Source organism: Candidatus Limnocylindria bacterium (assembly GCA_036523395.1).
Lineage (GTDB): Bacteria > Chloroflexota > Limnocylindria > P2-11E > P2-11E > CF-39.
The window spans coordinates 1-52531 of sequence record DATDEH010000002.1 but is presented as its reverse complement, the minus strand read 5'-3'; the positions used below and the strand labels follow the sequence as shown (position 1 = coordinate 52531).

The following is a 52531-nucleotide window of genomic DNA, read 5'->3' as shown; positions in this document are numbered from 1 at the left end:
GCCGGATTCCTCGCGACGCTGCGCGAAGCGAAGCTCTAGGTCGGGAGGTTCGCGCGCTCGCGACGCGCGAGCGCGCCGCCGATCGACTCGGGTGACCGTTCGACCGCGGCGCCGAATTCGCGGCGCGCCTCGTCGATGTCCCCAACGTCGCGCAGCGCAACGCCGGCGAGATAACCCAGGAACGCGGCGTCGCTCTGTGTCGGCGTGGCGCGCCGCATCGCCTCGAGCTTCACCTGCATCCCGGCGCGATCGCCACGCTGTGCGTCCGCGATCGCCGCGACGGCCCCGGTCATGGCCGCGATCGTCGCGTTCGGAGACTGCTCCACGTCGCGCATGAGCTCGCCGGCGAGGACGGCGCCGTGCTCGCGATCGCCACCGTTCGCCGCGAGCTCGCTCCACGCGAGCGCGAGGTCCGCGAGCGGCTCGTTCGGCACCAGCGCCGCGACGCGGCGCGCGTCGCCTCCCCGGTTGAGCGCGGCGTAGGCCGCGACGAGGCGCGGCGCCACGCGTGTCGCACCGAGCTGCTTCATCGCCGATTCCCAGAGCGAGGCGGCGGAGAGTGGATCGCCGGCCGCGTAGAGCACGTCGGCTGCGACCTCTTGGACCATCGGGAAGGTGTGGAATCGCGCCAGCAGCGGCGCCATGAGCTCGCGCGCGCGTCGCACGTCGTCGGCGTCGAGCGCCTCCTCGACCGCGACGAGCGTCGCGCTGAAGCGCCGTAGTCGCTGCTGGAAAGCGATGGAACCGGCGACGAATGCCACGAGGGCGGCCAGCGAGAGCACGGCCGCGGTCGCACCCGCGCCAACGATCGCCGCGACGAAGGCGAGCACCGCGGCGACGACACCGAGCAGCCAGAGCGCGGTGATGAGCGGGTGGCCGCCCGGCGTGACCGGTCTCAGCTGTCCGCCAGGAGCGCGCCAGCGATGACGACGCGCTGGATCTCGCTCGTCCCCTCGTAGATCCGGGTGATGCGCGCGTCGCGGTAGGCGCGTTCGATCCATAGCTCGCGCATGTAGCCCATGCCGCCGTGGATCTGGACCGCGGCGTCCGCGACACGACCGAGCATCTCGGTCGCGAAGAGCTTGGCCATCGACGCGCGGTCGCTGACGCGTTCTCCGCGGTCGGCCCGCGACGCCGCGTCGTGCACCATCAGCCGCGCGGCGTGGATCTCGGTGGCGGCGTCCGCCAGCATCCACTGGATCGCCTGGTTCGCGCCGATCGGCTTTCCGAACTGCGTGCGCGTCTTCGCGTAGTCCACGGAGGCCTCGAGCAGTCGCTGCGCGGCGCCGACCGAATGCGCGGCGAGGCCCAGCCGGCCGAAGTCGAGCGTGCGCAGCGCGATCTTGAATCCGTCGCCCTCCTCGCCGACGCGTTGCGACGCGGGAACGCGCAGGCCGTTGAGGTACAGCTGCGCGGTCGTCGATCCATGCAGGCCCATCTTCTCGTCGTTCGGTCCAATGTCGAGACCCTCCGCGCCGCGCTCGACGGCGAATGCGGTGATGCCCTTCGAGCCGGTGGCGGGCGCCGCATTCGCGAAGATCACGAACACGTCGGCGATCGGCGCGTTGGTGATGAAGGTCTTCGCGCCATCGAGGACGTAGGCGTCGCCATCGCGGCGCGCGACCGCCTTGAGGCTCCCCGCGTCGCTGCCCGCGCCGGGCTCGGACAGCGCGTAGGCGCCGACCTTTCGGCCGCTGAAGAGGTCGGGAAGATAACGGAGGCGCACGTCATCCGGTCCGCCGACCGAGATCGCGGTCCCACACAGACCGGCGGATCCACCGACGATGTTCCACAGCGAGGCGTTAACGCGCGCGAGCTGTTCGACCGCCACGCAGTAGCCGAGCTTCCCGAATCCCTGACCGCCCAGCTCCTCGGCGTGACCGATGCCGAACAGCCCGGCCTCGCCCATCTTCGCGATGAGCGCGCGCGGGATCTCGTCCTTCTCTTCGATCTCCTTCGCACACGGCGCTAGGACCTCATCGACGAAGGCGCGAACGGTGCGCTGCAGGAGACGGATATCTTCGGGGAGCGCGGTGTCCATCTACCTAGCCTGCCGCGCGGCCGCCGCGTCCTGCGCCGTCTCCAGCATCCGGCGAAGCTCCGCCGGGATGCGCGTCGCGCGTAGGGTCGCGCGGTCGATCATGACCTGCACGGTCGCCATCCTCGCGCAGTGCAGCCCATCTGCACGATCGACCGCGTACTCGAACGCCCACGAGGAGTGACGGACCTCGCCAACGCGCACCTTGATGTCGAACTCGTCATCGAATCGCAGCGGCGCGCGATAGCGCACGCTTGCTTCACCGATCGTGAAGTCGAGTCCCTTCGCGGCCATATCGCTGTGCAGAAGGCCCAGCTCGCGCATGTACGCGACACGTCCGACCTCGGCATAGAGGAGATAGTTCGCGTAGTAGACGACGTTCTGCATGTCCGTTTCACCGAACCGTACGCGCTGCCGGTGCTGGAAAGGGAATGGCTCCACGGTCGGCAGGTTAGCCGCTTGGCATGGTCCCTGCTGCCTCCCGCGGCATGACGACCACACAACGTGACGACCATCCCACCGAACGCGTCGAGCGTGTCGAGCGGTACGAACAGGTGCGCGAGCGACCGGTGACTACGACGCCCGCTGCGTCGAACGTCAACGTCGGGTCGACCGGCGCCACTTCTGTCTGGACCGCCACGAACGTCGTGACGCTGATCTTCACGGTCCTCGAGGTCTTGCTCCTGCTCCGCATCGTCTTCAAGCTCACCGGAGCGAATTCGAACCAGCCCCTCATCCGCGCGCTGTACGGCGCGACCGAGCCGCTGGTGCGACCGTTCCAGGGGATCTTCCCCGAGCCGCAGGGCCCGCCGGTACTCGACATCGCGGCGCTGCTTTCGATCGTGTTCCTGTTCCTCGTCGCGCTCCTCATCGTCGCGCTCGTGCGCGCGATCACGAACCCGAGGCGCGTCTAAGCGCCAGTCGCGCGCGACGTCAGCCCGAGTTGCGGACGTCGCGCGCGACATCGCGCGCGTGGCGTGAGATCGCGAAGAGGAAACGGCCACGAACGAAGTGGAGGCCTGGGACCGGCGTGCGTCCATGACCACCGATAGGGATCACACCGTCCTCCTTCGGAGCTTCGATCCAAGAGTGATCCACGTCGTACCCCGTTGCCCAGATGAGCGTGCGCGCTGGCGCATCGCTGCCATCGACGAAGCGGACCCTGTTGGCAGCGGCATCGACGACGCGAGGCGCGAGCCGTAGTCCATGCGCGATCGCGGCCGCATCGAGATCGGCCCCAAGGTAACCACCGGCGCGAAGCGGCCACGGGAGCCACGCGATGTAGGCGGTGCGCTCGTGGAAGACACGGTCGCGCAGGAGCGCGAGCTTCCACCAGGTCGGCGAGCGAAAACGCTTTGGCGCCAGCGGCTTGCGCGTTCCGATGGCGATCGCCGTCGGCCGCTCGCGTGCCACCTCGACCGCGATCTCACTCCCCGAGTTCGCCGCGCCAACGACGACCACCGGGCCATCGGGAAGATCGCGGGCTCTACGGTAGTCGCTGCTGTGGAGCTGAAGCACCGCCGGATCGAGGCGCGACGCGAAGTCGGGGATGCGCGGGGCAGTGAAGTGGCCGCCCGCGATGACGACCGAGCGCGCGCGGATCGCGTCGGCACCGGCTGTCGCTTCGAAGAGATCGCCCATCCGGCGCAGCGCTCGCACCTCGGCACCGCGGCGAAGCGGGAGTCGCATCTCCTGCGCGTAGCGCTCCTGGTAGTCGGCGACTTCGTCCTTGCTCGGGAACGGGTCGTCGCCCCGAGGGAACGGGTTCCCCGGCAGGCCGTCGAGGTCGCGCGGCGTGAAGAGGCGCAGCGAGTCCCAGCGCGTGCGCCAGGCGTCGCCGACCCGCCCATGCGCGTCGACCAGGAGCACCTCGCGCCCGGCGCGGACGAGGTCGTGCGCGACGGCCAGGCCGCCGTGACCCGCGCCCACGATGAGGACATCCGTGTCCGGGGACCGCGTTACTGCGGCGTGCGCGTTAGCGCTCACGCCAAGCAGATGAGCGCAGCGAAGGCTGCGCGATTATCGCTGCTCCCCGGGATCGATCAGCCAGTCGAGATGCAGCCACAGCACGCGGGAGTACCGGAAGATGAAGGGTACGAGCACGAGGTACGCGGTGTTGCCGATGATGAGCGCGACGACGGTATCGAGTCCGACGATCTTGATGAGCGCGAGGACCATCGCCGCGAGGATCGGCACCGCCAGCGCGTAGCTGACGACCATCGCGCCCGCGAAATACCCGGACTCGCGATCGAACACCAAGCCGCAGACCGGACATGCGACGTTCATCGTGATGAGTCCCCGCCAGATGGAGCCGGAGAGGCAACGCGGACACCGCAGGAGAAGGACCGCGGCGAGGCGGCGCACTAGAAGTAGCCGAGCATGACGGCGGCGATGATGATCGCGACCGCCGCGCCGACGATCACGATGAGCGGCACGAGATAGAAGAGCACGAGGGCCACGACGAGGATGCGCGTCGCGTGAGACTGATCGACGGCGTAGTAGGCGCGCACGCCGCGGTAGGCGATGACGCCAAGCCACACCAGGCACGCGAGGCCGATGAGCTGAGCGACCTGCGCGCCGACTGTCGCGCCGGTCCCGAGCGCGAGTGACGCGGCGTTCGCCGGGATGAGCGTGAGCGCCGCGGCATACCCGAAGAGCACCAGGATCGGCAGGTATGGGCGGCGGATGCCGGCGAGCCGCGCGGACGCTTGCACCGCGCTCGATCCGAGCAGCCAGACGAAGATCGGCGTGACCGCCGTCGCGACGATGATCGCGTCGAACGAGCGCTGCACGAGGTAGATCACCACCGCGGTGCGTTCGGTGCCGAGCGTCTGCAGCATCGCCGTGACGAGAGGATGGCGCGTCGCGGCGAGGAACAGGTCGTCGACGAACGTCTCGCTGTAGACGCGTACGGCGCCAAGTCCGGAGATCAGCGTAGCCGCGAGGACGAGCAGCACCGCCGACAGCAGACGGCCACGTGCCAGCACGACCGGCGCGCCCGCGCTCGGCGAGAGCGCGAGCGCGACGATCGGCTCCTGGCTCAGGTCCATGCGGCACCGAGAGCGCCTTGGATCGCAGCGTCCACCGCCGCATCGACCTGAGCGCGCTGGTCGCCGCTCCACTCCGGCGGATCGGTGTCGTGCAGATCGGCGGGTATCGGCGCGCCGAGCATGATGAGGAACTCCATCGACCAGACGCGGCGGACCGCGTCCATCGAGTACCCGCCGCCGCCCATCGCGATCCACGGCCACTTCGACGCAGCGAACTGCGTCACGACGTGCTCGCGCGCCTGTGACGAGACCATCAGGTGCGTCAGCGGATCGTCGTAGTGCGAGTCGATGCCCTGCTGGGTCACGAGCACGTCCGGACGGTAGCGGTCGAGCAGCGGCGGGACGACCGCGTCGAACGCCCGCTCGTACGCGGCGCCGTCGGTGTACGGCGGTAGCGCGACGTTGATGCTGTAGCCCGCACCGCGACCGCGACCGCGTTCTTCGGGGAAGCCCGTCCCTGGGAAGAGCGCGCGCCCGGTCTCGTGCAGCGAGATCGTGAGCACCTGATCGGTCTCGTAGAAGGCGGCTTGGACCCCGTCGCCGTGATGCGCATCGATGTCGACGTAGGCGACCTTCATCTCGCGATCCGCGAGCAGCCCGCACACGATGGCCGGATCGTTGTAGATGCAGAATCCCGACGCCCGCCTGCGCATCGCATGGTGTAGACCGCCCGAGCCGTTGAAGGCGACTCGCAACCGCCCGGCGAGGACCTCCTCCATCGCGGTGAGCGTGCCGCCGGTGGTGAGGAGCGAGACCTCATGCATTCCCGCGAACGGCGGCGTATCGCCCGACGCGGACAGGCCCCACATCTCGTAGTCGTCGTCCGGGTCGTGCGATGCCTGCATGACAGCCTCGACGTAATCGCTGTCGTGGATGCGCTCGATCTCGGCACGGGTCGCCGCGCGCGGCGTGAGCACCTTCGCGTCGGGACGCGCGAAAGCGCCGAGGCGCTGGAGCGTGTCGTGAACGCCGATAAGACGCTTCGGTTTCAGCGGGTGGTCGTCGCGATAGACGTGCGTCGCGACACGCGGGTCCCACAGGAAGCCGGCCGCCGTCACTTCCGCTTGCGATCGAGCGTGAGAAAGCTGAAGTCGTACGGGTGGCGCTCATCGGCGGGGTGCCCCACCGCCTCGATCACTTCCCAGTCGCCGGGATCGAGCGGCGGGAAGAAGGTGTCGCCGCCGACATCGGCGTCCACCTCGGTGAGGTAGATGCGATCGGCGCGCGCCAGGAAGTCCTCGAATACGCGCGCGCCGCCGAAGACGATGATCTCTGGCGCCGCGCCAGCCAGTTCCATCGCCTCGTCGGGCGTGCGCGCGATGAGGCAGCCGTCGCATTTGAATCCCGGGTCGCGCGTCAGCACGATGCTGGTGCGCTGCGGAAGAGGCCGACCGATCGACTCCCACGTGCGTCGCCCCATGATGAGCGGTTTGCCGATCGTGAGGTCGCGCACGTGCTTCATGTCGTCGGGCAGTCGCCAGGGGATCTTGTTGTCCTTCCCGATCGCGCGATTGCGGTCGTACGCGACGACGAAGGAGATGATCGCTACACCGCCATCTTCGCTTCGATCGGCGGATGGAACTGGTACTGCTCGAGGCGCGCGATGCGGTCGAGCAGCGGACCGGGCTTCTCGCCCGCGCGGGCCCGGCCCACGATCTCGCGATAGCGCGCGACGACGTCATCGAGGCTCCGCAGGCTCGGGTCGAGTGAGAGACGCGGCGACGGATAGGGGTCGCGCTCGAGCTGCTGTCGCACCGCGTCCAGGTGGTCGCGGTAGACGTGCGCATCCGCAAGCACGTGGATGAACTCGTCCGGCACGAGCCCGGTGAGCTGCGCGACGAGATGGAGCAGCACCGCGTACTCCGCGATGTTGAACGGCACGCCGAGGAACAGGTCGCAGGAGCGCTGATACATCATCACGCTCAGCTTTCCCTCGGCCACGAAGAACTGGAAGAACGCGTGGCAGGCGGGCAGGCTCGTTTGATCGAGCTCGCCCGGGTTCCACGCCGTGACGAGGTGGCGCCGGCTCGACGGATTCGTGCTCAGCGCGTCGATGACACCCTGCAGCTGGTCGACGTGCCGACCGTCGGCCACGATCCAATCGCGCCACTGCTGCCCGTAGTTCCGCCCGGCATCCCCGTCGAACCGGGCGCGCTCCACCCAGTACGGCGCGTACGCGTTCCCGTCCCAGATGTGCGTGCCGAGCGCGTGCAGCTCGTTCACGTCGGAGCTTCCGGCGATGAACCACAGGAGCTCGGCGAGGACAGACCGGAACGCGAGCCGCTTCGTCGTCACCGCCGGGAAGCCGTCGCTCATCCGGAAGCGCATCACCTCGCCGAAGATCGCGCGCGTTCCGGTCCCGGTGCGATCGTCGCGATCGACGCCGCTCTCGATCGCCTTGCGCAGGATGTCGAGGTACTGACGCATCGTCTAGGTCCGTGTTCGGCGATAAACGCGTCCGCCGACGCGCATGTATCGCACGCGACCGTCGGGTCCGCGCAGGAATTCGCCACGGGTGTCCTTGAGCGGACCGTCGAGCAGTGTGAAGCGCGCGTCGCTCGTGAACGCGACACGCGACGGCGGCGGGTCCGGTGGCTTCGGCTGCACGCCGAGCTTGTTGTGCGAGAACGTGCGGTACACAAGCCCGGTGTCCGAGAGCTCGAGCTCGGCGTCGGAGAGCTCGGCGAGATATCGGTCGGCGTACTCCGTGTAGCGCGTCCGGTCGAGCTCGATGTAGACGGGCTCCGGCACCTTGAGATTGAGCCGCTGGCGCTGCCACCACGTGGTCACGTCCTGGTGAAGGAGCCCGCCACGAGCGGAGTTCGTCTGCACCGTCACGGCCTCGCCGCGGTCCGGGGCGAGCATCAGCACACCCTGCTGCCCGATCGCGACGCCACCGTGGTACTGAAGACGAACGCCACCGATCGTGCGCACGAACCATGAGACGCCGACCTTGCGATCGAGATCGGCGTCGGCGAGCGGCGTGCGCATGAGCTCGACCGACGCTTTTGATAGGAGGCGCGCGCCGTCGGGCGCGGTCCCGTCGCCGAGGTGGAAGCGCGCGTAGCGCATCAGGTCATTCGCGGTCGAGACGATGCCGCCGACCGGTGTGGTCGCGCGCGGGAACGCCCACGGCCGCGCGACCGTCGGCTTCTCATCGACGATCACGTGGCCGACCGCGACGCGGTGGGTGATGGCCTCATTCGCCGAGAAGCACGACTTTGTCATGCCCAGCGGTACGAAGAGCAGCTCGCGCGTGGCGTCCTCATAGGTCTTGCCCGTCACGACCTCGATCAGCCGTCCGAGCAGCGTGAAGCTCGAGTTCGAGTAGTGCCATATCTCGCCCAGCGGCGTGATCTGCTCGAGCTCGGCCATCGCCGCCACGTATCGCTCGAGGGCGTCGTCGCCGCTACCGAAGTCGGCGAAGCAATCGCCCAGCCAACCGCCGGTGTGGGTCACGAGGTGCCGGACCGTCGCGCCCTCCTGCGCGGTCGCGTCGCGGAGTCGGAACGCCGGGATGTAGCGGCGCACCGGCGCGTCGAGGTCGAGCGCACCGCGCTCGACGAGCCGCATGATCACCGTCGCGGTCATCGTCTTGGTCACCGACGCGATCTGGAAGAGCGTGTCGCCGTCGACCGGCAGCGGATGCTCGACGCTCGTCACGCCGAAACCCGCCACCTCCACCGCGCCGGCGCGAAGCATGCCGATCGCGACGCCGGGCACGTGGTACCGCTCCATCGCATCGCGGACGAGGGTGTCGAGAGTGGGGTCCACCGGTCGCGATGCTAGGACGTGCGCGCGCGGTCTGTTAGGGCGTCGTGCCCGTCACGCTGAGGCAGCCCTGGCGCATCGAGACCTGACGCACGGTGAACGGGAATCCATTCGAGAAATCGTCGAAGCTCCTCTCGAGAAGGGCGCGGATGGGGTCGAGGAGGCCGGCCGGTAACGGACTCGCGGTCAGGCTGTGGATGCGGATCACGAGCTTCCCGTCGACGGGCCCCGCGCTGATGTCTGTCGCGGCGCTCAACGTAAGGATCGATGCGCTCGCCTGCGCGGAGAAATGCACACCCGCGGAATCGATCGTCGCGCGGACATCGTTCACCGTCGTCGCCGGCACGTTGGTCGGCGCGCCCGCGTTCGCCGCGGCCGTCAGGTCCGATTCGACCACGACGAAGGCGACCGGCTGATTCTTGTTCGTCTGCGCATAGGTGCGCAGCTGCGCGTATCGGTCCTCCACCGCGCCGGTCGCGAAGACACGTCCCGTGGACAGCGCGCTGCAGACGCTGGTGACCACTTCGGCCGGCTCGAACTCGGAGATCGTCAGCGGTGTTCCGACCGCGTACGTGAATCCGGAGCGCACGATGTCCCCGATGTTCTGGTTGACCGGTAGGGCACGAGAAGATTCACGCGTCCCGCCCCGGAACGCCTCGACCAGGAGGGTCGGGGTCGGCGAGGCCGCGGTCTTGGTGACCATGACCGCGTAGTGACCCGCGGGTGGCTCGCGCACCGCCGCGGTGGCGCCGCTCACGAAGCAGCCGAAGACCTCCTGCTTGGTACGCCCGTTCCCGCAGGTCGCGCCGGTCGGCGCGCCGATCGCGAACTCGATGCCGGCGGAGGGGGTGATGACGAAACGAATCGTCGGCGCCTGCGCCGTGGCTGCCGCGGGTGCCGGCTGGTTGACGTTGATCGTGACCTGTTGTCCCTGCCCGACGGTGACGCTCCCGCCGGCGTTCGCGGTCACGAGGATCTGTCCGTCGTCGACCTTGTACGTCGCGGACGTCGTGCCGTCCGCGTTCTGCGTGACGTTCGTCTCGAACGCGGTGCCGCGGACGGACGCGATCGACGATGGCGTCTTGATCTCGAACTTGGAGTCGGGCTTCAGTTTCGCGACCGCGGCCCACGATCGTCCCAGCGTCTGCTCCACCAGCAGCTCTATACCGCCGCTCGGGAGGCGGTTGAGGGTCAGGACCTTGACGAGAGCGCCTGGGTCGACACTGAGCGTCGAGCCGTCGAAGAACGTGAGCACCGCGCGGCCGTCCTTGCTCGAGCGAACGAAGTCGCCGCTCGTGACGATGTCGCCGTCGAGGGCCGGAGCGAAGTCGGCCGAGCCCTTCTGGGCGTCGACGGCGATGTTGAGCACACCGACGGTCGCGGCGTTGTCGGCGGTCGCGTTCGAGGTGGGGCGCAGGGAGAGGTAGACGCCCGCTCCCACGAGAAGCAGCACGATGAGAAGACATCCCAGGCGCTTCAAGAGCCGGTCACCCGCTCGGTCGGAAGGCTAGCAGACGATCCCTGTGATGACCGGTCGCAGTGACGTGTCAGGCCGTCTGCGCACGCTCCCAGTCCTCGCGCAGGACTTCGCCGAGCCAGATGTCGTGCCACGCTCCGCGCGTGAAGAAGTGATCGCGGCTCGTGCCGATGGTGCGGTAGCCGTTCTTCTCGAGCGCGCGCCGGCTCGCCTCGTTCGCGACGAAGACCTCGGTCATGATCTTGTGGAGGTTCAGCTCGCGGAATGCGTAACGAGTGCGAAGGCGCATCGCCTCGGTGGCGTACCCCTTGCCCCACTGCTCTTTCGCGCCGATCACGATCCCGGTCGTCCCGTGCGCGTTCAGCCAGTCGATGGCGTGGATCCCGGTCGCGCCGATCGTCTCGCCGTCCGCCTCGATCATCCAGAACACCGTGTCCTCGGCCTCGCCGAACTTCCTCAGGATGTCCACTTCGTAGTAGAGCGCGACGGCCATGCGGCGGCCGAGGTAACGCGTCACCTCCATGTCGGCGAACCACGGGACCATACGCGGCGGGTCGCTGTCGTCGGCGGGACGCAGCGTGACGTGCTCACCGCGCAACACGGGTCCGAACATGGCCACGCAGAATAGCCAAAGATAGATTTGCAGTTCCTTGGAGCGGCGACGACCGTAACGGGCTCGCAGTTGTCGCTCGGCGAGCGTCAGCTCGACATCCGCTTCCGAATCTCCGGGAGTGCGTGATCCCGGATCGCGGTCACGACGTCCCGCGCGACTGAGGCCGAATCTTTTCTGCCCGAAGTTCCCACCAGTGGCGCGATGCTCCGGCAGCAGCATGCCGAGGCGCTGATGCCAGTACCTCGCTCGCAGAGCGGGATCCATCTCGCGCGGACCAGGCCCGTAGCTGACGTTCGCCGACGGCCGCTCGTCGTGGTACGGCTCGAGTTCGCGCCAGCGCAGCCAGGCATCGCGACCAATGACCGTCACGTTCACGGTGAACTCGATCGACTTCGCGGTCGACCACTTCGATGTCTGGAAGCCGAGCAGCGCCCAATGGGTCTCACTTGGAATCGAGTAGTGCCGACCCGATCCGCGGAAGCCGAGATCTCGCAGCGACGGTCCCAGCGCGTCACGCATGAACGCTGTGAAGAGCGAACTCGCCGAAGAAGTCACCACGCCCTCCACCTATCGCGGCCGCTGCGAAAGCGCCGCCGTGAGCAGCACCTCATCGCCGCGCTTGTCCGCGACGTCGAGCTTCGCGCGGATGCGCGTGAGATGCACCCGCAGCGTGTTCGGCGAGACCTTGAGCCGAGCGGCGAGTGCGGCGCGATCCATGCGCCTGCCCTCGCGTGAGAGCTGCTCCATCTCGCGGAGGATGCCGATCTCGCGCCACGTGAGCCCCATGCTCCGCAGCCCGAACGTCGCCTCGTCGAGCGCCGAAGCCCCGACCGCAACACCAGCGTCCGTCTTCGCGCGTTTCTGCGCGGCTTCGGCGCGGGCGCGGATCGTGCGCGCGAGCGACGATGCCTGCCCGTCACGTTCGGCCGCGCGGCCGAACCAGGCCGCCACGTCGGGCAGGTAGTAGGCGAAGCCTTCGCCTCCACGCGTGCCGATCTCGCGCACGAGATGTCCGACGCGCGATGTCCCACCGCCGCGCACGACCGTCTCGCGGAAGTACGCGGCGTGCACGGCCGCGCCGATCGCCCAGTGATCCATGCCGCGCGACTCGAACTCGCGCGCCGTGTCGTCGAGCATGCGCACCGCGGTCTTCGGATCGCCGCGCTGTCCGCGCACGATCGCGCGGACGAAATCCCGGAACTGCTCGTCCTCGGGAAAGCCCTTCGGCGCGCGCCCGAGGATGAGCTCGGCGACCTCGGCCTCACCGCGCAGGAGCGCGATGTGCCCATGGTCTTCGGTGGCGCCGGTCGCACTCTGACGAGCGAGTCGCTCGCCCTCGCTTAGCTCGCCGCGCTCCAGCTTCGCGCGCGCGAGACAGAGCAGCGTGTGGCGCCATACCGACGAGCCGTACTGACGGAGGCCGAGCTCGGCACGCGTGAACTCGTCAACGGCGGCATCGAGCCGACCCGCGAACCAGTCGACGAAGCCCGCGGTGTATGTCGCCCACGCGACCTCGGCGGGATCGCCGACGCGCGCGGCGTTCCGAGCGGTCGCCTCGGCCGCGGCGGCCGCGCCGACGTAGTCGGCGCTGTGCGAGAGCAGATGTGCGAGCTGGCGCTGCACGCGCGTCGTGACGAGATCGCGCGAGCGGCCGCGCGGTGCGACCGCGAGCGCGTCCGATGCGCGGCGCGCGTCGACGAGCGCGTCGCGCACCTCGTTCGAGGCCGTGTGCACGATGGACGAGCCGAGCCGAAGCTCGGCGAGAAGAAGCGGATCGCCGGCCGCCGACCTCTCCGCCATCGCGGCGAAGCGGACGGAGTCATCACGGCGCACCAGGTAATAGGAGAGATGGAGCAGGTCGACGGCGACACGAGCCTCGAGGAGCGGGTCCTTGACGAGCGGTAGCACCGCGCTCAGCTCGGCCCAGGCGAGATCGAACGACTCGAGGTACTTGAGGCACCTGGCGCGGAGCACGCGGCGCTCGAGCGTCTGGCGACCCGTCGACAGCTCTGGAAGGAGACGCTCCGCGTCGACGCGCGACAGCGGAGCGAGCGCGGCCTCGCGCGGAGAGGTCACGCCACGTATTACGCCATGCCTAGCAGTTAATGGCTATTTCGTCGGCGGGAACGCGGCGGCGAGCTCGGTCGCGTGCTCGTGGGCGTGGTTCGCCTCGTATGCGCCGAAATGGCCGGCGTCGAGCTCGCCGTATTCGGAGTGGATCCCCGGCCGCGAGCGGGCGCGCTCATCCATGAGCAGACGCACGATCTGGGCGTGCGCGGCGCTGACGCGACGCGAAAGCTCCATCGGATCGCGCTCGGCGTTGCGGCGCTCGGCCGCGATCGCGTCCTGGTCGAACGAAGGCAGTGCGGGACGCTCCTCGTCGACACAGCGCCGGACGCGCTCGGCGAAGATCTCGGACGCGTCGGCGAGGTGCCCGATGACCTCGACCGCGGTCCAGTCGCCGAACTTCACCGCTCGCAGGCGGTCGGCGCTCACGGTCCGGACGATGCGCGCGATCGTCGCGGCGTCATCGGCGAGTGTGAACGCCCTGTCCTCATCGAAGCGGAGCTTCTCCATCGTCTTACCCTCTCTCTCGACCTGGTCAGTCCCGGCCGGCGACCCAAGCCTTGAACGCGCGTAGGTCGTAGGGCCGGCCGAGAAAGTCGCGGACGAGCTCCGCGGCCGGCTTGGTGCCGCCCGGCGCGAGGATCTTGTCGCGGTAGCGGCGCGAGACGCTGGTGTTCATGAGATCGCCGTCGAACGCCGTGTGCATGTCTTCAGCGATCGTCTGCGACCAGAGGTATGTGTAGTACGCCGCGGAATAGGCGTCGCTGTCCATGTGCTCCCAGCTCGCCGGCGATGCCGTATCGGGGATCCGCTCGAAGAGGCCGTAGCGCTCGTTGATCTCGCGCTCGACGACGCGCGGGTCGGCGCCCGGCCGCTTGCCGTCGTGGAGCGCGAGCGAGAGCCGCGAGCGGGCGAGCAGCTGGCGCGTACGGCTCGCGCGACCGAAGCTGCGAGCCGCGCGCAGGCGCTGCACCAGCTCCTCCGGGATCGGAGCGCCGGTGTCGACGTGCTTCGCGAACCGCGTGAGCACCTTGAAGTCGAAGATCCAGTCCTCGAGGAACGTGGAGGGCGCCTCCATGAAGTCGCCCTCGGTCCGAGAGATGCGGACGAACGGGACGCTCTTGCGCGCGAGGCCGTGCACGAGGTGGCCGAACTCATGGAAGTAGGTCACGACCTGCCCGTGCTCCATGAGCGCGGGACCCGACAGGGTCGTTGGGTCCGGGAAATTGCAGCAGAGCACCCCGTGGCCGGACTGCTTGCCACCCACGCCGAGCCGCAGCGGCGCGTTGAAGAACCACTTGTTCTTTCCCTCGCGCGGATGCATGTCGAGCGAGATGCGGCCGGCGGACTCGCCGTCGATCGTGACGTCGAAGCTCTCGACGGTCGGATGCCAGCGCTCCTCGTCCACGACCGGAGAGAAGGTCATGCCGAAGAGCTCGCTGTTCAGGTCGAGGATCGCCTGCCGGACGCGGCCGTACTCGAGGTACGGACGGACCTCCTGCGCGTCAAAGTGGAAGCGCTTCGACTTCACGCGGTTGAAGTAATAGGCCCCCTCCCAGTCGCCGATCGTCGTCGCGCCGGGATGGTCGATGCGCTTTTCCTCGAGCAGGACCTGGAGCTCCGCCTTCGCCGCGTCCGCCGAGGCGTCGTCGAGCTCAGCGAAGAAGCGCTCGAGCGCTTCCGGCGTCCCCACCATCCGGTCCTCGAGGTTGTAGTGGGCCCACGTCGGATAGCCGAGCAGCCGCGCGAGCTCGTGCCGCGTCCGCGTCAGTGCGGCGAGCACCTCGACGTTCTGAGGCGCGCGCTCGAGATAAGCGGTCTGGAGCGCCTTCCTTGCGCGGTCGCTGTGCGCGTAGGTCATGAACGGCTGGTGGTCTGGCGGATTGGTGCTGATGCGGATGACGCCGTCCGCTCCGTGCCTATGCGTTGCGATGAAATCGTCGGGCAGGCCGTGGAGTTCATGCGGGCCTTCGAGCGCGATGTAGCGCGTGTCGTCGCGGATGTTGCGCGCGTGGTCTTGCCCCAGCTTGGTGAGTTCGGCGCGGAGCGCGCGGGCGCGGTCGCGCTCGGCGGGTCCGAGCAGGGCGCCGGCCCGCCGCATGTCCATGCGCGAGATCTCGACAAAACGGCGTTCCACGGGGCCCAAGGACGAAGGCTCGATCACGCCGAGCGCGTCATACGTTGCACGGCTTTGCAGCTGCCGCTGACCGAGCTCGTTGCCCTCCCGCTGCAGCTTCTCCGCCAGCTGTTGCACTTGGCGGTCGGGATGCATCGCGATGTAGATGCCACATTCCGCCATGAGGTTGTGCAGCTCGACATGGAGATCGTTGAGCGGAGTGATCACGGACGCTTTGGTGAACGGCGCGCGTGTGCTCTCGAGCTGTCGTAGCAGCGACTCGGCACGCGCGAGCCGCTCGCGGCTGCGGGCCTCGAGACGTTCGACGCTGACGGGAGCGGGCGCGGTGATCGTCATCGATCGCGAGTCTAGGAGGGCGGTCTGTGGGACGGGGCACGGGCGACCAGGCGTCCCTGACCGGGCCGCGCGAGGATCTTGCCCTCCGCGTACGCGACCTCGCCGCGGAGCAGCGTGACCGCCGGCCATCCCGTGACCTCCCAACCCTCGAACGGGTCGTAGTCGCAGCTGGAATGCATCTCGCTCGACTTGATCGTGCGCGTGCGCTCCGGATCGAAGATCACGATGTCGGCATCGCGACCGATTGCGATCTCGCCCTTGCCACGCAGTCCGGCGATGCGCGCCGGCGACGTTGCGAGCACATCGACCATCCGCTCGACCGTGAGCCGCCCGCGGCGCACTCCTTCTGAATAGAGCATCGGCAGAAGCGTCTCGAGATTCGCGACGCCCGGCGGGACGCGATCGAACGCGAGACCCGGCGCGAGCTTTGCCGCGCGCCGGTGTGGGTAGTGATCGGTGCCGACCGTATCGAGCAGCCCACCGCGGAGCGCGTCCCATATGGCGTCGACGTCCTCGCGCTCGCGCAGCGGTGGCTGCCCCACCCAGAGCGCGGCGTCGGGACGCTCGAATCGCTCGCGCGTGAGGTGGAGGTACAGCGGTCGCGTTTCACCATAGACGTGGAGTCCGCGCGCCTTCGCCTCCGCGAGCGCCGCGAGGGCGACCCGCGACGAGAGGTGCACGTAGTACATGTCGGCGCCGGTCTTCGCGGCGAGCTCTGCGGCTGCACGGATCGCGACCTCCTCGGCCGTGGCGGGACGGCTCTCGGGGAAGTAGCGGACGCCGTCGTGGCCGGCCGCGTGCAGCAGCGTTGTGGCCCGCACGACCGTCTCGTGATCCTCGGCGTGGACCGCCGTCAGCATCCCAGCTTCGGCAGCGGCGCGCAGGAGCCGGACGTAGTCCGTGATCCGGTCGCCGAAGCGTGGTGTGACCATGAACAGCTTGAGCCCGGTGTACCCGTCGCGCGCAAGTGAGGGCAGCTCACTGATGGCCGCGTCGCTCGGATCGGTCACGACGACGTGGAACGCGAAGTCCGCGAGCGACCGCTCGGCATCCCGCAGGCCGCGCTCGATCCCCGCTCGCAGCGTTCCCTCCTGATAGACCATCGAGCACACCGTCGTCACGCCGCCCGCGATCGCGGCGCGCGTGCCGTGCTCGAAGTCATCGAGCGGCGTGAAGGTCGGCGTGCTCGCGAGATGCGTGTGGAGGTCGACGCAGCCGGGAAGCACGAGCATGCCCGTGGCATCGAGCTCACGCGCGGCGTGCGTCACGTCGCCGATCGCGGCGATGCGTCCGTCCCGGACACCGATGTCCGCGCGGCCGGTGCCACCCGCGGTCACGAGGGTGCCACCGCGGATCGCGAGATCCACCTGCTAGTCCGTATCCTCCTCGAGGCTCGAGAGTCGCTCGGCCTCGTCCTGCTGAGCCAGCGCATCGATCATGTCGTCGATGTCACCGTCCATACGCCGCTCGAGGTTCGACAGGTTGTAGCCGAGCCGCTTGTCGGTGAGCCGGTCCTGCGGGAAGTTGTAGGTGCGCATCTTCTCGGAGCGTTCGCCGCGGCCGATCTGCGCGCGGCGCGCTGTGCCGGTCTCGAGCTCGCGTCGCTCCTGCTCGCGCGCGAGGAGCCGTGCGCGCAGGACCGCCATCGCCTTCGCTTTGTTCTTCAGCTGGGATCGCTCGTCCTGGCAGGTCACGACCTCGCCGGTCGGAATGTGCGTGATGCGGACGGCGGAGTCCGTCGTGTTCACGCCCTGCCCGCCCTTCCCACCGGCCCGGTACACGTCGATCTTGAGATCGCTCTCCGGGATCTGGATGTCGATCTCCTCGGCCTCGGGCAGCACGGCGACCGTCGCGGTCGACGTGTGGATGCGACCCTGCGCCTCGGTCGCGGGCACGCGCTGTACGCGGTGGACGCCGGACTCGAACTTGAGCTTGCTGTACGCGCCATTGCCCGCGATCCGGAAGATGATCTCCTTGAAGCCGCCCTTCTCGGAATCGCTCTGCGACAGGACCTCGACCTTCCAGCGATGACGCTCGGCGTAGCGCGCGAACATCCGGTACAGGTCGGCCGCGAACAGCGCGGCCTCTTCCCCGCCCTCACCGGCGCGGATCTCGACGATGACGTTCTTCTCGTCGAGCGGATCGCGTGGCACGAGCTGGCTGCGGAGCTTCGCGAGCGACTCCTCGAGCTGGCGCGACGCGGTCGCGAGATCCTCGCGCGCGATGTCGCGCAGGTCGCCGTCGTCGGAGTCGACGAGCAGCCGTGCCTCTTCCAGTCGCTTCTCGGCATCGCGGAGGGCGCGGACCGTTTCGACCACGGGCGTCAGCTGCGAGAGCTCTTGTCCGACCTCGCGGATGCGCTCGTGGCTACCGGTCGTCTCGGGATCGGCCATCAGCCTCGTGAGCTCGTCGTACCGGGCCTCTACCTTCGCGAGGCGCCGGCGCAGGCCGGGGGTGAGTGGATCGCTCACGACGGACTCGTCGCGGCGGCAGGTGTCCTCGCCGCCGCATCAGCGTCGCCGGCGAGCGCCTCCTGTAGCGAGGCGACCGCGACGTCGATCATCCCCGGGTCAGGCCGCCGCGTCGTGATGCCCTGCAGGAGGAGTCCGGGCGCGACGAACAGCCGCATCAGCGGACTACTCTCGTGCGCCGCGCCGAAGCGCAGGACCTCGTACGAGATCGAGGCGACCGGCACGATGAGCGCGAGGCGCGCGACAAGATCTACGAAGATGTTCGTCCGCGGCAGGAACGCGAACAGTGCGATCGACACGACGACGACGAAGAGCAGGAACGCCGTGCCACAGCGAGGGTGCGCCGTCGGGTAGGGCTCGATCTTGGAACGCACGAGCTCGTCCCCATGCTCGAACGCGTGGATCGTCATGTGCTCGGCACCGTGGTACATGAACACGCGGCGGATGTCGGGCATGAACGAGATGGCGAAGAGATAGCCGAGGAACAGGATCATCCGGAGAAGTCCCTCGGCGATGTTCAGCGCAAGCGACGACTCGATGAGCTGACGCGCCGCCTGGGTCGCGAAATACGGGATGCCGACGAAGAACGCCAGGGCGGCCACGAGCGCGATCGCGAACACGACCGCGTTGCTGCCGCCGCTCATCGACCCTCCACCGGCCACTCCCAGCTGGAGGTCGGCGGACTTCATGAGCATGCGCGTGCCGTAGGAGAGCGATTCCCAGAGGACGATGAGCCCGCGCACGAACGGCGCGCGCGCGAGACGCGATCGCAGCAGCAGCGAGCGCAGCGGCTCGCGATACCGGTAGATCTCGCCGCTCGGGAGACGGCACGCGAGGCCGATCGTCCGCCAACCGCGGATCATGACGCCCTCGATGACGGCCTGTCCGCCGTAGGCAGTAGGCGGGTTCACGTCCTGTTTGCCGCCTCGGTCGCCGCGGCGGCGCGGCGCGGCACTTCGTGGCAGCCGCGGCAGCGCGCCTCGTAGGTCTCTTTCGCGCCGATGACGATGATCGGCTCGTCGTAGAACGCGGGCACGCCGTTGACGATCCGCTGTGTCCGCGTGGCAGCTTCGCCGCAGACGACGCAGATCGCTTCGAGCTTGTCGACCTTCTCCGCGAGCGCGAGCAGCGTCGGCACCGGGCCGAAGGGCTCGCCGCGGAAATCCAGGTCGAGTCCCGCGCAGATGACCCGGTGGCCGCTCGCCACCAGCCTGCGCACCACGCCGACGATCGCGTGATCGAAGAACTGCACCTCGTCGATACCGACGACCGTCGTGTCCGGCGATATCAGCTGCAGGATCTCCTCGCCCACCAAGACCGGACGCGCCTCGAACGAGTCGCCGTCGTGCGAACGCACCTGCTCGGTGTTGAAGCGACTGTCGATGGCGGGCTTGAAGACCTGCACGGCACGGCGCGCGATCACCGCGCGCTTCATACGCCGGATGAGCTCCTCGCTCTTTCCGCTGAACATCGAGCCGACGATGACCTCGAGACCCGCGTGGGTGGTCGAGGATCCTATCGGCGGCAGCTAACGGCCCGGAGCGGCCTCCGCCTTCGCGGCCGGCTGCTCCGCCTGCTTGGTCCCGTATCGCTTGTTGAAGCGATCGACGCGACCCTGGATGTCGAGGATGTGCTGCTTGCCGGTGAAGAACGGGTGGCACTTCGCGCAGACCTCGACGTGAAGCTCGGGCTTCGTCGATCCGGTCATGAACGTGTTGCCACAGGCGCACTGCACCTTGGCCTGCATGTACTTGGGGTGGATCTTTTCCTTCATGGAAACCTTCTCTCTATGCCGCGGGGATGACGTTGACCTTGCGCCGGTCGTCGCGCGCTGGTGTGTACTTCACCTCACCGGCGACGAGCGCAAAGAGGGTGTGGTCCTTGCCGACGCCGACGTTCTCGCCGGCTAGAAGGCGCGTGCCGCGCTGGCGCACGAGGACGGTCCCCGCCTCGACCTGCGAGCCGGCGAACTCCTTCACGCCGAGCCGCTGCCCGGCGGAGTCGCGACCGTTGCGTGTTGAGCCTGCGCCTTTCTTGTGTGCCATTTCCTTTATGCCTCGATCTTCGTGATGCGGATGGTCGTCTCCGACTGGCGGTGCCCGCGCGCGCGACGCTGGCGCGTCTTGTTCTTGTAACGGAGGACCTGGATCTTCGGGCCCTTGCCGTGGGCCACGATCTCCGCCGTCACCTTCGCGCCGCCGAGCGCCGGCTGGCCGGCCTTGACGTTGTCGCCGTCCGCGATGACGAGGATGTCGCCGAGCGTGACGGTGTCACCGACCTTACCGGCGACGGTGTCGACGCTGACGAGGGCTCCCTCTTCGACGCGGTACTGCTTACCGCCGCTGCGGACGATGGCGTACATCGGAAACTCGGACCACCCGGACAGAAAAAGTCGCCGCGCGCGTGCGCGACGTATGAGAAGTATACCGGACGGCCGGGTCACCCCGACCGTCCGGACCGTGTCGACTAGGCGCGGGCGCGCGCGGGAACGGCCTTTGGCGCGCCCATCAGGCGCATGAGATAGGTAGCGATCGCGAGCAATGCGGAAAGGCCCATGATCGGCGCGACGAAGGCGACCGGGTGTGTGAAAGCACCCTTTCCCTCGCCCGATCCGACGACGAGCAGCACGGCGATAAATGCCGCGACGCCGATGTTGAGACCCCAGAAGATGACGTGATCCGCCCATGGCCATACCCGCGGACGGTCGGAGAGGGTCATGAGGATCGCGCCGAAGATCGCGTTGGTCATCAGGCCGACGAACATCGTGTGGTCATACGCATGCACCAGACCCGCAGACACCTGGGAGAAGTCTCCCCGGGCGGCGATGAGCTGCTGCACGAGGATCGCCTGGAGGACGACCCCGATGAGGAGGAAGGCGACCGCGATGGCGATGTGTCTCTTTCCGGTCGCGGCCATCCACGGAGCCGCGAGCGCCGCGCGCCCGACGCGCACGATGACGATCACGGTCCCCACGAGGGTGAACAGAGTTGCGACGCCGGGAAGCGCCTGAGCGAGCTGAGGCCCAAGCGCGGGGGTCAGCAGAACGCTGACCGATAGGAGCAGGCCGCCCGCGAGGAGGAGATATACCTGCGCGAGCCCGAGCGTCGTGCGCTTCGCGCTACCGGTCAGCTGCCATTCGGCGAACCCGGCAGCGACGAGCACGAGGTACCCACCGATCTGTGCCGAGGCGTGACCGCCAACGAGGTCCGCACTCGTCGGGATCGCGTTGCCGGTGGCCAGAAGGACCTGGACGATCACGCCAAGCGTCGATCCGATGACGAGGATCGTCAAGCCGAACACGACGGCGAGCTTCGAGATCTCGAGACGACCGATCCCGCCCTGAGCCTGGGCGCGCGTGTAGACGAACCACCACCAGTACAAGATGACTGCGAGCTCGGCGAGGCCGAACACGCCGCGGAGGATGAAGACGCCGGACCAGAACGCCATGACGTACGCCGCCGTGGCGAGCGCGCTCAGGATCACAGGCGCTTCGAGATCCTCGCGGTCGCGCGCGAACATCCAGATCGAGATCCCGATGACTCCCATCGTGATCCAGCCCAGCGTCCCCGAATGAAGGTGAGTCAGCAGCGTGTCGCGATCGAGCGGTCCGGAGATCTGGAACGCGTTGAGGAGCCCAAGAAGAGCCGTGAGCGTGAAGATGATGAGACCGAACTGGAATGCCTGCGAGACCGCGGGGCGTGCGCGCATGATCGTCCCTCCCTCTGCTGGCGCGAGAGCCTAGGCCTACCGCGCGCGCGAGTCGAGCGCGACGACCTGGACGTTCTCAGGAAGAGAGCCGCGCGTGACCGAAAGCTTCGGGACGGGTGTGAGCTCCTTCACGCCGAGCTCGTGTAAGAGGCGCTCGAAGGGGCTGTCTTTTTTCTGAACATCCGGGTCGTAGGACATCGGGACGACGACCTTTGGCTCGAGGTGGTGCACGATCTCGGCGGCTCTCGCCGCGGAGAGGTTGGTGTCGGCGCCCGAGATCGGCACGAGCACGATGTCGACATCGCCGAGGCGCTCGAGATCGGCTGAGGCAAGCGGATGTCCGAGGTCTCCGAGGTGGCAGATGAGGAGCTCCTCGAGGCGGATCGCAAAGACGGTGTTCGGGCCGCGCGTCGCACCCTTGTCCTCGTCGTGGAAGGTGCCGAGGCCCGTGACGAGGACCTCGCGGACCTCGTACTCGCCGGGGCCCCTTAGCACCACGGGCTCGCCGGCGACCGACTTCAGGCTGGAATGTCCCGCGTGGTCATGGGAAATGGTCACCAGGTTCGCCTCGGTGCGCGGGATGGCGTGGCCCGACTTGGGATCGGGAGGGTCGGTGAGGACGATGCCTTCGCGGCCGCGCATGCGGAAGCAAGCGTGTCCCAACCAAGTCAGGTCCATCGGGGGCACCACAATACGCGAAACACCCCGAGAGGCCCTCGGGTAACCGCGTAAGGAGGGGGCCTCGGAAGCCATCGGAGGCCGCCGGCTGACGCGCACCGATCAAGAGGTCGTCCAGCGGTGCCTCGCCGGCGATGCCGACGCCTTCTCCACGCTTGTCGAACGTTACGGAGGCCGGGTGTACAACATCGCGCTGCGCATCACGGGGGACCCCGACGCCGCCTCGGACTGCGCACAGGAGGCGTTCGTCCGCGCGTACAAGGCACTCCATCAATACGACCCGGCACTGTCCTTCGGCCCCTGGATCTACCGCATCGCCACCAACGCGAGCCTGAATCACGTCCAGCGGTGGCACGCGCACCAGACCGTGGTCGACGAGCTGCCCGAGTCGGCCGAGCCGGAGGATTCCGGACCCGAGGCATCGGCGCTCCGGCGCGAGGCGCTATCAGAGGTGGTCGCGGCGATGGCGGAGCTTCCGCCGGCGTACCGCGCGGCCCTGACGCTTCGTCATATGCAGCAGCTGTCCTATCAAGAGGTGGCCGACACTCTGGGCATCCCGCTCGGGACCGTGAAGACACATCTGCATCGGGCGCGCGCCGCGCTGAGGGCGCGCCTCGCGGCGCGGCGGAGGGAGAAAGAGGCATGAACCAACTACAGGGACCGGCCGACCTCGAGCCGGAGGAGCGCGAGATCCAGTACGTGCTGTCGGCGATCCCGCCGCAGGCGCCGCCGTTCGGCTTCCGGGACGCGGTGATGCGTCGCGTCGTCGAGCGGCGCGTCGGCTGGGAGTGGCTCGTCGCCGCACTGCTCGCTCTCCCGAGCCTCGCGTATCTTGCGCGCCAGCTCGCCGAGAGCGGTGAGGACTTCGCAGCGGCGCTGACCAACATCGTCACGGCGGCGTCGAGCACCACGTCGACTGCGTCCTTCTTCATCGACGGCCTCACCGTGCTTGCCGTGGCGCTCGTTGGCGTCGGGTGCGTGTTCGCCGCTCACGCGCTCATGGCGGGCACGCCGGGCAGCCGCAGGCTGGTCCGATGACGCAGCGCGACATCGTCATCGTGCTCGCAACGCTCGCTGTCGCCATCGGCCTCAGCGCGATCCTGTTCGTCGGGGCCGCCGCGACATCGCCGGCATCGAGTTCCGAGCCCATCGCGCGGCCACGCGTGTTCTTCGACCCGCGGAACAGCCTTCCGCCAGGGCGCAGCATCGTCGATGCGCAGCTGCGCGTCGGGGGCCCGCTCCAGGCGATCGTCCCGCTGCAGCGCGGCATCTCCGACACCGCGCGCGACGCCGCGGGTCTTTTCCTCACGCTCCTGCTGACCGCATCGACGCTCGTCCTCGCGAACGAGCAGGTCGTCGCGGTGTACCGCGCATCGCTTGGCGGCTGGCGGTCGCAGGCACGGGTGCTGGCGGCGGGGTTCGTCGTCATCGGTCTGGCGATCTCGACCGCAGCGCTGGCGTGGGTCGTCTACCTGAACTTCGTGACGGGCGCGCTCCGTGATTCGCCTCTCGGCGCGCCGGCCGCGTTGCAGGTCGGCATGACCGCGTTCGCGGTCATCTGCGTCTTCGCGTTACTCGCGCTGCTCGTCGGGTTCGCCGCCACCGCGTGGCGGCTGGGCGATGCGCTGCTGCGCACGCGCGCGCTCTCTCGCTTTCAGACACAGCTCCCCGCGCCGGTCGTCGTGCTCGCCGGCGCGACGATCCTGTTCGTCCTCTGGCAGATCCCGCTGGTCGGCGCGATCGCGCTGGCCGCGGTCGTTGCGTACGCGATCGGCGCGGTCGTGACCGCGCGTCTCATCAGGGAAGGGGTGACCACGTGACCACCGCGAGCATGAATGTGAATGTCGTCAGAGGGATGGTCTCGACGTGGCCGGGTCGCATCCTCGCGATCGCGCTCGGAGCTGTTCTCGTCGGCGGCGCGGTCACGATCTTCCGCGGCAACACTGGCACCGCGGCCGTCACGTACCGGACGGCAGAGGCGACGAAGGCGAGCATCGCGCAGACGGTCGCGATCTCCGGCTCGGTCAACCCCTCCGGGCAGGCGCGCCTCAACTTCCGCAGCAACGGCCGCATCTCGGCGATCTCGGTGGCGGTCGGGCAGCAGGTCACCGCGGGCCAGGAGCTCGCGCGCATCGAAGCGACCGACCTCGAGAACACCCTCGCCAACGCGCAGAACAGCCTCGCGAGCGCGCAGTCCAACTTGCAGCGGCAGAACCAGTCGTATGCGGACGCAGCCCGCAGCCTCGACAACGCTCGCAAGTCCGCCGCTACCGACGTCGCGAACGCGCAGGCGGCCCTCGCCAAGATCCAGTCGAACTACGCGTCGGCGAAGTCGAACTATCAGAGTCTGACGTCCGCATCGATCAGCGATGTCGCGGCGTTCCAGACCAGCCTCGGGACGTTCCAATCGCAGATCGATGCGCTGATCGCGCAGATGAGCCAGATCGTCGGCGGCGGAGACACCGGCGATCTGCGGAACGCGCTCAACTCCATCACGTCGGCGAAGTCACCCGCGCTGCAGAACGCCCAGGCGAACTCGGTGAGTCTGCTTTCGCCCGCGCTTTCGGATTATCAGAGCGCGCGAAGCGCCACGTTGTCGTTGATGGCCGACTTCGAAGCTGCGCTCGCCGCCGGCAGCGACACCACGACCCTCGCCGGCACCTATCAGACCGCGCAGACGAACTACGTCATCGCACTGTCGCGTCTGAACAGCGCGCTGGACACGACGTCGTCGGTCCTCGTCACGATCCAGACCAGCGTGACGAGCGCGCAGGCTTCCCTCAATACGCAGTCCACGAGATCGCTGCACGATCCATTCGACCAGTGGCGCGCCAGCCTCGCGTCGCTGTACACCCTCGTGAACAGCGAGCAGCAGCGGGTCTCGACCCTCAAGCTCAGGCTGACGCAGGCGACCACGTCCTCAAACACGCTGACCGACGCGATCAACGGCAGCTACGTCACCGCGATGCAGAACGTGCCGGCGACCATCGACCGCACCAGCCAGACGGTCCAAAGCGCTGTGAGCGCGCTCGCGGCGAAACCCGCGGACATCCAGAGCGCGCAGAACAGCGTCGACTCCGCGCAGATCTCGGTGCAGACGGCGCAGACGAACCTCGACTACGCGATCCTGCGCGCCCCGAGCGCTGGCGTGATCCAGGCGATCAACGGCGCCGTCGGTGAGCCCGCTTCGACGAGCACGACCACCCCGGTGGTCCTGCTCGCGAACACCGGCACCGTGCAGCTACACGGCACCGTCGGTGAGTCCGACGTTTCGAAGCTCAAGCTCGGTCTCGTGGCGAACATCACCGTCGACGCGCTCGGCGCGACGGCGCGCATGACCGGAAAGGTGACCGGCGTCGACCCGGTCGCCACGATCCAGCAGGGCGTTCCGGTGTACGGCGTCGACGTGACCATCGACGTTCCGAGCGCATCGATCAAGCCCGGCATGAGCGGCACCGCGAGCGTGATCCTCGTCAGCCGCCAGGACGTGCTCACCGTCCCGAACCTCGCGATCAAGACCCAGGGGACACGTCGGTATCTTCAGGTGTTGAGGGACGGGCAGCCGGTCGACGTCGATGCGACGTTCGGCATCGCCAACGACACGGTCACCGAAGTCACCGGCGGCGGCCTCAAGGAAGGCGACCTCGTCATCCTCCCGCAGGCGCGCGCTGGCGCGACCGTGGCGCCGAACCGTGGTGGACAGCAGGGCCCGGGCGGTCCGGGCGGGATCGTGATCCGTTGACCGTCGTCGACCGCGCAGCGGTCCCCTACCGTCACGGCGCTCCGACCGTCTCGCGGCCCGTCGTGCGCCTGCGTGGCATCACGAAGACATACCGCATCGGCAAGGAGATCGAGGTCCACGCCCTGGCGGGTGTTGACCTCGACATCCACGCCGGCGAGTTCGTCGCGATCATGGGCCCGTCGGGCTCGGGCAAGTCGACGCTCATGAACGTGCTCGGGTGCCTCGACGTCCCGGACGCCGGCACCTACGAGCTTGCCGGCGAGAACGTCGGCAAGCTGTCGGACGATAAGCTCGCCGCGATCCGGAACAAGCATCTGGGCTTCGTGTTCCAGACGTTCAACCTGCTCTCGCGCCTGAGCGCCGTCGAGAACGTCGAGCTACCTCTCATTTACGGAGGCGATCGCCACGATCGCCGCGCGCGAGCGCTCGCGGCGCTCGACCAGGTCGGCCTCGCCGATCGCGTGAAGCATCGCCCGAGTGAGCTCTCCGGCGGACAGCAGCAGCGCGTCGCCATCGCGCGCGCGCTCCTCAACGATCCGTCGATGATCCTCGCGGACGAGCCGACCGGGAACCTCGACTCGCACTCCAGCGCCGAGATCCTCGCGATCCTCCAGCGTCTCAACGAGCTGGGAAGGACCGTGGTCATGGTCACGCACGAACCGGATGTCGCGGCGCATTGCCGCCGCATCGTGCGCATGCGCGACGGGATCGTCTCGCACGACGATCCGGTCCTCGAGCCGCGGCGGGCCCAGGACGAGATCGTGTCCGGCATCGGTGGGGACGAGTGAAGCTCTACGACTCGTTCCGCTCTGCACTGCAGTCGCTCGTGGTCAACAAGCTGCGGTCCGCGCTGACGATGCTGGGCGTCATCATCGGAGTCGCGTCGGTGATCGCCATGGTCGCGGTCGGGAACGGCGCATCGCAGCAGGTGCAGAACACGATCCTGTCGCTCGGCTCGAACCTCATCACGGTCTCGCCGGCCAATCAGAGTGATCAAGGGTTGCGTGGCGCCGGTGCGCAGGCGCAGAACTTGACGCTGGACGACATGCGCTCGATCCAGGCCCAGCTGGGCTCATCGATCGTCGCGATCCACGCTGAACAGGGAGCCGGGCGGTGGCAGGTCACCGCCGCCGGGCAGAACTGGAACACCAACGTGAACGGCGTCACCGAGGACTACCCGATCGTGCGCGACTGGCCGCTGCAGAGCGGCGACTTCTTCAGCGGCTCGGATCTCACGGTCAACGCGCAAATGGCGGTGATCGGCTCGGTGACCGCGACGAATCTCTTCGGTGAGGGCGACGCCGTCGGCCAGACGCTCCAGCTGCGCCAGGTCTTCGGCGGCGGCGGACAGGGCCAGGGCCAGCAGCGCGCCCGTATCGTGAACTTCAAGGTCGTCGGCGTGCTGCAGCCGAAGGGCTCCACGTTCGGCTTCAGCCGTGACGACCAGATCCTGGTGCCCATCACGACCGCGCAGCGCGTGCTGACCGGCCGCCTCAACATCGTGAACACGATCGTCGTGAAGGCGACATCGAGCGACGCGATGACCGAGACCACCGCCGACGTGACCAACGTGCTGCTGCAGCGTCACAACATCAGCGACCCAACGGTCGCCGACTTCACCGTGACGAACCAGAACGACACGCTCGCTGCGCTCGGCGCGGTGACCGGGACGTTCACCCTCCTGCTCGGCGCGATCGGCGGCATCTCGCTGCTGGTCGGCGGCATCGGGATCATGAACATCATGCTCGTCTCCGTGAACGAGCGGACGCGTGAGATCGGGATCCGCAAGGCCGTCGGTGCGCGCCGGCAGGACATCATGGTCCAGTTCCTCATCGAGTCGATGGCTCTCACCGGCATCGGCGGCATCCTCGGCATCCTGCTCGGCTGGTCCATCACGCTCGTGGTCGCACTCATACCGCAGGCCAGCGGGCTCGTCCTCGTCATCACGACCGGCACCGTGATCATCGCCGTCGGCGTTTCCGTCGCGATCGGCGTCGTCTTCGGGCTCTACCCAGCGATGCGCGCCGCGCGGCTGCACCCCATCCAGGCACTCCGCTACGAATAGAAGGAAGGCACAGACATGAAACCAGCACAGATCGTCATCGGCGTCGTCATCGCGCTCGCGCTCGCGGGCGGCGGATTCGCCGCGGGCATGACCGTTGGTCGTGGCAGCGGCGCCGAAGCGAGCGCGTCGGCGTCGCCGACCGGCGCCGCCGGTCGCGGGGGCGCGGGGATCACCGGGCGTCTCGGCCAAGGCGGCGCGGCGGGCGCATCGGGAGCGTTCGGCGGTCAGGCGATGGCCGGACGGATCCTCTCGGTGAACGACGGGTCGATCACGATCGAGGTGCGGCAGCCGGGCGCGCAGGGCGCATCACCGACGGTGACATCGCAGATCGTGCTCGTCGGGAGCTCGACGCGGATCGTGAAGACGGTCGAGAGCGATATCAAGCTCACGGATCTCAAGGCGAACGACCAGGTCACGATCGTCGGCACGACCGACGCCAGCGGGAACGTTTCGGCGACCGCGATCGTCGCCGGCGGCAACGCGCTGCAGGGTCTCTTCGGCGGCCAGGGTGGACCCGGCGGAGCTGGTCGCGGCGCGAGTCCGAGTCCGAGCCCGACCGCCCGACCGTAACCGCCAAAGCGTCACATCGTCTCGGGGGCGCTGACTCCGAGCAGGCCGAGCGTCTGGCGCAGCGTTACCTGCACCGCGCGAACGAGACGAAGGCGCGCCTTCGACACCGCGGCGTCGTCGCTCACGACCCGGTGATCGCGATAGAACCCATGGAATGCGCCGGCGAGCTCGAGCGCGTAGCCGGTCAGTAGGTGCACGCCGCGGTGGCCCACGATGTCGGCGAGGAGCTCGGGGAAGCGCAGACACAGCTTGATGAGCGCAAGCTCGCCCGGCGTCGTGAGCGCGGACAGGTCGGCGTCCTCTGGCGTGATGCCACGCTCCGCAGCGGTGCGGAAGATGCTCGCGATCCGCGCGTGCGCGTACTGCACGTAGTAGACGGGGTTGTCGTTCGACTGCTGCACCGCGAGCTCGAAGTCGAAGTCGAGCTGGCTGTCGGCGCCGCGCTGCAATAAGAGAAAGCGCGCCGCGTCCCTGCCCACCGCTTCGAGCACATCCTCGAGGAGGAGGAACTGTCCGGTGCGACGGCCCATCCGCACAAGCACGCCTTCGTGGAGGAAGCGCACGAACTGGTAGAGCACGACCTCGAACCGTTCGGGTGCGATGCCGAGCACCGGCAGAGCGATCTTCATCTGCTGCAGGTGGTACTGCGTGTTCGCGCCCCAGATGTTGAGCTTCAGCCCGACGCCGCGCTCTTCGAGGCACTGGCGGTGATAGGCGATGTCGGTGCCGAGGTATGTGGGCTCCCCGTTCGCGCGGACGAGGACCCAGCCCTCCTCCCCTTCGCGCCGGAGCGCGACCGCCTCGGGCGTCTCGAAGAACACGACGCCCTCGCGCTCGACGATCACGCCGAGCTTGCGCAGCTCGTCGATCGTCTTGCTGAGATAGCCCGATTGGATGAACGAGGACTGGCGGAACCACGTGTCGTAGGTGATCCCGAACTTCGCCGTCACGCGCTGCGCATCGGTGACGACCCAGTCGATCGCCATCGGTCCGAACACGCGTCCCTGCTCCTCGAGCGAGAGCGCGCGGTAGACGTCGCCGTGCTGGTCCTTGATCTGTGCGGCGATGTCCTTGACGTAGTCCCCCTGATACGCATCGGCGGGTAGCGGGGTGTCCTCCCCGAACAGCTGCCGGTAACGCACGGCCACCGAGATGCCGAAGCGCTCGACCTGCCCGCCACCGTCCTCGACGTAGTACTCGCGCTGAACACTCGCGCCGGAGAACTGCAGCACCGACGCGAGCACATCGCCGAGCGGTCCGCCACGCGCGTTCGCGAGCGTGAGCGGACCGGTGGGGTTCGCGGACACGAACTCGACCTGGATGCGCTTCCCGCGCAGCGCCTGCGAGCGGCCGTAGTCGGCACCGTCGGCGATGATCGCGTCGACCTGCCCGCGCAGCCACGCGACGTCGAGACGCACGTTCACGAAGCCTCCGCCCGCGACCTCGGCCGCGGCGAGTGGCGGGCGGAGATCCAGCTGGTCCTTGATCGCGTTCGCGATCTCACGCGGTGGCCGCCGCAGCGTCTTGGCCAGACGCATCGGGATGCTCGTTGCGTAGTCGCCATGCTCGACGTTCGCCGGCACTTCGACATCGATCGGAACGCCCTCGGTGCCCTGCCAGCCGTGCTGTCGCGCGGCACGCCCAAGCGCGTCCGAAAATGCGGCGGCCACGAGGTCGCGTGCGGGAGTGGTCACGCGCGTGAGTCTGGGGCAGGCATAGCGATGGCGCCAACGTCGCCGCTCGGGACGTGCTGCCGGAAGAACACGAGGATCAGTGCGGCGGCGGCGGCATAGAAGACCACCAGGGTCAGCAGGTTCACCGTGTACCCGCCCGGTCCGACGGCGTCACGCAGCGCTCCCGAGATCACCGCGCCCGATCCGGAGCCGGCGTTCCACGCAAGTGCGGCGATCGCGTTCACACCCGCTCGCTCGCGCGGCGTGAACGACGAGAAGATCACCGCGTTCCAGGTCGCGCTCGACCCGTACATGAGCCACGCGCGCAGCGCGAGCGCCGCGACCACGATGGGGAGATCCGTCGTGAACGCCGCGACGATCGCGAACGGGAGCGAGCCGAGCACGACGAGGACCACGGAGGGAACGGCGCCGAACCGCCGCGCGAGGAACCGCCCATGGGCGAGCGCGCCGAGGCTTCCCGCGACCGCGATGACGCCGAGGACGATGCCGAGCGCCGCGAACGGCACACCGAAGCGCTCCGCGAAGAACAGGTTCGAGAACGGCAGGAAGCTTCCCGCGCCGAGACCGAACACGAACTCGACCGTGAGGAACCGCGCCAGGAGGCCATACCGGTGCGGCGCGTCCAGCGTCGCGCCGGCGACCGGAACGTTCCCGATGAAGAGCACGGGGATCGCGGAAAGGGCGGCGCACATGCCTCCACCCCCGACGAGGGCGCGCAACACGACCGTGTCGTTGGGATCGGCGTGGAGGAGCGCCGCGACCGGCGAGGCGAGGATGCCCGCGAGCGCGCTCGCGAAGAACGCGGCCATCGTTCCGAGCGCGATCTGCTGCCCGAAGCGCGACGACCGCGCGCCGGCCGCGGTCGCGTCAGCGAGGAGCGCCGCGCCCGATGACGACGCGAGGATGCCGCCGAGACCGAACAGCACCGCGGCAAGGAAGAGCGGAATGAACGCCTCGAACAGGACCAGACCCGCCAGGCCCGCGCCCGCAAGGACGCCGCCGCTGAGGATCACGGTGCGCCGCGAGCGACCGCGCGCGACGGTCGCGGCGGGTATCGCCCCGATCACCACGCCGAGCGCGGAGGCACCGACCAGCGCGCCGAGCGCGACGCCGTTGTATCCGAGCGAGCGGTAGAGGAAGTTCAGGTAGAACGCCGCAACGCCGAGACCGAAGCTGCCGAGCGTCGCGGCCGCGAGATAGAGGAAGGCATCGCGCCTTCCGAGCGTCACCCGGCGGTCGCTCGGCCCAGTGTCACTTCGAGGGTCTGTGTCGCGCTGTCGCGGATGATCGCCAGCCGCACCTTGTCGCCCGGACGGAACTTCACCATGAGCGATTGCAGCGGATGCTCCTGGTCGACCTGCTGGTCATTGAGCTTGGTGACCACGTCGCCGGCCTTGATGCCGGCCTGCGCCGCGGGCGAACCGGGCACGACCGCTGAGATCGATATGCCCGCGGCGGGCGGAAGTCCGAGCGCCACCGCGGCGCGCGGCGAGAGCGGTGAGTACTGGATCCCGATGAAGCCACGCTCGATCTTGCCGTTCTTGATGAGCTCGTCGGCCACGGTGCGGATCGTGTTCGCGGAGATCGCGAAGCCGAGGCCCTGCGCCTGATTCGGATCCGCGATGAGCGTATTCATGCCGACGACCTGGCGTGTCGCCGCCCAGATGAGCGGCCCGCCCGAGTTCCCCGGGTTGATCGCGGCATCGGTCTGGATCAGGTCATCGAGGAAGACGGTTTGCGATTCCTGCACGCGCCGGCCCTTACCGGATACGACACCGCTGGTGACGGTGTTCTGGAATTCACCGAGCGGACTGCCGATGGCGATCACCGTCGCGCCGACCGGGACGCTGTCGCTGTTCGCGAGCTGCGCGACCTTGAGCGTCCCCGTCGCGGGGATCTGCAAGACGGCGATGTCGGTGTCGGGATCGCGGCCGACAAGGGTCGCCTTCTGCGTCCTGTTGTCGCTGAAGATCACGTCGAACGACGCGCCCGCGCCGCCGCCTCGCACGTTCTCCACGACGTGATTGTTCGTGACGACGTAACCGCGAGCGTCGACGACGAAACCAGAGCCGCTCGACTGCTGCTGTCCCGACGCGTTGCGGTTCACGACCGTCACGACAGAGGGCAGCATCTCCTTTGCGACCTCAACAAGCGGGTCGACGCCGGCGGGGACGCTTACCGGTGCCGTCGTCGCGAGCGCGGTGGGGACCGGCGTGGGCACCAGCTCGTCTGGTGTGCGGCCGTCCAACAACGTCGCGGTCGCCCCGCCCGCGACGCCGCCGAGGATCACGCCGATGAGCAGCAGCGCGGCGCCACTCGGGCCGGACGCACGTGGTGGTGGTGGTGGTGGAGCGCTGAGGGGCGTGATGGGCGGCGCGGGCTCGTACATCGGCGGAGGGTCTACCTCCGGGGACGGGCCGGGGTTTCGCCCGCGGGCGTGGTCGCCTTGCGGCGGCGCGCCGTGGGTCGCACGGCCTCCGGTTCGACCATCTGGCCGAGCGCGGTACCGCGGATCTCGAGGTCGACATGACTGTCCGGCTCGATCGCGACGTTCCAGGTCATCGCGATCTGGAGCTGTTGATAGATGCGCTCGAAGCCGGACTCAGAGTTGGTCACGGCGTAGATCGGCTCCGTGCTCACCAGCGCCGGTGGATCGATCGCGAGCGTGAGATCGAAATGCTTGGACTCGGAGTGGATCTGGACTTCGGCGACATTGCGCACCTCGATCGGCTTTCCCGCCGTCGTCTTGCGCGTACCGACGGTGATGATGTCGGCGGCCTCGTTCTCGCCGAGGAGCCCGATGTTCGATGCGCTCGTGAACGCCAGCTCGATCGTCTCGTCGCTGTCGTTGCGGAGCCGGTAGCGCACGCCGGCCGCGAGTCCCTCGTCCGCGATGCGGATGTCCTTGCGGATCCCGAGACCGGGCGTCGCCGCGAGCGTCCGCGCCGGCGGCTCGAGCGTGAGGCTGACGGTGCGCGCCTCGCGCTGCGGCGTGAGGGCGTAATAGGCCGCGTGAAGGTTCACCTCCTCGCCTTTGCGAGGGGTGTAGCTGTCCTGGAAGAGAGCGCGGCGCGCCGGATCGTATTCGAGCATCTTCGAGAGACCGCGCTCTTTCGCGCGCACCGCGTCGTGGATCGACTTCGTTTCCTTCTCGGCGGCCTTGCCGACCAGGACCTTGCCGGCCTTCTCGGCCCGCCGAAGCTCGTCGTGCTCGCCCTCCGGACGGCGCGCGAGCGTGTCGACGAGATTCGTCGCCGACGCGTAGATGTCCCACTCGATCACCGCGCCGCCCTGCACGTGCACGAACACCGCGCCGGCGTTGCCGCGGAAGATGTACTCGTCGTAGCCGTCGACGTCGTAGTCGCGCGACTCGCCGGCCGCGACGCGCCGCTCCGACAGGATCCGCTCCGCTTTGAGCAGCGACGCGTACGCATCGGAGCGCAGGTGCGGGAAGTAGATGCCGCCGAACACGCCGTGCCAGTACACGTCGTTGCCTTGGGCGCGCCACAGATTCTGCTGCGCCTGACGTACTTCCATCGACGAATCGAGGATGCTGCGCCGCGCGAGCTCCTCGGACACGATGAGCATCCGCTTGTGGAGCGCGTTCGACTCGGGGTACTTCGCGAAGAAATTGCGCCAGAGCGGCGCGGTCACCAGCGACTCGAGATCCTCGCCGAGCTTGTGTCGCGCCTGCTGAAGGCGGCGTGCGGCGGCGGCGTCGAGGGCCCATGCGCTCATCTCCGGATACGCGCCACCGGGGATGTAGATGCGGCGCGCCGGCTTCTGGAAGATCCACGCGTCCTCGAGCGTCGCGGTCTGGATGAAATCCGCCTGCGCGAGTGCGGTGAAGAACTGCTCGAGCCAGCCGTCCTTGTGGACGCGCTGGTACGTGCCCGGCCACGCACCGAACTTCTCGCCGTCGTCCGCGTACACGACCAGGCGCGCGCCCGCGGCGTGCCGCTCGCGTAGCTCCTTGATCGTCGCGCTCACGTCGCGGAAGGGGATGAGGTAGCGCAGCTTCATGCTGCCGGGGAACACGATGACCGGAAGACCCTGGTCCTCGGTGATGTACGACTCGCCCGTTTCTTCCTTCCTGAGTCCGGCGCGGAGGAAGTGCTCGTCGTCGAGCACGGTGTACGCGATGCCCGCCTCAGCCAGGAGCGACGGAAGATGCGGCTCCCAGACGCGCTCGGTCAGCCAGGCGCCAAGCGGCCGCTGACCGAAGATCGCGTGGACCCGGTCGGTGAGCGCGCGGATCTGGCCCACGCCGTCCCGTCGCGGCACTCCGACGAGCACGGGCTCGTAATAGCCGCCAGACAGCAGCTCGATCTGGCCACGCCGGACAAGGTCGGAGAGGTCGCCGATGACGTCGGGCCGGTTGGCCTCGAGCCAGTCCAGCAGCGGTCCGGAGAAGTGGAGGCTCGCCTTGACTTCGGGATGGCGGTATAGGGCGGCCACGAGCGGCGCATACGCGCGCTCGGTCACCTCTGAGAAGACTGACGGGAAGTTCCCCGCGGGTTGGTGCTGGTGGAAAACCAGCGCCACGCGCAGCCGGTCGGCCAATTAGAGGCATTTTAGCGTAGAACCCTTGTTTACGCCCGTTTCGTACGGTCTGCGTACGAAGGGCTCGCCAGTTTGTCAGCGAACTCGACAGAGCACTCTCCATGCGTCACGATCGATGCCTTGAGAGGCCGTCTCCTGTCATGCAGCGCGCTCTTGATGGTCACTGCGGCGCTCGTGGTGAGCGCTTGTAGTCCGGAGCGGGTCGTCCTGCCCCGGACCAGCCCGAGCGCCAGCATAGTGACAGCCGCGCCGCCCACGGCCGCTCCCACCGCCACCAGGACCGCGTCGCCGACAGTCTCCCGGACAGCGGCGCCGACGGCCGCGGCACCGAGTCCGACCTCCGCCGCGAGCCCGGGGAGCACGCCCGCGACGGCCTGCCCGGAGCGGACGGGCGGGGCGACGGCGAACCAGGCCCAGCTCACCGCGATCCGGATCGCCCATAACCCCGGCTTCGACCGGGTCGTCTTCGAGTTCGGACCGAGCACGGCGCCCGGTGTGTACGGGATGCCGCCGTACCGGGTCGCCATCGCGACGTCTCTCTCCGGGCCGAGCGGGCAACCGGTGCCGATCGACGGCAGTGCCCTGTTCGGGGTCCGTTTCCAGAACGCGTCGACCGTCAGTCCAAGCGACGGCACGCGTACGTACACGGGCGCGACCTCACTCAAGCCGACGACGACGCCGCTGGTCAAAGAGGTACGCCTCGTCGAGGACTTCGAGCGCGTGATGGTCTGGGGCATCGGGCTGTCGAGGCTCCAGTGCCCGACCCTGCTGGCGCTGAGCGGACCGGTGCGGCTCGTCTTGGATTTCCCGACGCCGCCCTGAGATACTTAGGACTTCGCACGCTTTCGTAGGGGAGTTCCGTCTTGGCTGAAGCCGAAAAGCTCGCTGTCCGACCCCGCCAGGTGGTGGGCAAGAAGGTCGCCCAGCTCCGCCGTGACGGCGTGCTGCCGGGCGTCGTCTTCGGCGGGCGCAAGGACTCGACCTCGGTCCAGACCGACCTTCGCTCCTTTGAACGCTCCTACCGCCGTTGGGGCAACACCACCCTGCTCTCGCTCGAAGGCCTCGACGGCGACGCGATCCCAGCCCTGATCCACGGCGTCGCGCGCGACACCATGACCGGCCGCCTCCTCCACGTCGACTTCCAGCGCGTGAGTCTCACCGAGAAGACCCACGCCGAGGTGCCCTTGCATTTCGTGCATGAGTCGCCCGCGGTGAAGACGCTCGGCGCGGTGCTCGTCCACGCCCGCGACCACATCACCGTCGAAGCGTTCCCGCAGGACATCCCGCACTCCATCGACGTCGATCTCTCGCCGCTCATCGAGATCGACGATGCGCTGTACGTTCGCGATCTTGTGTTCGACAAGACGACGGTCCGCATCATCGACGACCCGGACGAGCTCGTCGTCAAGGCCGTCCCGGTGCGCATCGAGGCCGAGCCGGTCGCTGCAGTTGCCGCTCCCGTCGAGGGCGAGGTCGCAGCCGAAGGTGCAGAGGCACCGGCCGAAGGTGCCGCGCCTGCTGCCGCCGGTGCCGCAGTCCCGGGCGCAGCGGCCGGAAAGCCAGGAGCCCCCGCGGGTGCGAAGGCCGGCGCCGCACCCGCGAAGCCCGGCGCCGCACCCGCGAAACCGGGCGCTCCCGCGGGCAAACCAGGCGGGCCCGCCGGCAAGCCGGGCGCGCCTGCGCCGAAGGGCGAGGGCCCGAAGAAGGGCTAGACCCGCGCGGTCAGCGCGCCTCGCACCGGCGAGAAGTCGTCGGGGCTCGCGTCCGGGAACGGATTGTCCGCTCGCTCGAGGCTCCGCAGCTCGATCTCGTCCGCGCTCGTTCCGCTGCGCGCGAGCTCCATCGACCTGCGGAAGCGAAGCGAGTGACTCCGGAAACGTTCCACCGCGTAGTCCGCGGCCTGTCCCGTCGTCACGAGGAACGGCCAGTCACTGGACTGCGCGAGCAACAGCTCGCGCGCGGCTTGACGCGCGGCGCGCGCGCGCAGCGGATCGGACGGTCGCGATGCGCGCAGCTCGTGGATCTCCCGCGCCATGCGGGCGAGCTCGCTCCACATCCATGCGGTGCGCTCGTTCGCCCAGGTGGAGTGGTCGTTGTTCTTTCCCCACGAGCCTTCGACGAGTTCGATGTGCTCGGTCGCCGGCCTGCGCCGCAGGTACTCAGCGACGCTGAGCGGCGCCGGCCCGCCCGACGCAAGCTCGCGCAGAACGTGTCCTAGCCAGTCGACACCCTCGAACCACCAGTGTCCGAAGAGCTCACTGTCGAATGTGACCGTGAGCAACGCATCGGTGCCGCGCTCCGCCCGGTGGCGCGCGAGCGTGTCGCGCACGAGACCGACGAAGTGGACCGCGTGCCCGCGCACCCGCTCCGCCGCGGTGCCCGGCGAATACGGCTCCTTCGCACCGAGGCCCGTGCTCTGATCCGTGACGCGCCAATAGCGGAGCCCGCTCCGGTCGTCCTTGCGATGGAACTCGCGATATGCGGGCTCGCCGGGGTAGCCCATCGTCGCCGACCACACCTGTCCTGAGACCTTGTCGTGGCGCGCGATCGCGACGACGTTCGACTCGCGCACGAGGTACGGGCGCAGCGTGTCGTCGGCCGCCGCGATGAGCGGCACGTCGAGCGCGCCGCCGCTGCGCTCGCGCTGGAACGCGTGACCCTCGGTGACCAGGCGCTTCCCGCCGAGCAGCGCGGCGTCGGTGAAGAAGTGCGTGAGGCCGTGCGACTCGAGGATGTCCTCGAGCCCCGGTGCGTATGCGCACTCGGGTAGCCAGATCCCGCGTGGCTCGACGCCGAGGAGACGACGCGTCGTGCGCGCTCCGACGGCGAGCTGCGCATGCACCGACGCCTGATCGAGGAGCGGTAGGTACCCGTGCGTCGCGCCCGACGTGAGGATCTCGATATGCCCGCTCCGCGCGAGGGAGGCGAAGGCCGCGACGAGATCGCGGCCGAAGCGACGGACGTAGGCGTCGCGATGCGCGCGATAGAGCGACGCATAGAAGCGCGCGATCGCACCGCGCTCCGTGTTGCCGTCCCCGACGAAGCGCTGAACGTCGGTGTCGGCGCGATGGATCTGATCGTCGCAGTACTCGATGAAACGCGCGTCGATGTCATGGTCAGCGAGCTGCTCGATGAGCGTTGGTGTGAGCCCGATCGTGATCTGGTACGGGACGTCGTCGTCGCGCAGGTCATGGAGCAGGCCGAGCAGCGGCAGGTACGTGCCGAGGATCGCCTCGTGCACCCACTCCTCGCCATGCGGCCAGCGGCCGGCGCCACGCGCGTACGGCAGATGTGAATGGAGAACGAGGGCGAACGCTTCGGTCACGTTCCCATTGTGGCTCTCGCTCTTGGCTTAGGCTCGCAGGCGGTGCATTCGCACGTCTTAGGCGGATTTCATGCAGCCAGCGCCGACCTTCGCGCCAGCGGCGCTCGCGCTCGTCGCGCTCGTCCTCCTCGTCAAGACGCAGCGCCACCCCGCGCTGCGCGCGTAACGCCTTCGTCGCTAGCATCGCGGCGTGAGTGGCGCGAACTTCGACATCGATCCCGACATCCGCGTCGCGAAGACACTCCCGGCCCGTGTCTACTCAGATCACGCACTTTTTCGCGCTCAGCGTGAGCGTGTGTTCGCTCGCACATGGCAATACGCCGCGAACGACGATGTCGTGAAGGTGGCCGGACAGGTCTTTCCGTTCACGCTGCTGCCCGGTGCGCTCGATGAGCCGCTGCTCCTCACGCGCGACGCGCAGGACCAGGTGCATGCGCTGTCGAACGTGTGCACGCATCGCGGCACGCTCGTCGTCGACGGAGCGGGCCACCAGCAGCAACTGCGCTGCCGCTATCACGGCCGGCGCTTCACGCTCGACGGCCGCTTCCACTCCATGCCCGAGTTCGAAGGGACGGCGGACTTTCCTTCGGCGAGTGACGACCTGCCGCACGTCGCGCTCGGGACTTGGCAGCGCTTTCTGATGGTGTCCCTCGCGCCCGCGATGACGTTCGAAGACGTCGTGGCGCCGATGCGAGGCCGCATCGGCCACCTCCCGTTCGACCAACTCGTGTTCGATGAGGCCGGTACGCGCGACTACGTCGTGAACGCGAACTGGGCGCTGTACATCGACAACTACCTCGAGGGCTTCCACATCCCGTACGTGCACAACAGCCTCGCCGCGGTCATCGACTACGGCGCCTATGCGGTCGAGCTCGAGCGCTTCGCCGTGTTGCAGGTCGCGATCGCGAAGTCCGGCGAGAGCGCGCTGGGCGCGCCGCGCTCGCACACCGACGCCGGCAAGGCCATCGGCGCGTATTACTACTGGCTGTTCCCGACGACGATGTTCAACGTGTACCCGTGGGGCGTCTCGGTGAATGTCGTGGCCCCGCTCGCCGTGGATCGGACGCGCGTGTCGTTCCTCCCGTTCGTGTGGGACGCGAGCAAGCGCGAACAGGGCGCGGGCGGTGGGCTCGATCGGGTGGAGCGCGAAGACGAGGCGATCGTCGAGGCCGTCCAGCGCGGCGTCCGCTCACGACTATACGATCGCGGCCGATACTCGCCCGCCCGCGAAGGCGGTGTGCATCATTTCCATCGCCTGCTTGCTGAATTCATGCGCGCATAACGCGGTGCGTTCTTAGCGAATACTTAGCCCCGAGCGGCCTTCCGGCGTGTAAGGTCGGACGAACACACCGCGGAGGAAACGATGAGCTCAGGGTACATGTCCCGCATTGCCATGCCGCTCGCGACCGCGAGCCTCCTGCTCGCCGCGTGCGGTGGAGCAGCCGTCGCGCCGAGCGCGAGCCCTGCGCCAACGGCCGTCGCGGCCACCGCGACACCCACGCCGACAGCGACCGCAACGAGCGTGAGCACTGTCACGACCGGGACCTGGACCATCAGTGACACCTCGAGGGCGACGGTGCGCGTGCGCGAGCAGCTGGTGGGCGTGAACCTCCCATCAGATGCGGTGCTCGTTGCGACAGGCGCGACCGGGACGTTCGTCCTCAAAGACGACGGCACGTTCTCGTCCGACTCGAAGATCACGTTCGATCTCACAACGCTCGCGAGCGATCAGCGCGACCGCGACAACTTCGTGAAGATGGACACGCTGCAGGTCCGTCAGTTCCCGAAGGCGGAGTTCGTTCCGACGAAGACGAGCGGCCTGGTGCTCCCGATGCCGGCGAGCGGTGAGTTCACCTTCAAGCTCACGGGTCAGATCACGATCCACGGCAAAACGAAAGAAGTGACGTTCGACGTGGTGGCCAAGCGCAGTGGGAACGACCTCACAGCCACGGCGACAGCGGCGCCGACCTGGAAGTTCGGCGACTTCGGGATGTCCGCACCCTCCGTCCCGTTCCGCGTCGTCAGCGTCGTCGACGAGATCCGCGTTGTCGTCGACCTCGTTGCGACGGTGAAGGTCTAGGTCAGAGAGAACTGAAAGAGCAGCACGCGATCGACAACGACGACGCGCAGGTCGGCCGCATCCTGAGCCGCAGAGAGGTCCTCGCGCTCCTGGGTGGATCGAGCGTCGCGCTCCTCGCGGCGTGCGCTCCGGGTGCGCTCACGTCGGCATCGCCGACGGCCGCGGCGCAGCAGACGAGCGCCGGGGCGACGGCGGCAGCCGCGGCATCTGCGGCGGCGACCACGGTGCTGCCTTCATGCATCGTGCGTCCCGCACTCACTGAAGGTCCGTACTTCGTCGACGAGAAGCTGAACCGCTCTGACATCCGTTCGGATCCCGGGACCGGCTCGGTGAGACCCGGCGCCCTACTCACGCTCAACTTCCTCGTCTCGCGGGTCAGCGGCAGCGCGTGCACCGCGCTCAGCGGCGCAGTCGTCGATGTCTGGCACTGCGACGCGCTCGGCGTGTACTCCGATGTGGACAACGCGCGAGGGCAGAAGTTCCTGCGCGGTTACCGGACCACCGACGCATCGGGCAGCGCGAAGTTCACCACGGTCTATCCCGGCTGGTACCAGGGCCGGGCCGTGCACATCCACTTCAAGATCCGTCCGACGTCTTCGAGCGAGTTCACTTCGCAGCTCTTCTTCGACGACGCGCTGAACACGCAGGTGTTCGCGCAGACGCCGTACTCGCAGAAGGGAACGCAGGGCGTCACGCGGAACGCCGCCGACGGCATCTTCCAGCAGAGCGGCGGCAAGCTGACCCTGAACGTCACGAAGAACGGCGACGCCTACGCCGCGACGTTCGACATCGGTCTCGCGAGCTAGGGCGGTAGCAGGGGGGTTGCAGGGGGTTCTCCCCCTGCGATAAACAAGTACTGCCCCGTTAGTCCGAAACGCAGCGTGCGACTGACCGGCCCGTTAATCACTTCGATGAGGCGGTCAGACGTCACCGAGATCCTTTCCCCGTCCGGTCGTGATATCGGCGCGGTCGTCGCCGGGCGCTACCGCCTCGCCGCTCACATCGGCACCGGTGGCACGGCGGACGTCTGGCGCGCCTACGACGAGTCGCGTGACCGCCCCGTCACGGTGAAGATCCTCCGCGACCCGAAGGACTCGGACGCGCGGCGCCACTTCCTGGCCGAGGCGCGCCGTCTCGAAACGCTGGACCATCCGTCGATCGTCCCGGTCCTCGGCATCCACGAGGCGCTGGGCGACACGCTCATCGCGTTCGAGCATGTCGAGGGCGAGCCGCTCGACCAGATCGCACGGACCGGCCCCGCGCTCCCGCCGCGCAAGATCGCGCTCCTGCTGATCCAGATCGCCGACGCGGTCGAGGCGTTCCACTCGCACGGCTTCGTGCACCTCGACCTCAAGCCCGCGAACGTCCTCATCGCGGCCGACGGACGACCGCGGCTGCTCGACTTCGGCATCGCCGAACCGATCGGTCATCCGCCCGAGGTCGTGCGCGGCACGCCCGGCTTCGCGTCTCCCGAGGTGACCGCGGGCGGCGCAGCGTCCCGCGCGAGCGACGTCTACGGGCTCGCGGCGATCGCGAAGGAGCTGCTCGGTGCGCATCCGTCGCCGCGCGTCGCGAGCGTGCTGCGTCGCGGTCTCGAGCCGGATCCCACGCGCCGCTACGGCCGTCCGCGCACGTTCGTGTACGGCGTCGCGCTCGCGGTCGTCATCGATGAAGAGCTCGCGGTCCTGGGTCGCGTGACGCGTCGCGGGCGCGCCGCCGTGTCGAGCCTGCTCTCACGTGGCGGGGCACGCCGCGCTGTCGCGTTCGCGAAGGCTCGCCCGGAGCTTTCCTTCCGTGTCGCTGCGGCAACGCTCATCGTCGCCGGCGTGTTGCTCCAGCAGACGCATCCCGCTGCCGACGCGACCAACGCCGGCACGATGCCTGCTCTCGTTCGCCCCGCGTTCGACGTGCCGCCGCTCGGCGCGTATGGCGCGACGTTCGAGTCGCAGGCACCCTATCCGAACGCGTCGCCGAACAGCACGGTCGAATGGACGCTCGCGCTCCGCAACACAGGCTCCGCCGGCTGGTATCGCGGAGTGGACGGCGCTCAGGCCTCGCTCATCCTCGACGACGGCACCGTCGTCGCCGTGCAATCGACGCAGTACGTCGGGCCCGGTCAGACGGGCTGGTTCGTCGCGCACTTCCGCGCGCCGAGCGAGCTTGGTCCGCACACGATCCGCCTGCGCCCCGCGATCAACGGCCGCGGTCCGCTCCCGGATCTCGGCATCTACGCGGTGGTGACCGTCAGATAGTCGCCTAGCGCTCGGCCTGGAACTCCCATTCCTCAACGACATCCGCACCCGCGACCGTCAGCTCGAGGCGCACCCGGTAGCGCGCGCCAGGAGTGAGCGGCGCCGCGGGTATGACCGCGACGTAATCGCGTTCGTAGAGCTGCGGCACGACGTGGTACGCGAAGTCCGGCCCGCCGACCTGTACGAGGCGCGCGCTGCGCAGATCGACGGCGCGCGCGCTCGAATACACGACCATGATCGGATAGCCGACCGGTCGCGAGGCGCCCGCGGGCAATACGTCGGGGATCTCCTCGCCGGAGTACGCGCCGGCGACGCGCTGGTCCGGTGCCGGAGCGCGCACGCGGTCGGGCGCGGGCGCAGCGAAGTCGTACACGATCACGCCCACGGTTATGGAACGCCCACTGATCTCCGCATGGCCCCATCCAGCGACGACCGCCTCCGGATGCATGAGGCCGAGCCGGTGATATGGGAGGACCCAGAGCGAGCGGACGCCGTCGGTGCCGGAGGTGAACGAGGTCGCGACCTCGCTGGCGTTCGCGTCGCTGTACCCCTGCGCCGCGAGCCGATCGCGCACGAACACGCCGCTGAAGCCCGGCGCACCGGGGACCTCGTCGTGACCGAGCGCGTCGTTCCGAGCGAGGTACTCCGCATGGCGCTGCGCCGCGGCAGTCACACGGTCGTCTGCGCGCACCGCGGGCGCGCCGACCGCGGCGCGAAGCGCATTGTGCACGCGCAGCATCTCGCTCGCGTCGTTGGCGAGCGACGACGTCGTCGGGCTCGCGGTTTGGCTCGCACTCGGGCTAGCCGACGCGGTCGCCGACGGACTCGCGGACGCTGCGGCGGGAGTCGCGATTTCCGATGAGACCACGCTCGCGGTTGGCGAGGCGACGGCAGCGGTCGGCGACGCGACGGCCGCCGTCGGCGTCGACGACGCGACTCTCACCGCATCCGGAGTCGAGAGGCGGCCGGCGATCGCGAGACCGACCGCAAGGAGCACGACGAGCGCGTAAGGGAGGAGCGTGACGGCGGTCCGGACGCGTCGCACGACGCGACGCTACGGGTTCTGTGAGACCGTGACGACGGTGTAGATGCCGAGGTCCTGCAGCGGCCCGCGGCCGTCGATGCGCGGCAGGAGCTGCACGTTGTACGTACCCAGCTCCGCGCGAGCGCGGAACTTCACGACGAACCAGCCCACCTGGCCAGGCGCGACGTATTCCGTCGTCTGGACGGCGACGCCAGCGCCGTTGGGCAGCGCGAGTGCGGCCTGCGCGCCCTCGATGCCGCGATACCAACCCGCCGAGCCCGTGTTGCGAAGCGCGACGACCCACTCGACGGTGCCGTTCGGAGTCGTCGTCGGATAGGGGCCCTGCGATTCGAACGCGGCGCCATACGCGCTGAGCGGCGGCACCGTGAATGGGGCGGGAGCGAGAGCCGGGCGCGGGACACCCGTCGCGGATGGCGACGGCGCCCCCCGAAGGACTTCGACGATCGCATCGTCGAGCGGTGACAGCACGAAGATACCAAGGAGGAGCAGACCGATCGGGATTGCGAGGATGACCGGGTGGACGCGCGAGATGCGCGCGATGAGCGGACCTGTGCCCGACGCGGCCCGCGCGACGAGCGGACCCGCGTTCGACGCTGCACGCGCCATCAGCGGACCGGCGCTCGATGCGACACGGGCGATCAGCGGAGCCGCATTCGATGCAGCGCGCGCGATGAAGGGCGCCGCGCTCGATGCGACGCGCGTTCCGAGCGAGGCGACCGACTGCGCTGCGCCTGTGCCAGCCGTCTGACGAGCATCGCCCTTCACATCGGCGGCGCGAGGCGGCGCGCTCGCGGGACTCGATGATGGGCCGCGCACGCTCGATGCCGCTCCCGCGACGCGACGCATGCGCGCCGAGGCGCGCGTGATGAACGATGTCAGGGCGGACGTGTCGATGCCCTGCGGAAGCAGCGCGCGAACTTCGGCCACGACAGCCGCGACGTCGGACTTGGCCGTGGCGAGCGCGCCGGACACGGCCGACGCCGATTGCGTTGGCCCGGTGGTCGACGCAGACGCAGCCGGCGTCCCGGGCGCTGCGGTCTCGAAATTGGAAGCTGGTGTCTCGTCCACCGCTTCGATCGCATCGATGGCGGCTTGCAGTGTTGCGACGGGCTCCGGCGCAACGGGTGGACGCGTCGGTCCCGCCATCGCACCGAGCACGGTCGTCCTCTCGTCCGCGGCCTTCGTCGCGGGCTTCACGTCCTTCGCGATCGCTGAAAGCTCGGTCATGACGACGGGCAGTGGGATCAGGTGGTCGAACACGATGAACGTGTCCGTCGCTCCGTCGTGGATCGACGCGACGCGCATCACCGAGGGACGCTCGATCGCGGCCATGCGGCGAGCCTCGGCGAGGAAACGCTGCCGGGCGGGCTCGTTGCTCCGATCGCGCAGGATCTCGAGGGTCACGACCTTCTCGCTGGAGTCGTCGAGCGCGTGCCACAGGTCGGCGAGGTCATCGCCGCCTTTGAACATCGCGAGGCGATAGCGGCCGGCGAGGACCTGGCCGACCTGGCGGCCGCCGTCGGCGGGCGCGGGCGTGGTTTCGGTGCTGTTCACTCGCACGGACTAACGCCACCGGGCTGCTTTGTCATCGGGGATAGCCCGAACAGCCCATGGCGAGAGCGGACTGGTCCCTTTCTGTAACGGCGCTAGTGCAGGATGACCGGCGCGAGGTCGGGGGCGGGCATCTGGGGGTCGAGCGGATAGATCGGGCGGTCGAGCCCGCGGTGGCCGAGCCGGACGATGTCCTGATCGACGCCGCCCGGCGTGAGTCCTAGGACCCAGCCCTTCGCAGCGTCGTACAGATCGGGCACGAGATAGCCGATCTTCACGACGGTGAGGTCGTGCGTTGCCGGATCGAGACCGAGCTCGGTGAAGTCGCGGATGAAGTGGAATGGCTTCCGGCGGCTGGTCAGGACCGCGCGCACGCCGCCGGTCGCGACGACCGCGATGTCGCCGCCGATGGGGTCGCCGAACGCGATCCGCAGCACATCCCCACGCAGCGCTGTGCCCGCGCCCTGTGTCGATCCGAACGCGCCGCCCACCCGCAGATCGACGGTCGCACCTTCGCCCGCGTCGACGCACCGCGCGACCGCGGTCGGATCGACGACGCTCGCCCAGATCGCCGTCGCTCGGCCGGAAGCGAGCGCGGGTTGCGCGATGAGGCGCTCGAGCATGAAGGCGACATCGCCCGCGCCACCCGCAGTCGGATTGTCCCCAGAGTCGCTGATGAAGAAAGGACGAGCGCGACTCGCAAGACCGGTCGCGATGCACCAGTCCGCGTCGCCAGCGGCGGTGCTGAACGCGAACTCCGCGCGCGCGTTCCAGTACCGCTCGGCCAGACCGCGCGCCTCACGTGCGATCGCGTCCTCGTCCGTCCCGGTCACCAGGACGGCCGCGCTGCACCGCGGTTCATCGGCCCACGCGTAGCCGATCCACACGGCCGCATCGATGATGCCGGCGAGCCGCTCGATCGCGGCAAGCGCGCCGTAAATGGAACGCGCGGGCTCGTCCCTGGTGCTCGCCTTCTCACCCGGGAGCAGCACGGGCACGCGGACCCAGGCCTTGCGCGGACGGATACCTCGGTCGAGGCAAGCGACGAGATTCGCGACGGCGCGACGGCGGGTGAGCGGCGCGTCCTCGTGCGGCGACATGCGATGCGAGGTCGCGAGGTCGAGCGCGGACGCCAGGCGACGCGACATGTTGCCGTGCGGATCCATCGCCGCCGAGAGCAGCGCCCCGCGGCCCAGGACCTCGCGGACGGCCGTCGCAAGATCCCCCTCCGCGTCGGTCATGCCGACCACGCTCATCGCACCGTGGATGTCGAGAAATACCCCATCGAGTGGAAGCGCGGCACGCAGGCCGCCCAGGAGCTCGCTCTTCACCGATTCGTAGAAGTCGCGCACGACCGCGCCGCCCGGCAGCGCGCGCGCGTGCACGAGCGGCAGCCACTCGACCTGAGCGGGAAGGTCGTCGTAACGCGCGAGCAGCTCGGCGCCGCGCAGGACGGTGAAGTCCGCCGCGCCGCTGCGATGCGGCGAGAACGCGCTCGACTCGATGTGCATCCCGCCGATCGCGATGCGCTGCCGCGTCATGCGAGACAGAACGCTAGCGCGCGATCGCGTCTAGGCCTTGTCGTCCGTTCGCTTCTCCACCGTGACGACCGCGTCGGTCACGATCGCGGCGATCGCGGCTATGGCCGCCCAGACCGGCAGCAGCAGCGCGCCCACGACACCGAGGGTCAGCGGGACTTCGATGAGCGTCACACCGTCGCGGGTCTTGACCAGCAGGCGGCGGGCGTTTCCCTCCTCGATCAGCGCCTTGATCCGCTCGATGACCCGGTCAACGCCCTCCTCGTCGATGTGGAACGTCTCGAACAGCGATTCCTTTGTCGTTGGCATCTCAGTCCCCCTTCTTGGCCCTCCGCGAAATTGTGGTCTTACTCGGAGTACGGCGCGAGCCCGGCGCGGATTTCGTCGCCTGCGCGACACTCACGTCCCGCGAATTGGCGTCGGGGTCTGTGAACGCCAGCAGTCGCGCGCCCTCCTCAGCCACGGCGGCCAGGTCGCGCTTCGCCACCGGGACGACGGGCGCGACGAGCAGCCGCGCGTCGCCCTTCTCGCGGCTCATCTTCCATGTCGCTCCGATGAATCCGTTGATGAGCACGGTCCCGAACCGACCCTCCATCACCGACCTCTGCGACCAGCGGACGTCATCACGGACGATGCGGGAGCGGTCGTCGTGCGAGAGGAAGACGTTGTCGTACTCCGGCAGGAAGCGCGGCGGCGCGGGCGTGTCGGGATCCGGCAGCGGACCATCCGGCACATCGAAGAGCTCGCGTCCTCTCTCGTCGCGGAACGCGCGCAGGCTCGACCGGAGCCGTTCGAAGACCTCGCGCAGCCCAGTGAGGCGCGACCAGGTCCTGGCGTCGGCGACGGTCGCTGGGCCGAAGGCGCGCAGGTACCGCTGCATCAGCTTGTCGGGAGAAGCGTCGCCGGCCACATCGCGGCCGAGCCACGTCTGCAGCAACGCGTGTCGCGGCTGAGCACTCGCGCCCCAGACACCACGTGGCGGCACCTGCACGAGCGGCAGGTGAAAGTGCACGGCCGCGGCGAGCGCGTCGGCGTCCCGCTCCGGCCAGCGCTTCTTCAGGAGCGGACGAAGCTCCGCGGCGCTGCGCGGGGTCTCATCCACGAGATTCCGGCCCAGAGCGAGCACCGCCTCCAAGTCGAGACCGGCGAGCCGGCTCGTGAAGGTCGGGGCGCCAACGTCGTCTCTCGCGCTCACGAACATGCGCTCGTAGACCGGCTGCACGACGGGCCGGATCGCGAGCGCGTCGCGCGCGGTAACGAGATGAACGGTGCCGCGCATCAGTCCGATGCGCACCGCTCGCCGGTCGGTGATCAGCTTCGCGAGCTCATCGGTACGAAAGCCCTCGAGCCGGGTCCACAGTCCTATGTATGGGTCCAGAGGCACCTGCGCCTGCATGCCGACGAGCCACTCGATGGCGTCCTTCGCGGAGATCTTGGACCGAGCAAGTAGGAACTGCCGTTCGAGGAGGGCGCGATTCAGTGCGCGCCGACTGAGGACCACCGCGCAGGTATAGTCGAGCCCGAGATCCGCATGGAGGGAGCAAGGATGGAGCGCGAAGCCGGACCGAAGATGGATCGCAGGCGGTTCCTCCAAGCGCTTGCGGCGGTCGGCGTCGCCACCGCGTGCGGTTCTCCGCCACCTCAGGCGGCAAACCCGGTGGCGACCGGGGCACCGACCGCAGCGGCGGCGAAGCCGGTGAGCATCGAGTGGTGGCGCCGGAACTACACCCCGGGAACGCAGAACGCCGAGACCGTGACATCGGACGGCGCGGTGAAGGGTTTCCGCGTACGTAACCCGAACTTCACGATCTCGATCCAGGGCGGGCCGTTCGGTCCCGAGACGGACCAGAAGTTCGACCTCGCGATCCTCCAGCAGAAGGCCGGCCCAGATGTCTTCCACACGACCGGCGGCGACGTCCTCAAATACGCGGCCGCGGGCCAGCTGTCCGAGCCGCCGCTCACCTCGGCCGAACGGAGCGACTTCAATGTGAGCGCGCTCACCGCGACGACGTACAAGGGCAAGGTCGTGGCGTATCCACTCTGGATCGTGCCGTGGTTCGAGTACATCAACCTCGACCTCTTCAAGGAGCGCGGTGTCACTCCGCCGACGGACGGCACCTGGACCTACGAGCAGTTCCTGGACGCGGCCAAGAAGCTCACCTTCAAACGAGCCGACGGGAAGCAGATCTACGGCTTCGCGCACGCGAACGACGAGTTCGCGTTCATGCTCATCGACGGAGGCCGCCTGTATGACAGGGACGTCAAGACGTGGACGTTCAACAGCGCGGAGGCCGTGAGCGGGCTCGAGCGGTGGATCGCGCTCGCGAAAGAGAAGGTCATGCCGCCCGACTTCCTCACGCTCAACCCCAACGACTCACAGGCGCGCTTCATCAGCGGCGAGATCGGGATCCTCCAGCGACCGAGCGCGATGATCAACGTGCTCAACGCGGACCCGAAGTGGAAGTACGGTACGAACTGGGAGATCGCGAACTTCCCGAAGGGCAAGACCGCGCAGACCGCGTGGGGTGGCGTCGGCTTCATCGCCGTGCGCGAGCAGGCGGATGCCGAGAAGAAGGCTGCGGCGCACCAGTTCGCGAAGTACCTCACCGGTCCCGACATCGGTCCGGACCTGAACAAGATGAGCCCGCCGGTCGAATACTGGCTCGCGCCCGCCGCGCGCACGAGCGCGGCCGGGATCTACGGCGAGTACCACCCCGCGAAGGCGAAAGTCGCGAAGATGGGCTCGTTCACCTACGTGTTGCCGAACGTGAGCACCTGGGCGGAGATCGACCAGAAGTACCTGCGTCCGGCGCGCGACGCGGCCCTCGAGGGAAAGAAGACGGCGAAGCAGGCGCTGGACGAAGTCGCGCCGAACGCGCAGAAGCTGCTGGACGAAGCGAACAAATAGCGTGGGCGCCGCGCTGCGGCGTCACGGTTGGTCGTATCTCTTCGTCCTGCCGACCTTCGCGCTGTTCGTTGTCTTCACGCTCCTGCCCGTCGTGCAGGCGTTCGCGCTGTCGCTGCAGAGCGCGCGCATCGCGAGCAGCGAGTGGGTCGGGATGGCGAACTTCGTCACGCTCGCCGAGGATCCGGTGTTCCGCCAGGCGCTCGGCAACACGGTCCTGTACTCGCTCGTCGTCGTTGCCGCGCAACTGACGCTCGCGCTCGTCGTCGCGAGCCTCATCCAGCCGCTCGGCCGCAAGAGCCAGACCTTCTATCGCGCCCTCTTCTATCTCCCGCTGGTGAACTCCGCGATCCTCGTCGCGATGGTGTGGCGTTGGATCTTCAATCCGAACCCGTACGGTCTCGCGAACACCGTCCTAGGGGTACTCGGGATCGAGCCCTTCCGATGGATCGGCAGCTCGGACCAGGCACTGGCCGCGGTGATCCTGAGCGCGGTGCTCACGATCCCCGGCGGTGGCGTCGTCCTCTACTCGGCGGCGATGGGCGCGCTCCCAAGAGAGCTCTATGAGGCAGCCGAGGTCGAAGGCGCCGGCCCGCTCACGAAGTGGTGGTACATCACCGTACCGCTGCTGAAGCCGACCACGCTCTACCTGCTCGTCGTCTACACGATCCTCGCGTTCCAGGTCTTCGAGCGCGTGTACGTGATGACCAACGGGGGCGGTCCGAACAACGCGACGATCACGATCGTCCAGCTCGTGTACAGCACGGCGTTCCAGTTCGGCCGCTATGGCCTGGCGAGCGCGATGGCCGTCGTCCTCTTCATCATGGCCGTCGCCGTCGCCGTCGTGCAGTTCCGCTCCCTACGGTCCGATGTCGAGTATTAGGACCAAGCTCCCTGTCCATCTCGTCCTGCTCGCAGCCGGGCTTCTCTCGTTGTTCCCGCTCTACTGGCTCTTCCTCACGTCGCTCAGTCCGTCCCAGTACGTGGTGAAGGTCCCGCCGGAGATCGTGCCGCGCGAGCTCACGCTGAGCAATTACCAGCGCCTCTTCGAGACGACGCCGATCGTGCGTTGGCTCGTGAACACCGTTGTGATCGCGGGCGTCATCACGGCGTTCCACCTGCTGTTCGACAGCATGGCCGGCTACGCATTCGCGAAGCGGCGCTTCCCGGGAAAGAACGTGATGTTCTGGCTCGTCGTGAGCACGCTCACGGTCCCCGCGCAGGTCACGCTCATTCCGGTGTTCTTCATCCTGCGAACGATCGGGCTGCTCGACACCTATCCGGGCGTCATCGTGCCCGGGCTCGCGGATGTCTTCGGCGTGTTCCTCATGAAGCAGTTCATCCAGACGCTGCCGGGTGACCTCGAGCAGGCAGCCCGCCTCGACGGCGCGTCCGAGTGGCAGGTCTACACGCGGATCATCCTGCCGCTGTCCAAACCGGCGCTCGCCGTGCTGGCGATCTTCACCTTCAATCGCTACTGGAACGCGTTCATCTTCCCGCTCGTCATCCTGCGCGATCCTGCGAAATACCCGGTCCAGGTCGGGCTCGCGACGCTGCAGGGGGAGTTCAACACCGACTTCGGCATGCTCATGACCGGCGCGGCCGTCGCCGCGATCCCGATGATCGTCGTGTTCTTCGCCTTCCAGCGGTACTTCATCGAGGGGATCCGCGTCGGGGGCGTGAAGGGCTGACCGCCGTCGAGCGCAGCTTGGGGAACTTCACGCGAAGACCGGCCGCGTGCAGTTGGAACAAGGTCTCGGGCTCCGGCAGGCCCGCGAGCGCGTAGCTGCCCAGGGTCCGCAGCACGATGCCGGCGGTCTGACTCCCTTCGACGGCATCGCGCGACGCCGACGACAGCAGGATCTGTCCACCATGGCCCGCGGAGCACACGCGTGCGGCGGTATGGACCGCGATGCCGACGTATCCGGTCTCCGTGAGCGTCGTGCGGCCGGTATGGATGCCGATGCGCACGCAGACCTCGACGCCGTCGGGCCAGTCGCGCTTCTGCAGCGACCGCTGTATGCCCACAGCCGCGTCGAGCGCACGCACCGGATGACGGAAGACGGCGAAGAATTCGTCTGCACGTGCGTCGACCTCGTGTCCGCCGCCGTCGCGCACGTTCTTGCGGATGAGCGCTCTCACGTCGCGCAGGAGCGCCGCGTACCCATCGCCGAGTTGCCGAAGCAGACCGGTCGATCCCTCGATGTCGGTGAGCAGGAACGTCACCGTGCCGCGCGGTAAGCTCGCGATATCCCTTGCGCGCGCCTTGATCTCGGTCTGCTGCCGCTCCTTGCGCAGCTGCCCATGGAAGAAGCCGATCGGGACGATGCCGTACTTCTTCGCGGCCCTGAGCAGCCGTTGCCGAGCGCGCTCGCGCGCGACATCGTCCTCGAACCTGGTCTGGTCGAATCGCGCGAGCGCGTTCCGCACGTGCGACGCGTCGTGGATCGGAAGCCGCCGGCGCCGCTGCGAGTCGACGTACGCGAACGCACTGTCGGGGAGGCGGGCGCGCGCGCTGGCAGCGAGTTCTGGCAATGGTTTGGACCCCCTGAAGACGAAATGATATCGGCGGCGACGTTCGCTCGGCATCGCCGGTGAGCGTGCGCGCCGGGGATCAGCTCGCTGTGCGGTGGAGTCTCTGGGCGCTGCTCTTCTGAGCGGTGTCATGGGCACGAGATGCGACGACCGCGCGCTTCCGCGCGGCGTGCTCGGTGGTCCACGATCTGCGGCGCACGCTATCGAGACCGCGGTCGAAGGAGCCGATCGCGCAGAAACCCGTGACGATCGTCCCAAGAGCGAGTCCGAGCACGAACGAGAGATCGATCACGCGTCCTCCTTCGGCGCGAGCTCTTCCG

The 52531-nt window shown here is 68.5% G+C and carries 54 protein-coding genes; 17 read left to right on the top strand and 37 right to left on the bottom strand.

The window, feature by feature from the left end; translation table 11 throughout:
- Window positions 1–35: 35 nt before the first annotated feature.
- The 3 genes from VI056_00290 to VI056_00280 all read right to left on the bottom strand — a co-directional run bounded on the left by VI056_00290 (window position 36) and on the right by VI056_00280 (window position 2479).
- Window positions 36–830: a hypothetical protein gene (locus VI056_00290; GenBank protein ID HEY6201454.1), complete on the bottom strand. Its 795-nt coding sequence runs from the start codon at window positions 828–830 to the stop codon at window positions 36–38.
- Window positions 831–895: 65 nt separating this feature from the next.
- Entirely contained in the window at window positions 896–2041 is a 1146-nt protein-coding gene (locus VI056_00285; GenBank protein HEY6201453.1) for an acyl-CoA dehydrogenase family protein, read from the bottom strand.
- Window positions 2042–2479, bottom strand: coding sequence for a thioesterase family protein (locus tag VI056_00280; GenBank protein ID HEY6201452.1), 438 nt, complete (start codon window positions 2477–2479; stop codon window positions 2042–2044).
- A gap of 47 nt (window positions 2480–2526) precedes the next feature.
- On the opposite strand from VI056_00280, the gene VI056_00275 reads away from it, so the two are divergent.
- Complete coding sequence (locus tag VI056_00275; GenBank protein ID HEY6201451.1) at window positions 2527–2952, top strand: YggT family protein; 426 nt, start codon at window positions 2527–2529, stop codon at window positions 2950–2952.
- Between the two features lie 19 nt (window positions 2953–2971).
- On the opposite strand, the gene VI056_00270 is transcribed toward VI056_00275, so the two are convergent.
- The 21 genes from VI056_00270 to VI056_00170 all read right to left on the bottom strand — a co-directional run bounded on the left by VI056_00270 (window position 2972) and on the right by VI056_00170 (window position 22346).
- On the bottom strand, window positions 2972–4024 hold the full coding sequence (locus tag VI056_00270; GenBank protein HEY6201450.1) for an NAD(P)/FAD-dependent oxidoreductase: 1053 nt from the start codon (window positions 4022–4024) through the stop codon (window positions 2972–2974).
- Between the two features lie 33 nt (window positions 4025–4057).
- Window positions 4058–4402: a DUF983 domain-containing protein gene (locus VI056_00265; protein ID HEY6201449.1), complete on the bottom strand. Its 345-nt coding sequence runs from the start codon at window positions 4400–4402 to the stop codon at window positions 4058–4060.
- Window positions 4402–5088, bottom strand: a complete 687-nt coding sequence (locus tag VI056_00260; protein ID HEY6201448.1) for a hypothetical protein — start codon at window positions 5086–5088, stop codon at window positions 4402–4404. Before VI056_00260 ends, VI056_00265 begins: the two co-directional genes overlap by 1 nt.
- A complete protein-coding gene (locus VI056_00255; GenBank protein HEY6201447.1) occupies window positions 5079–6146 on the bottom strand; it encodes an acetoin utilization protein AcuC in 1068 nt (355 codons plus the stop codon). Before VI056_00255 ends, VI056_00260 begins: the two co-directional genes overlap by 10 nt.
- On the bottom strand, window positions 6143–6628 hold the full coding sequence (locus VI056_00250) for a dihydrofolate reductase (protein ID HEY6201446.1): 486 nt from the start codon (window positions 6626–6628) through the stop codon (window positions 6143–6145). Before VI056_00250 ends, VI056_00255 begins: the two co-directional genes overlap by 4 nt.
- 5 nt (window positions 6629–6633) lie before the next feature.
- A complete protein-coding gene (thyA, locus tag VI056_00245) occupies window positions 6634–7515 on the bottom strand; it encodes a thymidylate synthase (GenBank protein HEY6201445.1) in 882 nt (293 codons plus the stop codon).
- Between the two features lie 3 nt (window positions 7516–7518).
- Window positions 7519–8862, bottom strand: coding sequence for a serine hydrolase domain-containing protein (locus VI056_00240; protein ID HEY6201444.1), 1344 nt, complete (start codon window positions 8860–8862; stop codon window positions 7519–7521).
- A 34-nt stretch (window positions 8863–8896) separates the two neighbouring features.
- Window positions 8897–10312 carry a FecR family protein gene (locus VI056_00235; GenBank protein HEY6201443.1) on the bottom strand — a complete coding sequence of 472 codons (1416 nt, stop codon included), beginning with the start codon at window positions 10310–10312 and terminating at the stop codon, window positions 8897–8899.
- 94 nt (window positions 10313–10406) lie between these two features.
- Window positions 10407–11507, bottom strand: a complete 1101-nt coding sequence (locus VI056_00230) for a GNAT family N-acetyltransferase (GenBank protein HEY6201442.1) — start codon at window positions 11505–11507, stop codon at window positions 10407–10409.
- A gap of 9 nt (window positions 11508–11516) precedes the next feature.
- The gene (locus VI056_00225; GenBank protein ID HEY6201441.1) at window positions 11517–13025 is read right to left on the bottom strand and encodes a hypothetical protein; all 1509 of its coding nucleotides are present in this window, start codon (window positions 13023–13025) and stop codon (window positions 11517–11519) included.
- A gap of 33 nt (window positions 13026–13058) precedes the next feature.
- The gene (locus VI056_00220) at window positions 13059–13526 is read right to left on the bottom strand and encodes a DinB family protein (protein HEY6201440.1); all 468 of its coding nucleotides are present in this window, start codon (window positions 13524–13526) and stop codon (window positions 13059–13061) included.
- 25 nt (window positions 13527–13551) lie between these two features.
- Window positions 13552–15489, bottom strand: a complete 1938-nt coding sequence (locus tag VI056_00215; protein HEY6201439.1) for a M3 family metallopeptidase — start codon at window positions 15487–15489, stop codon at window positions 13552–13554.
- Window positions 15490–15500: 11 nt separating this feature from the next.
- Window positions 15501–16856, bottom strand: a complete 1356-nt coding sequence (locus tag VI056_00210; protein ID HEY6201438.1) for an amidohydrolase family protein — start codon at window positions 16854–16856, stop codon at window positions 15501–15503.
- Window positions 16857–16859: 3 nt separating this feature from the next.
- On the bottom strand, window positions 16860–17960 hold the full coding sequence (prfA, locus tag VI056_00205; protein HEY6201437.1) for a peptide chain release factor 1: 1101 nt from the start codon (window positions 17958–17960) through the stop codon (window positions 16860–16862).
- Entirely contained in the window at window positions 17957–18871 is a 915-nt protein-coding gene (locus VI056_00200; GenBank protein HEY6201436.1) for a DUF1385 domain-containing protein, read from the bottom strand. Before VI056_00200 ends, prfA begins: the two co-directional genes overlap by 4 nt.
- Window positions 18868–19479, bottom strand: coding sequence for a thymidine kinase (locus tag VI056_00195; protein HEY6201435.1), 612 nt, complete (start codon window positions 19477–19479; stop codon window positions 18868–18870). The genes VI056_00200 and VI056_00195 overlap by 4 nt, the downstream gene beginning before the upstream one ends.
- Window positions 19480–19488: 9 nt before the next feature.
- Window positions 19489–19734, bottom strand: coding sequence for a 50S ribosomal protein L31 (gene rpmE / locus VI056_00190; GenBank protein HEY6201434.1), 246 nt, complete (start codon window positions 19732–19734; stop codon window positions 19489–19491).
- 13 nt (window positions 19735–19747) lie between these two features.
- A complete protein-coding gene (rpmA, locus tag VI056_00185) occupies window positions 19748–20005 on the bottom strand; it encodes a 50S ribosomal protein L27 (protein HEY6201433.1) in 258 nt (85 codons plus the stop codon).
- A 5-nt stretch (window positions 20006–20010) separates the two neighbouring features.
- The gene (rplU, locus tag VI056_00180) at window positions 20011–20322 is read right to left on the bottom strand and encodes a 50S ribosomal protein L21 (protein ID HEY6201432.1); all 312 of its coding nucleotides are present in this window, start codon (window positions 20320–20322) and stop codon (window positions 20011–20013) included.
- 104 nt (window positions 20323–20426) lie between these two features.
- Window positions 20427–21668 carry a hypothetical protein gene (locus tag VI056_00175; GenBank protein ID HEY6201431.1) on the bottom strand — a complete coding sequence of 414 codons (1242 nt, stop codon included), beginning with the start codon at window positions 21666–21668 and terminating at the stop codon, window positions 20427–20429.
- A gap of 36 nt (window positions 21669–21704) precedes the next feature.
- Window positions 21705–22346 (bottom strand): MBL fold metallo-hydrolase, encoded by a 642-nt coding sequence (locus VI056_00170; protein HEY6201430.1) that lies wholly within the window; start codon window positions 22344–22346, stop codon window positions 21705–21707.
- A 73-nt stretch (window positions 22347–22419) separates the two neighbouring features.
- On the opposite strand from VI056_00170, the gene VI056_00165 reads away from it, so the two are divergent.
- Genes VI056_00165 through VI056_00135 form a run of 7 tightly spaced genes read left to right on the top strand, consistent with a single transcriptional unit; the run spans window position 22420 to window position 28723 of the window.
- A complete protein-coding gene (locus tag VI056_00165) occupies window positions 22420–22992 on the top strand; it encodes a sigma-70 family RNA polymerase sigma factor (GenBank protein HEY6201429.1) in 573 nt (190 codons plus the stop codon).
- A complete protein-coding gene (locus VI056_00160) occupies window positions 22989–23384 on the top strand; it encodes a hypothetical protein (protein HEY6201428.1) in 396 nt (131 codons plus the stop codon). The genes VI056_00165 and VI056_00160 overlap by 4 nt, the downstream gene beginning before the upstream one ends.
- The gene (locus VI056_00155) at window positions 23381–24166 is read left to right on the top strand and encodes a hypothetical protein (GenBank protein HEY6201427.1); all 786 of its coding nucleotides are present in this window, start codon (window positions 23381–23383) and stop codon (window positions 24164–24166) included. The genes VI056_00160 and VI056_00155 overlap by 4 nt, the downstream gene beginning before the upstream one ends.
- A complete protein-coding gene (locus VI056_00150; protein ID HEY6201426.1) occupies window positions 24163–26088 on the top strand; it encodes an HlyD family efflux transporter periplasmic adaptor subunit in 1926 nt (641 codons plus the stop codon). Before VI056_00155 ends, VI056_00150 begins: the two co-directional genes overlap by 4 nt.
- Window positions 26085–26876 (top strand): ABC transporter ATP-binding protein, encoded by a 792-nt coding sequence (locus VI056_00145; GenBank protein ID HEY6201425.1) that lies wholly within the window; start codon window positions 26085–26087, stop codon window positions 26874–26876. Before VI056_00150 ends, VI056_00145 begins: the two co-directional genes overlap by 4 nt.
- Entirely contained in the window at window positions 26873–28153 is a 1281-nt protein-coding gene (locus tag VI056_00140; protein HEY6201424.1) for an ABC transporter permease, read from the top strand. The genes VI056_00145 and VI056_00140 overlap by 4 nt, the downstream gene beginning before the upstream one ends.
- A gap of 15 nt (window positions 28154–28168) precedes the next feature.
- The gene (locus VI056_00135; protein HEY6201423.1) at window positions 28169–28723 is read left to right on the top strand and encodes a hypothetical protein; all 555 of its coding nucleotides are present in this window, start codon (window positions 28169–28171) and stop codon (window positions 28721–28723) included.
- Window positions 28724–28734: 11 nt separating this feature from the next.
- Here VI056_00135 and argS read toward each other — a convergent pair whose 3' ends face one another.
- The 5 genes from argS to VI056_00110 are packed head-to-tail and all read right to left on the bottom strand — an operon-like array spanning window position 28735 to window position 35507.
- Complete coding sequence (gene argS / locus VI056_00130) at window positions 28735–30417, bottom strand: arginine--tRNA ligase (protein HEY6201422.1); 1683 nt, start codon at window positions 30415–30417, stop codon at window positions 28735–28737.
- Window positions 30414–31646, bottom strand: a complete 1233-nt coding sequence (locus VI056_00125; protein HEY6201421.1) for an MFS transporter — start codon at window positions 31644–31646, stop codon at window positions 30414–30416. Before VI056_00125 ends, argS begins: the two co-directional genes overlap by 4 nt.
- Window positions 31643–32806 (bottom strand): trypsin-like peptidase domain-containing protein, encoded by a 1164-nt coding sequence (locus VI056_00120; GenBank protein ID HEY6201420.1) that lies wholly within the window; start codon window positions 32804–32806, stop codon window positions 31643–31645. The genes VI056_00125 and VI056_00120 overlap by 4 nt, the downstream gene beginning before the upstream one ends.
- Before the next feature lie 11 nt (window positions 32807–32817).
- The gene (locus tag VI056_00115) at window positions 32818–34980 is read right to left on the bottom strand and encodes an alpha-amylase/4-alpha-glucanotransferase domain-containing protein (protein HEY6201419.1); all 2163 of its coding nucleotides are present in this window, start codon (window positions 34978–34980) and stop codon (window positions 32818–32820) included.
- A gap of 29 nt (window positions 34981–35009) precedes the next feature.
- Window positions 35010–35507, bottom strand: a complete 498-nt coding sequence (locus VI056_00110) for a hypothetical protein (protein HEY6201418.1) — start codon at window positions 35505–35507, stop codon at window positions 35010–35012.
- On the opposite strand from VI056_00110, the gene VI056_00105 reads away from it, so the two are divergent.
- Both VI056_00105 and VI056_00100 read left to right on the top strand, forming a co-directional pair.
- Complete coding sequence (locus VI056_00105; protein HEY6201417.1) at window positions 35485–35802, top strand: hypothetical protein; 318 nt, start codon at window positions 35485–35487, stop codon at window positions 35800–35802. The genes VI056_00110 and VI056_00105 overlap by 23 nt on opposite strands.
- Window positions 35803–35843: 41 nt before the next feature.
- On the top strand, window positions 35844–36692 hold the full coding sequence (locus VI056_00100) for a 50S ribosomal protein L25 (GenBank protein ID HEY6201416.1): 849 nt from the start codon (window positions 35844–35846) through the stop codon (window positions 36690–36692).
- Here the strand turns inward: VI056_00100 and VI056_00095 are convergent.
- Entirely contained in the window at window positions 36689–38305 is a 1617-nt protein-coding gene (locus VI056_00095; GenBank protein ID HEY6201415.1) for a 1,4-alpha-glucan branching protein domain-containing protein, read from the bottom strand. The two genes, VI056_00100 and VI056_00095, sit on opposite strands and share 4 nt — an antisense overlap.
- A gap of 190 nt (window positions 38306–38495) precedes the next feature.
- On the opposite strand from VI056_00095, the gene VI056_00090 reads away from it, so the two are divergent.
- The 4 genes from VI056_00090 (at window position 38496) to VI056_00075 (ending at window position 42637) form a co-directional block, all read left to right on the top strand.
- A complete protein-coding gene (locus VI056_00090; protein ID HEY6201414.1) occupies window positions 38496–39587 on the top strand; it encodes an aromatic ring-hydroxylating dioxygenase subunit alpha in 1092 nt (363 codons plus the stop codon).
- An 81-nt stretch (window positions 39588–39668) separates the two neighbouring features.
- A complete protein-coding gene (locus tag VI056_00085) occupies window positions 39669–40385 on the top strand; it encodes a YceI family protein (protein ID HEY6201413.1) in 717 nt (238 codons plus the stop codon).
- A 224-nt stretch (window positions 40386–40609) separates the two neighbouring features.
- On the top strand, window positions 40610–41191 hold the full coding sequence (locus VI056_00080; protein HEY6201412.1) for an intradiol ring-cleavage dioxygenase: 582 nt from the start codon (window positions 40610–40612) through the stop codon (window positions 41189–41191).
- Window positions 41192–41296: 105 nt separating this feature from the next.
- Window positions 41297–42637, top strand: a complete 1341-nt coding sequence (locus VI056_00075; protein ID HEY6201411.1) for a serine/threonine-protein kinase — start codon at window positions 41297–41299, stop codon at window positions 42635–42637.
- A gap of 4 nt (window positions 42638–42641) precedes the next feature.
- On the opposite strand, the gene VI056_00070 is transcribed toward VI056_00075, so the two are convergent.
- The 5 genes from VI056_00070 to VI056_00050 form a co-directional block, all read right to left on the bottom strand.
- On the bottom strand, window positions 42642–43682 hold the full coding sequence (locus VI056_00070; GenBank protein HEY6201410.1) for a CAP domain-containing protein: 1041 nt from the start codon (window positions 43680–43682) through the stop codon (window positions 42642–42644).
- 9 nt (window positions 43683–43691) lie between these two features.
- The gene (locus VI056_00065) at window positions 43692–45236 is read right to left on the bottom strand and encodes a hypothetical protein (protein HEY6201409.1); all 1545 of its coding nucleotides are present in this window, start codon (window positions 45234–45236) and stop codon (window positions 43692–43694) included.
- 92 nt (window positions 45237–45328) lie between these two features.
- On the bottom strand, window positions 45329–46774 hold the full coding sequence (locus VI056_00060) for a M81 family metallopeptidase (protein HEY6201408.1): 1446 nt from the start codon (window positions 46772–46774) through the stop codon (window positions 45329–45331).
- 30 nt (window positions 46775–46804) lie between these two features.
- Window positions 46805–47080, bottom strand: coding sequence for a DUF4342 domain-containing protein (locus VI056_00055; GenBank protein ID HEY6201407.1), 276 nt, complete (start codon window positions 47078–47080; stop codon window positions 46805–46807).
- 1 nt (window position 47081) lies between these two features.
- On the bottom strand, window positions 47082–48272 hold the full coding sequence (locus VI056_00050) for a winged helix DNA-binding domain-containing protein (protein HEY6201406.1): 1191 nt from the start codon (window positions 48270–48272) through the stop codon (window positions 47082–47084).
- Between the two features lie 45 nt (window positions 48273–48317).
- On the opposite strand from VI056_00050, the gene VI056_00045 reads away from it, so the two are divergent.
- From VI056_00045 to VI056_00035, 3 genes are read left to right on the top strand one after another with little or no spacing between them, the layout of a single operon-like run.
- A complete protein-coding gene (locus VI056_00045; GenBank protein ID HEY6201405.1) occupies window positions 48318–49679 on the top strand; it encodes a twin-arginine translocation signal domain-containing protein in 1362 nt (453 codons plus the stop codon).
- Window position 49680: 1 nt separating this feature from the next.
- Window positions 49681–50559 (top strand): sugar ABC transporter permease, encoded by an 879-nt coding sequence (locus VI056_00040; protein HEY6201404.1) that lies wholly within the window; start codon window positions 49681–49683, stop codon window positions 50557–50559.
- The gene (locus VI056_00035) at window positions 50546–51367 is read left to right on the top strand and encodes a carbohydrate ABC transporter permease (GenBank protein HEY6201403.1); all 822 of its coding nucleotides are present in this window, start codon (window positions 50546–50548) and stop codon (window positions 51365–51367) included. The genes VI056_00040 and VI056_00035 overlap by 14 nt, the downstream gene beginning before the upstream one ends.
- On the opposite strand, the gene VI056_00030 is transcribed toward VI056_00035, so the two are convergent.
- Window positions 51330–52211: an adenylate/guanylate cyclase domain-containing protein gene (locus VI056_00030; GenBank protein HEY6201402.1), complete on the bottom strand. Its 882-nt coding sequence runs from the start codon at window positions 52209–52211 to the stop codon at window positions 51330–51332. The genes VI056_00035 and VI056_00030 overlap by 38 nt on opposite strands.
- A 79-nt stretch (window positions 52212–52290) precedes the next feature.
- A partial coding sequence (locus VI056_00025) for a hypothetical protein (GenBank protein ID HEY6201401.1) occupies window positions 52291–52531 on the bottom strand: 241 nt, incomplete at its 5' end.

What these genes read in the sequence shown, in the direction of transcription:
- VI056_00285 (HEY6201453.1), bottom strand. Translation starts at nt 2,041, where the DNA reads ATGGACACCGCGCTCCCCGAAGATATCCGTCTCCTGCAGCGCACCGTT.
- VI056_00275 (HEY6201451.1), top strand. Translation starts at nt 2,527, where the DNA reads ATGACGACCACACAACGTGACGACCATCCCACCGAACGCGTCGAGCGT.
- VI056_00260 (HEY6201448.1), bottom strand. Translation starts at nt 5,088, where the DNA reads ATGGACCTGAGCCAGGAGCCGATCGTCGCGCTCGCGCTCTCGCCGAGC.
- thyA (HEY6201445.1), bottom strand. Translation starts at nt 7,515, where the DNA reads ATGCGTCAGTACCTCGACATCCTGCGCAAGGCGATCGAGAGCGGCGTC.
- VI056_00220 (HEY6201440.1), bottom strand. Translation starts at nt 13,526, where the DNA reads ATGGAGAAGCTCCGCTTCGATGAGGACAGGGCGTTCACACTCGCCGAT.
- VI056_00215 (HEY6201439.1), bottom strand. Translation starts at nt 15,489, where the DNA reads ATGACGATCACCGCGCCCGCTCCCGTCAGCGTCGAACGTCTCGAGGCC.
- rpmE (HEY6201434.1), bottom strand. Translation starts at nt 19,734, where the DNA reads ATGAAGGAAAAGATCCACCCCAAGTACATGCAGGCCAAGGTGCAGTGC.
- rpmA (HEY6201433.1), bottom strand. Translation starts at nt 20,005, where the DNA reads ATGGCACACAAGAAAGGCGCAGGCTCAACACGCAACGGTCGCGACTCC.
- rplU (HEY6201432.1), bottom strand. Translation starts at nt 20,322, where the DNA reads ATGTACGCCATCGTCCGCAGCGGCGGTAAGCAGTACCGCGTCGAAGAG.
- VI056_00175 (HEY6201431.1), bottom strand. Translation starts at nt 21,668, where the DNA reads ATGCGCGCACGCCCCGCGGTCTCGCAGGCATTCCAGTTCGGTCTCATC.
- VI056_00170 (HEY6201430.1), bottom strand. Translation starts at nt 22,346, where the DNA reads ATGGACCTGACTTGGTTGGGACACGCTTGCTTCCGCATGCGCGGCCGC.
- VI056_00160 (HEY6201428.1), top strand. Translation starts at nt 22,989, where the DNA reads ATGAACCAACTACAGGGACCGGCCGACCTCGAGCCGGAGGAGCGCGAG.
- VI056_00155 (HEY6201427.1), top strand. Translation starts at nt 23,381, where the DNA reads ATGACGCAGCGCGACATCGTCATCGTGCTCGCAACGCTCGCTGTCGCC.
- VI056_00135 (HEY6201423.1), top strand. Translation starts at nt 28,169, where the DNA reads ATGAAACCAGCACAGATCGTCATCGGCGTCGTCATCGCGCTCGCGCTC.
- VI056_00120 (HEY6201420.1), bottom strand. Translation starts at nt 32,806, where the DNA reads ATGTACGAGCCCGCGCCGCCCATCACGCCCCTCAGCGCTCCACCACCA.
- VI056_00105 (HEY6201417.1), top strand. Translation starts at nt 35,485, where the DNA reads ATGCCGCCGTACCGGGTCGCCATCGCGACGTCTCTCTCCGGGCCGAGC.
- VI056_00110 (HEY6201418.1), bottom strand. Translation starts at nt 35,507, where the DNA reads ATGGCGACCCGGTACGGCGGCATCCCGTACACACCGGGCGCCGTGCTC.
- VI056_00085 (HEY6201413.1), top strand. Translation starts at nt 39,669, where the DNA reads ATGAGCTCAGGGTACATGTCCCGCATTGCCATGCCGCTCGCGACCGCG.
- VI056_00075 (HEY6201411.1), top strand. Translation starts at nt 41,297, where the DNA reads ATGAGGCGGTCAGACGTCACCGAGATCCTTTCCCCGTCCGGTCGTGAT.
- VI056_00060 (HEY6201408.1), bottom strand. Translation starts at nt 46,774, where the DNA reads ATGACGCGGCAGCGCATCGCGATCGGCGGGATGCACATCGAGTCGAGC.
- VI056_00055 (HEY6201407.1), bottom strand. Translation starts at nt 47,080, where the DNA reads ATGCCAACGACAAAGGAATCGCTGTTCGAGACGTTCCACATCGACGAG.
- VI056_00045 (HEY6201405.1), top strand. Translation starts at nt 48,318, where the DNA reads ATGGAGCGCGAAGCCGGACCGAAGATGGATCGCAGGCGGTTCCTCCAA.
- VI056_00035 (HEY6201403.1), top strand. Translation starts at nt 50,546, where the DNA reads ATGTCGAGTATTAGGACCAAGCTCCCTGTCCATCTCGTCCTGCTCGCA.